Genomic DNA, 57,671 nt, shown 5'->3' with positions numbered 1-57,671 from the left:
CCCGGCGAGTATGTCAAAGATGATGACAGCATATATTCTTTTAGAAAATATACATAAAGGAAAGATTCATTGGGAAGATCAAGTGAAAATAAGTGCTAAATCAGCACAGGCGGAAGGCGCTAGAATACCGGTGCAAATGGGAGATGTAATAACGGTTAAAGACTTATACCATGCGTTAATGATCCAATCTGCCAATAATTCTGCAGTTGCTTTAGCAGAGCATATAGCAAAGACGGAGCAAGATTTTGCACAACTTATGAATCAAACAGCGAAACAATTGGAGTTATCTGAAGCGACTAAGTTTGCGAATGCTTCTGGATTGCAAGAAGCTGATGGAAGTGAAACAAAGATGACTGTAGCTGATGTAGCGAAGTTAGCGTATCATCTTGTAAAAGATTACCCAGAGATATTAGATGTTACACATTTACCTCAAAGTCAGTTAGCATTTAAAAGTACGATTGTTACGAGTACAAATGAAATGTTGAATCCAGCCAACCAAGGACTTTACGTAGAAGGAATGGATGGATTGAAAACAGGCTTTACTGATAGTGCGGGTTATTGTTTTACTGGGACTGCAAAACAAGGTGATAAACGAATCGTAACAGTTGTTATGGGTACGAAGAGTAAAATGAAACGTTTTACAGAAACACATAAATTAATGTCCTATGGCTTTGAAATTGTTAAGTAGGTGAAGGAAGGCAGCTTGTTTAAAACTCGAATTGAGTGGAAGATAAGCTGTTTTTTTATTTTAAGGGAATATAAAAGAGCTCAGAAACAAAAACTGAAAAAGTATGAGCGTTATTGTTTGAAATTACTTTTCTGTGTAAATATAATAAAGTTATGAACTTATTATTAATAAGTTAGAGGCGAAATATACCACAATATATATTAGTAAGCCTCAAATAAAAATTGGAGGGAATTAGTATGGCAAAAGATTTTTATTCAGCAATTGAAGACAGAAGATCCATTTATGCAATTAGTAAAGAGCAAGTTGTTTCTGATGAGAAAATTCAAGAAGTAGTAAATCATGCCGTAAAGTATACACCTTCAGCTTTTAATTCTCAGAGTGCAAGAGTTGTTGTTTTATTAGGTGAGCAACATGACAAACTATGGGATATTACGAAAGAAACATTACGAAAAATTGTGCCGGAAAATAATTTTGCATCAACCGAAGAAAAAATGAATGCTTTTAAAAGTGGCTATGGAACAGTTTTATACTTTGAAGATAGTAAAGTAGTAGAAGATCTTCAAGAAAATTTTGCGTTATATAAAGACAATTTCCCGACTTGGTCTCAGCAATCCTCAGGAATGCTGCAATTTGCGATTTGGACAGCATTAGAAATTGAAGGATTTGGGGCAACGCTGCAACATTATAATCCATTAATTGATGACGAGGTAAGAAAAGAATGGGGTATTCCAGAAACTTGGAAGTTGATTGCGCAAATGCCATTTGGTAAACCAGTTGCACCGACAGGGGAAAAAGAGTTTCAGCCGTTAGAAACTCGAGTGAAAATTTATAAATAAAGTAAAAAAGGATTATCAATTTTGATAATCCTTTTTCTATGCCTGTTATAGAATATCTTTATAATTTATAAGGGTTTTTTTTTGCTAATTCATCTCTTTGTTGTTTTATAGCCGTTTTTAATTCATTCTTTTTGATTTCGATAGTTGCTACTTTTTTGAATGTTAGTAAGGATAGTAAGTATACGAGTGCATAGTAGAATTCGGTATAATGTTTTGAACTATTATTGATAATTTGCTCCATTAGTAACAATAAGCCTCCTGATATTTCGATGTATAAAGGTTATTTTATCAATTAAGTTCTACAAATACCAGATTATCTAGTTCTTGTTTAGACAATTCCTAAATAATCCGCAATATTTTTCCCGATAAGAAATAACGTTACAATGATAAATAATACTCGTATATATGAAGTGTTGAATGCCCTTGAACAAAAAGGCATTGTAATGAAGGAAGAAATAAATGAAGCAGTGCCAATATTCTCCTTTACCTGTAGATGTGTTTTTAGAGGCAGTAAGAAAGACATGGGAGGAGACATACACATATGTAGAAAAAGAATTAAAAGTATTTGAAAAAAAAGAACCTGAGGTGGATCCAAGAGTAACTACTTTGAAAGGTGAAGAAAATATACTAGCTTTTTGTAGAATATTAATTCGAAGAGCGCAAAAAAAGGTTGTTTTGTCAATTTGGGATACTATGTATGAAAAGCTGTTAGGAGATTTACAAGAAAAAGAAAGAGAATGTAGCTTAAAAGGTATTGTTTTTCATGTTGAAGATCCGTTGCGAGGATTAGAAATTCATAGGAAAACAAGTTACATTGATAATATTGGGAGTCATAAATGGTTTATTTTATCAATTGATGGGAAAGAAATGGTATATGGTCATTCAATAGAACAAAAAGGAAATGCTTTTTATACAGATGATCCAGTCCATGTATATTTGCTAGAAAATTATATATGGCATGATATACTAGTGAATCGTTTAGTAAGGAATAGTGATCAAAATATGGACTCTTGGATTGCTCCAGAGAGGGATAAATGCTTTTCTATATAAGATAAAATTTTAATTAATGTGGGAGCATCTTATAGATGATTCCTTTTTACTTAACATTTTTAGTGCTACTTCATTTGAGAAAAAGTATTACTTTTAGTGAATAGTGAATGACATATAATTTTTTAGAATACTATATAGTTGATAAATGCTTAAATTTTTGTCATGATAGAAAGGTGACTCATGAAAAGAACGATTATGTAAAACCAGTAGTAAGATTCAGCGTTTACTAAGGTACTACGTTTTTATTTGTGTCATAGGTGAAGAATGGATTATACTGGGGACTTCGATTCGTTTTGTAATAGAAGAAGTATAGCTTCTATTAAGAATAGGTTATATTTGAAGTTGAAGTTCACATGAAGTTCACACAGAAGTCACATTGATAATTTAAAATAAACGACGTGTGAAAAAGAAAGCCCTTGTATAAAAATGGAATTTCATGCGGATGTTATTTCTAATATCTATATGAAATATTAATCTCATTTTTTAAGAGGGTAGTAGGGAAAGGGAGTTTATACAACTTATGAAAAAAGTACTAGCAGGTTTAGCAGCAGCATCTGTAGCTGGCGTAGCAGTTCCTGGAATGGATTCTGCTCATGCACAAGTTTCATCTGATGCACTAAAAGAAATTAATGGACAAACTCAAACGCAAACTCAAAAACAAACAATTGAAACAAAGGCAATCGAAACAAATTCTGAACTGAAATACACAGTAACAGCTGATGTGCTAAATGTTCGTTCAGGTGCTGGCACAGAACATAACATTATTTCTAAAGTAAAAGAAGGTCAAGTACTACAAGTAACTGGTCAAGAAAATGGCTGGTTTAAAGTATCTGTAAATGGTCAAACAGGTTATGTAAGTGGAGACTTCGTAACTACTGGTGGAAAGAAAGAAACTGCTGTTCAACAAGGAACAGGTAATTATACAGTTAACGTTTCTTCACTTAACGTACGCACAGGTCCTAGCGCGTCTCATACTGTTTTAGGTTCTGTAAATAAAGGCCAAACAGTACAAGTTGTAGGTGAAGTACAAGATTGGTTTAAAATTAACCATAATGGTGGAACTGGATACATAAGCAAAGACTTCGTAACAAAAGGTGGTACAGCTGTATCTAACCAAACAGAGAAACCAGCTACTAACAATAATGTTACACTTCAAACTGGTGGATCATATGTGGTTAATACAGGTGCTTTAAAAGTACGTACAGGTCCAGCTACATATAACGCTGTAATTGGTGGCGTAACAAATGGTCAGACACTACAAGTTTCTGGTGTGGAAAATAATTGGTATAAAATTAACCATAACGGTAGAACTGGTTATGTAAGTGCAGACTATGTGAAATTTGTAAAAGGCGGAACAAATAACGTAACTACGCCTTCTCGTCCAACTACTGGCGGTGAGCAAGGAAATACACAAACGGAAAAACCAACAACACCATCTGCTAATGGATCATCAATTGTGTCTATTGCACAATCACTAAATGGTTCACCATATACATGGGGAGGTACAACACCTGCTGGCTTTGACTGCAGTGGTTTCATTTACTATGTATTAAAACAAGCAGGTCACTCTGGCGGACGTCAAACTGTTGCTGGTTACTGGAGCAGCAAGACACATACTAGCAATCCACAACCAGGCGATCTAGTATACTTTAGCAATACTACTGGTGCTGGTGGTATGACTCATATGGGTATTTACTTAGGGAATGGTCAGTTCATCAGTGCAGAAACTGAAAAAACTGGTGTAAGAATTCAATCAGTAAGCAATTCTTACTGGAGTAAGCACCTAGCTGGTTATACAAAAGCATAATAAGAGAATTTAATTCTTCAATATTATAAGGAAAAGCTTTCTAGGAAACTAGAAAGCTTTTCTTATCTTTAGTTTTGTTTTTTTACACAAATGAATGATAGAAATGAAAAGGAGGGAAACACTTTTATAAATACTTGTTTCTCTCCTTTTCATTTTGTACGAACATATATTTTTCTATTTTAAATCTCCGTGTAAAAAGCGAGAATATAAATCATGGAAGTAACTAGGGCGAAATAAATTTGCGGCATGCCCAGCTAGTGGGATTTCTCTGTATAATACATTTGGTAGAATAGATTTTAAGTCAAATAGACAAGATTTGTAGAGGTGATCATGTTCTCCCATTACCCATAGAATAGGTTGCGACAGCTCTTTTAAACGAGATTTTAAATCGAATTCTAAACGGTGCTTGAGCGATTCAACAATAATTGACGAGTGTAGTTGTAAGCCAAAGCGATAATAAATGTTTTTTGAAATGACTGCAAAAGGATTTGCTTTTAATATTCCGCTTGGGAAAATTGTATTTGCATATTGATACAGCCAAGTAGAATAGTCATGTTCTCTTTTATCCCAAAATTTTCGAAAGACATTATATAACAGGGATGGATTGTTATAATGCCCACCAATATGACAAAGGCTTAATACTTTTTCAGGGTATTTGTGTGCAAATATAGTGGCAATATAGCAACCATAGCTTAGGGCACAAATATGAGCTTGTTCAATTCCTTCTTTTTCATAAAGATCGGATAGCTGTTGTACTAATCGGTCTAAAGAAAATTCGATTGCTTGTCCTTTGTCTTCACCATGTCCTAGTAAGTCATACGTTATTATATTGTAGGAAGAAGAAAAACGTTTATATTCCTTTTTAAAAGCACGACGATTTCCAACTAATCCATGAATGAATATAATGGTTTTCTTTTCGGGATTCTTGTTTGTTTGCAAAGGGATACTCCTTTCAATCAATGAAGATTAGTAAGGTTTGTGTGATATTCCTACAATAGTAGGTTGTAAAAATACATTTTATATATATTTGAATCATTATTAGTTCCTTTTTGTTTAAACGTAAGAATGCTTATTTACATAAGTACCAGGTAATAATATCAGATGATTATGCCTGTTGTAAAGATGTGATTTGATGTGTTTTATTACCAAATAAGTAGACTGTTTACATTCAGTTTACATTCATAACGTATTCTAGTTTTAGAAATAACCGCTTGGTTTGAAATAAGGAGATGACCAGAAATGGAAGTACAAAATACAGAGAAGAAAAAGGGAAGTTGGAGGAAGTTTTTACGGCTTATTCAAGATACAAATCCTCCGAAAGGTATTCTTATATTTGCATTAGTAATGAGCTTGTTTTCAACAGGGGCAAGTCTGTTTATTCCAATGCTTACAAAAGGGTTAGTTGATAATTTTTCGATTTCCTCAATCGGTACAATGCAAATTGTTGGCTTAGTTGCATTTTTTGTTGTTCAAACAATAGCGTCAGGTTTATCCATTTATTTACTCAATTATATTGGGCAAAAAATTGTAGCTGGAATTAGAGAACGACTATGGAAAAAGGTTTTGATTTTGCCGGTTTCTTACTATGATCAAAACAGAACGGGTGACACAATTAGCCGTATGACAAACGATACAGGTGTTGTAAGAACGTTAATATCAGAGCACCTGTCTAGCTTATTAACGGGTGGTATTTCTATTGTTGGATCGTTAATTGTATTATTTGTTTTAGATTGGAAAATGACAGTTCTACTATTAACTGTTATTCCGTTATCTGTATTGATTTTAGTACCACTTGGAAGAATGATGTATAAAATTTCTAAAACACTACAAGATGAGACAGCTTCTTTTACTAGTGTGTTAAACCAAGTGTTATCAGAAATACGTTTGGTGAAATCTTCAAATACGGAATCAAGAGAGTATGAGAATGGTAACAAAGGAATTCAAAAGTTATTACAATTTGGTTTGAAAGAAGGAAAAGTGCAAGCTTTAATTACACCCGTTATGTCATTTGTTTTAATGGCGTTGCTTGTTATTATTGTAGGATATGGCGGAATGCGAGTGTCTAGTGGGGCACTAACAACGGGAGAACTTGTAGCGTTTATTCTATATTTAGTGCAAATTATTATGCCCATGAGTCAACTTTCTATGTTCTTTACACAATTCCAAAAGGCAATTGGTGCAACAGAACGTATTCATACTATTTTAGAGTATGAAGTTGAAAATCATATAGATGGTATTCAGGTAACAAATGCAAAGCAATCTATTTTGATTGAAAATGTAAATTTTGAGTATAACGAAGAAGAAAAGGTACTACAAAATATTCATTTTACAATTGAATCAGGAAAAGTGACTGCCATAGTAGGACCTAGTGGTAGTGGGAAAACAACCTTATTTTCTTTATTAGAACGCTTTTATGAACCAACGAGTGGTGTAGTAAAGTTAGGAAAAGACCCTATTTCAACATACTCATTACAATCATGGCGACGTCAAATTGGATATGTATCACAAGATAGCCCGTTAATTGATGGAACAATCCGAGATAATATTTGCTACGGAGTTGAAGGGAATGTAAGTGACGAGGAGATAGAACGAGTATCGGAGATGGCTTATGTTGATGCATTTATTCATGATTTACCGAAAGGATATGATACGGAAGTCGGGGAACGTGGTGTGAAACTATCAGGAGGGCAAAGACAAAGAATTGCGATTGCTCGTGCGTTGCTCCGAGATCCTCAAATTTTAATGCTAGATGAAGCGACCTCCAGTCTTGATAGTAAATCGGAATCTGTTGTTCAAAAAGCGTTAAATAACTTAATGAAAGGCAGAACAACTTTAGTTATTGCACACCGACTTTCTACTGTTGTAGATGCAGACAAAATTATCTTTATTGAAAAAGGAAAACTTACAGGAAGTGGCTCTCACGATGAATTGTTACGTTCTCATGATATGTACCGAGAATTTGCAACGCAGCAATTGAAAATTAAAGAGGGAGCACTATAAAACGATTGTAGAATTGGATTTTGAAGCAGTGGGGGATTTTCTTTAACTTCACTGCTTATTCATCATTATAACTGGCATGATGAAAGAGGAGAGGTGATGATTTGATGCCGAGAATTTTAGTAGTAGATGATGATCCACACATTAGAGAGTTAGTTTCTGTGTTCTTGGAACGAGAAGGTTTTCAAACCTATGAGGCCATTGATGGGGTGGATGCTCTTCGTAAAATAGAAGAAGTAAAAATGGATATGGTTATACTCGATATCATGATGCCGAATATGGATGGCTGGGAACTATGCTATGAATTAAGGAAATATTACGATATCCCGCTTCTAATGCTTACAGCAAAAGGAGAAACTTCGCAAAAGGTGAAAGGGTTCCAGTTGGGAACAGATGATTATCTCGTAAAACCTTTTGACCCATTAGAATTAGTTGTACGAGTAAAAGCGTTACTGAAGCGATATCAGATTACTGTGTCACAGTCTATTCAAATCGGAAATGTATTGTTAAATCGTAAAACATTTGAAGTTACCATCGGAGAAAAAACGATAACATTACCTTTAAAAGAATTTGAGCTATTGTTTACTATAGGCTCAAAAGTAGGTAGAACATGTTCAAGGGAACAATTGATTGAAGAAGTGTGGGGTTATGATTTTGAAGGGAATGAAAGGACATTAGATGTTCATATTAATCGTTTACGTGAAAAGTTTCAGGAAGAACAATCAGGTTTTACAATAAAGACAATTCGCGGGCTAGGTTATCGATTAGAGGTAAGGAAATGAGTACGAGAAAGTTTTGGAAGGTAACGGGGAGTATTATAGGAGTGTTTTCCACTCTCATTGCTATGTGGTCAATTGCATTCTTTGTATCTTCAAGCGTGGTATCTGCCCTTAAAATAGAAGTGTCACCTTTTGTTACGTTTCTCATTAGTGATATACTGGGATTTTTATTTGTTGTTCTTATTTGTATGCTGATTGGACTTTTAATGAGACCGAAGCGAGAAGCGATGGTTTGGTCTATTATTGAGCCAATACAAAAAATTACAAAGGGCGATTTTTCTGTGAAAATAAGGAATGAAGAGCAGTACGATGGAGAAATAGGTGTCCTTGTGAAAAGTATTAATGAAATGGCGGATGAATTGAATGTAATGGAAAGAATGAGACAAGAATTTGTCTCCAATGTTTCGCATGAAATTCAATCGCCGTTAACATCGATTAAAGGATTTGCGCGTGCTCTTCAAGATGATCATTTACCGGATGAAAAGCGAAAACATTACCTTACGATTATTGAGACAGAGACAACAAGGTTATCTAAACTTAGTCAAAATTTGCTTAAGTTAACATTGTTAGAATCTGAAGAGCATTTGCCAGAACATATAACATATCGATTAGATCAACAATTAAAGCAAATCGTACTAAATTGCGAACCACTTTGGAGTGAAAAGGAGATTGAGCTAGAAGTATCTCTAGAGAAAATGTATATCACTGCAGATGAAGAAAGTATGAGTCAAGTATGGATAAACTTACTTCACAATAGTATAAAGTTTACGCCAAATGGCGGAGCGATTACAATCAAATTAATACAAAATGACGAACAAGCTGAAGTTCATATTCGTGATACAGGAGTTGGAATCTCAGAAGAACAAAGAGAGCATATTTTTGAACGCTTTTATAAAGCTGATTCATCACGAAATCGTGTACATGGTGGGAGCGGTTTAGGATTGGCGATTGTGAGGAAAGTGATTGATCTTCACCAGGGGAAGATACAAGTAAAAAGTGTGGTTGGAAATGGAACTGAGTTTATCATTTCAATCCCTGATAGTGAATTAATAAATTAAATGATAGATGGTTAAGGCTAGGAAAAATAATCTTTTATAAATAGGGCATGCCCTATTTATAAAAGATTATTTCTTTAAAAGAACATTTCCCATATTCACAACTATGTTGATAAGCTACTCCTTCACTATTGATGCGATATACATAATGAGATTCTTTATTCTTCTTAAAATCTACAAAGGCTTCGGCTCCATTTTTATCATCATCCACATCAATGAATTGAACATGACGTACTGGTTACATATGTAATTTATGAATTGTACATTGAACACAATAGTTACTTACAAGTAACCTACGCACATCAAAGTGCATAATTGCATTTCAAATTAGATGCAGATAGAATTCATGATAGGAAAAAGCAATTTAGAATCATTGAGGAGTGTTATATTTGGCAGAATTATTACAAGGGAAAAATGCATTAATTACAGGAGCGGGAAGAGGAATTGGTCGTGCTGTAGCGATTGCTTTAGCAAAAGAAGGCGTCAATGTTGGTCTTTTAGCGCGCTCTGAAGAGAACTTAAAAGCAGTTGCGAAAGAAGTGGAGGCAGAAGGTGTAAAAGCTGTAATTGCTACTGCTGATGTATCTTCATATGAAGAAGTGACTACTGCTATTGAAACATTAAAAAGCGGATTAGGTTCTATTGATATTTTAATTAATAATGCGGGTATTTCTAAGTTCGGCAAATTTTTAGAATTAGATGTTGCTGATTGGGAAAAAATTATCCAAGTCAACTTAATGGGTGTATACTATGCAACTCGTGCTGCATTACCAAGTATGATTGAACAACAGTCTGGTGACATCATTAACATCTCATCTACAGCAGGACAAAAAGGTGCACCAGTAACAAGTGCATACAGTGCTTCTAAATTTGGTGTTCTTGGTTTAACAGAATCGTTAGCGATGGAAGTACGTAAACATAACATTCGTGTAACGGCTTTAACACCGAGTACAGTTGCGACGGATATGGCAGTAGATCTAGGATTAACAGATGGTAATCCAGATAGAGTTATGCAAGCGGAAGATATTGCAGAGTTTATCGTAGCGCAGCTGAAATTAAATAAACGTACATTTATTAAGTCTGCTGGGCTTTGGTCTACTAATCCGTAAAAAATAAATAAAAAAGATTTGGCCCTAAGCCAAATCTTTTTTATTTATTTTTTAGTCTGAATTTTTCATCTATAATGATGTTGAAGGATTATCTTACATAATCGGAAGGGAATGGTATTGACATGAATCATGTTGATAAATGGAAGGCTGTCGATGAATATATTACGGACTTACTTGTGCCAACTGATCCTATTCTGAATGAGGTACTTCAAGCGAATGCTAAAGCTGATCTGCCAGCACATGATGTTTCATCAACGCAAGGAAAGCTCTTACAATTGTTAGTGCAAATTCATCGAGCACAGAATATTTTAGAGATTGGAACTTTAGGGGGATATAGTACACTATGGCTTGCAAGAGCATTATCAACAGGTGGTCGTCTTATTACGCTTGAAGCAAGTGAAAAGCACGCTGAAATTGCCCGTATTAATATTGAAAGGGCTAAATTGAGTGATGTGGTTCATGTACGAACAGGGATGGCAATAGACTCATTACAACAAATAGCTAATGAAAATCATGAACCATTTGATTTTATTTTTATTGATGCGGATAAACAAAACAATCCAGCGTATTTTGAGTGGGCTCTTAAACTGTCAAAGCCTGGTAGCTTAATAATAGGGGATAATGTAGTACGTGAAGGAGAAGTACTTGATACTTCTAGTGATGACCCACGTGTGCAAGGAATACGTCGTTTTTATGAGTTAATAGCTAATGAGCCACGTGTTACTGCCACAGCAATTCAAACAGTAGGGAGTAAGGGATATGATGGATTTGTAATGGCGCTTGTAACAGAGTGATAAAATTCAACTGGAGGCTATAGATCTATTAGACTAGGAGGAGAAAAAATGAAGAAAATGTTTGATATGTTATAACGTGTATGGAATACAGGTAATTCTTCTCGTGCTCCTCCAAAACGAATAGAGTACAGTGGATTAATAAAATTTGGAGGTTATAAAAATATGAGAAGCGAAAAAGAAATGATGAGTTTAATATTAAGTACAGCGAGAGAAGATGAACGGATTCGTGCAGTTATTATGAATGGCTCTCGTGTGAATCCGAATGTAAAGAAAGATTGTTTTCAAGATTACGATATTATATATGTTGTGAAAGGTATAAAGTCATTCACATCTGATCACAGATGGATCAATAGATTTGGAGGAATAATGATTGTACAAATGCCAGAAGAAATAAGTCTAGTTCCACCAGAAGAGGATGGAAGGTTTCCTTATTTAATGCAGTTCATAGACGGAAACCGAATTGACTTAACTTTAGTTCCAGTAGAATTAATAGATGAGATTCTTGATAGAGATAGTTTGAGTGTCCTTCTTCTTGATAAAGATGATGTTATTGAGCCGTTTCCACCAGCAAGCGATTTGGATTATCTTATACCTAGGCCAACAGCAAAACAATTTGCAGATTGCTGTAATGAGTTTTGGTGGTGTAGTATCAATGTTGCCAAAGGGCTGTGGAGAGAAGAACTACCATATGTAAAAGGGATGCTTGAAGGTCCTGTGCGAGATATGCTGGTGCAGATGCTGGAGTGGCATATTGGGATGAAGACAAATTTTACAGTAAGCGCTGGAAAGTTTGGGAAGTATTTTGAAAAATACCTTGAGCAGGACATGTGGAAACGATATGTGGAGACTTTTTCAAATGCGGAGTATGAAAACATTTGGAAGTCTTTCTTTGTAATGGGGAATTTATTTAGAGAAACTGCAAGCGGGATTGCTAGCTATTTTAGTTACAAATATCCACAAACTGATGATGATAGAGTAACAAGCTATTTAGAGCATGTGAAGTCTTTACCGAGAGATAGTCAAAAAATTTATTAAGTGTTTAGATAGAAGGGAAATAAGATCGTCCCAAAGGTGGGACGGTCTTATTTCTGTTTGTGAATATGGACCTTTCTAACAAAATTCGAATGAATGACATATAAAATATAAGGGAGGTTTTTATCATGTACTATTTTTATCCATCCGAAATGTTTAGTCCTTTTCAGTGGACTCTAGAACGTAATATTCCTTTTTATACTCCGTATTCTTATATACCGTATTCAGATTCAGATCCTTTTTATTATCAAAATTATCCTAGTTCGATTCATAATTTATCAAATGTTGGTTTAGGTAACGAAGTGCAAAGTGGGGAGGAGGTTCGAGGCTCTTGGACTCCATTTTCATGGGTTGAAAAATTTGCTTATGCGTTTTCAGGACCATTTAATAAGGCTGAGATTGCTCTTACATTTGATGATGGGCCAGACCTTGTATTTACTCCACAAATATTAGATAAATTAAAAAGTTATGGTGTGAAAGGTACTTTTTTTCTTCTAGGTGAAAATGCAGAAAGATATCCTAATGTAGTAAAGCGAATTGCGAATGAGGGCCATATTATTGGGAATCATTCGTACAATCATCCCAATTTCGCTAAAGTGAGTGATGAAGAATACCGGAATCAAATTGTAAAAACAGAAGAGACATTGAAGAGATTGGTGGGGTATGCGCCAAAGTTTATACGTCCACCCTATGGTGAAATACGTGAAAAGCAGCTGGGATGGGCGACAGAGCAAAACTTTATGATTGTACAGTGGAGTGTAGATACAGTTGATTGGAAAGGGGTAAGTGCAGAGCAGATTACAAATACTGTATTAGGAAATGCGTTTCCGGGAAGTGTTATATTACAACATTCTACGCCAGGAGGAAACTTGCAAGGTTCTGTAGACTCATTAGACCGAATTATTCCTCAGATGAAAGTGAAAGGGGCGCGTTTTGTCACGCTTCCTAGCATGTTTCAAACGTCGAAACAGAGAGAGTAAATATAAAACAATAAAATTGGGAAATGAACATAAAATACTGTATTCAGCTTGTACATCATTTAAACAAGAGTGATGTATTTTTTTGTTATGGAAAATATAGGTTTGTGATTCATTTTTGTTATATAATAAAGGTATAAACTGACAAAAAAATTGAGAATATGTGTGTGGATGCGGGGAGGGGGGATAAGATGATATATGCACTTGTAAATATTGGAATGAGCATATTAATCGGTATTATATTCATATTAGCTGCACTAATATTGAGGAAAAACCCACCAACAGATATTAATGCAGTATATGGGTATCGAACAAAGCGGTCAATGAAAAACAAAGATTTATGGAATGCTGGAAATCGATATAGTGCTGAAGTTATGAAACAAAATGGTGTTTTTATGATTTTAGTAGGGAGCGCAATTGGATTACTATTTAAGTATACGCATACAACGATTGCAATCTTAAGTCTTATGATTATATTAATCATTCATATGTTTGTAAAGGTAGAGAAGAAATTAAAGACACTAGAGAAATAATAAATTGTATGTATCAATCTTTGGTGATTAAAGTTTGAACCCCCTCTTTAGGTAGGGGGGATTCGAACTTTAAAAGCTATTTTTTAGCATAGTTCGTCCTTTTTCCACAACAAATTCATAGTATTCAAGTTCATACGGATAGATATCTTCAAATGTTATTGTAATAGGCTTAGCACTTTTGTTTAAAACTGGAATGCCTGTTGTAGTTGCAACTTCTCCTTTTAAAAGCTGTAAAAAAGAAGCCGCATTTACTTTCATTACATCTTCAACCTCATCACCTGGTGCAAACGGAAGTGATTTTGTAACAACGTGAAAATACATATGACACATTTCACGGTCAATGAAGTACGGGATTTCATGATTGATTTTAAAAATGCCTTTGTATTCTAAATCAGTAGCTTGAAAGGATAGGCCTAATTCTTCTTCTACTTCACGAAGACCACCTACTCGAATATCTTCACCATACATAATATGTCCAGCAGATGTAATATCCCATTTTCCTGGGAAATATTTCTTGTTTTTAGCTCGTAATTGGAAGTATAACAACATGTCTTCATTTTCTTTTTCCACAAACCAGCAATGGAATGTTTCGTGCCAATCACCGTCACGATGTACATCATCACGTAGTTTTTTTTCAATTTTGTTTCCTTCTGCATCAAATATCGTTAACCATTCTGTCATTTATATTCCCCTTTCTATATAGTTTAGTATACAATAATTGTATGTAATTTTGGGAAAATAAAGAAAATACAAGGGGTGTATATTGAATGGGACTGGAGGAAACAAAAATCAATTCTTTCATTTCAACGGAAGAAGAATTACGTCTTATTTTAGGGTATCCAAGTGAACGTGCGGTGAAGAAAGTGATTCCATCTCTTGATCATCATTGTCGTGATTTTCTATCTAAATCTCCGTTTCTTGTAATGTCTACTTCAGATAAGTTTGGGCATTGTGATGCTTCGCCAAGAGGAGATGCACCTGGATTTGTACATGTTTTAAATGAAAATCAAATTGTAATTCCGGAAAGGCCGGGGAATCGCCGAGTTGATTCGATTCTTAATATTTTATCTAATCCAAAGGTGGGGCTTATCTTTCTTATTCCAGGGCTTGGAGAATCATTACGAATAAATGGGCGTGCAGCTATTACAAACGATGAAGAGATTTTAGAAAAAATGCAAGTGAATGGCCGTAATCCATTACTTGGAATTGTTGTAGAAATAGAAGAGTGCTTCATCCATTGTGCGAAAGCGTTTATACGTTCTGAATTATGGAATCCAGATTCTTGGTTAGAAAAAGAAGCATTACCATCAGCGGCAAAAATGCTTGCTGATCATGCCAAAGTGAACGCAAATGAAGAAGAAGTTGCACGCTCGTTAGAAGAAAGTTATACGAAAAGGTTATATTAAAAATTCGCATAGTCTATCATTTGATAAAGTATATAAGCATAATTAATATAAAGACGATGGAAAGGCATTTTCTTCAAGGGTGATCAGTATGGATTGAACGATAAAAAATATTGCTATAGGTTATTAGCATCATGTAATATACACTTTTTTAATGGGGAATCTGCAGATTTGATATGTTCTTTTATTGGTGGAATTATTATTTTAAGATATAAAGTAAAGCTATAATTATGTTATGTAGTAAAGAATATATGAATAATAAAATGAATGTTTTTTCAAAAACGGGCTTGCTTTTTTGAATTGTCGTAATTATAATAATTTAACAAATAGACATGAACGAAAAGTAATGATAAGGACACGAGATCATTTTTACGGTTTGCAGAGAGGGAGGCCATAGGCTGTGAGCTTCCTAACACGGAAAATAATCTTACCACCTTTGAACTCTGGTAGTGAACGAGTAATCTAGTAACTATTGGCGGTCTCAGCCGTTATCTGAACTTGAGCAATCCAGAGCGAATGTATATTTGGATTGGAACAAGGGTGGAACCACGAAAACACATTCGTCCCTTTTTTAGGGATGAGTGTGTTTTTTTATATGAAATGAATATTGAATATTAAAAAAATAAAAACTTTTCTTGCTTTTTTGTAATATGTACGTATAATGAATTAACAAATAGAACCGAACGAAAAGTAATGATAAGGACACGAGATCATTTTTACGGTTTGCAGAGAGGGGAGCCATAGGCTGTGAGCTTCCTAACACGGAAAATAATCTTACCACCTTTGAACTTCAATAGTGAACGAATAATCTAGTAATTATTGACGGTCTCAGCCGTTATCTGAACTTGAGCAATCCAAAGCGAATGTATATTTGGATTGGAACAAGGGTGGAACCACGAAAACACATTCGTCCCTTTTTTAGGGATGAGTGTGTGTTTTTTTATAAAAATTATTACTGAATTGAAAGGAGGTGCAGTTGGAGTGAAACAATTGATCCGAACGAGAACCACCATTGACTGCGCAAATAAGAAGAAAATCATCGGATATTTTAAAAAATAGGAGGAGATTTTAAAATGGGAAATGTAGTACACGTTGGAGTATTAGGGCTTGGAACAGTAGGAAGTGGCGTTGTTCATATTTTGAAAGATCACAAGGAGAAAATAAGTCTTGATACAGGATATGAAGTAAAGGTAAAGGCAGTAGCAGTACGTGATGTAGAAAAAGAACGCGATGTTTCAATTGATGGAATCCTGATAACAAGTGATGCAAATGAAATTTTAGAAGACCTCAACATTGATATCGTAGTAGAAGTGATGGGCGGAATTCAAGAAGCAAAACAGGCTATTGTAAGGGCGTTACGTAATAAAAAACATGTCGTAACTGCAAACAAAGACTTAATGGCTGTATATGGTAATGAATTATTAAAGTTAGCAAACGAAAATGGCTGTCAGTTGTATTATGAAGCAAGTGTAGCTGGAGGGATTCCAATTTTAAGAGGATTAGTAGACGGCTTAGCTTCTGATCATATTGAAAAAATTATGGGGATTGTAAATGGCACAACAAATTATATATTAACAAAAATGAGTCAAAATGGTTGGTCATATGAACAAGCGCTACAAGAAGCGCAAAAGCTAGGGTTTGCAGAATCGGATCCATCAGCAGATGTAGATGGACTAGATGCTGCGCGAAAGGTGGCTATCCTTGCAAACTTAGGATTTTCGATGAATGTTTCGTTAGATGATGTACGTGTTCGAGGTATTCGAAATGTAGAAAAAGAAGATTTAGAAATGGCTAAGAAACTAGGGTTTACTATGAAACTAGTTGGAAAAGCGGAGAAGGAAGGTTCAGCGATTAATTTAAGCGTAGCGCCTACTTTATTACCAAGTCATCATCCGCTATCTAATGTGAACAACGAATTTAACGCTGTATATGTACACGGTCATGCGGTTGGGGAAGTTATGTTTTATGGGCCAGGGGCTGGGAAATTACCAACAGGATCTGCTGTAGTGAGTGATATTATTTCAATCGTTAAAAATATGAATCAAGTAATGAAAAATCAAGATGTGCTAAAAGAGTTAGTGCCTTATAAATTAAAACGGGATGAAGAAGTTGTTTCAAAATACTTTTTACGTATTTTATTAGGAGATGAACCAGGAATGTTTCAAAAAATAACAGAATGTTTCGTTAATGAATCAATTAGCTTAGAAGAAATTATACAATTGCCATTCAATCAAGAGCTGGCGGAAATTGTAATTGTGACGCATCAAACTTCAAAATATCAGTTTGAAAAAGTTTTAGCATCAATAGAGAATGTAGCGAATGAAATAAAGAGTTATTACGCTATTGAGGAGGAGAAACAATATGTATAAAGGATTACTAAAGCAATATGCTTCTTATTTACCAGTGAATGATCAGACACCAGATGTAAGCTTGATGGAAGGAAATACACCACTCATTCCACTTCTGAATATTTCTAAAGAATTAGGGATTCATTTATATGGAAAATATGAAGGTGCTAATCCAACAGGATCTTTTAAAGATAGAGGAATGGTAATGGCCGTAGCGAAAGCAAAAGAAGAAGGATCACAAGCAATCATTTGTGCTTCAACAGGCAATACATCAGCAGCGGCAGCGGCATATGCCGCTCGCCTTGGGATGAAGTGTATTATTGTTATACCAGAAGGGAAAATTGCTCATGGGAAGTTAGCACAAGCAATCGCATATGGAGCAGAGATTATTTCAATAGAAGGAAACTTTGATGATGCGCTTCGAGCTGTACGCCAAATTGCGGCAGAAGAGCCGATTACATTAGTAAACTCGGTGAATCCATATCGAATTGAAGGTCAAAAAACAGCTGCGTTTGAAATTTGTGATCAGTTGCAAAAAGCACCAGATGTTCTTGCTATCCCAGTTGGAAATGCAGGGAATATTACAGCATATTGGAAAGGTTTCTGTGAGTATGAAAAAGAAAAGGGGTTTAAAAAGCCAAGAATTCATGGTTTTGAAGCAGAAGGAGCAGCTGCAATTGTTAAAGGTCATGTCATTGATTCACCAGAAACAGTCGCAACTGCGATTCGCATTGGTAATCCAGCAAGTTGGTCCTATGCTGTAGAAGCAGCGGAACAATCAAATGGTGAAATTGATATGGTATCAGACGAAGAAATTTTAAATGCGTACAGGTTGTTAGCGAAAACAGAGGGAGTTTTTGCAGAACCAGGGTCAAATGCTTCTCTGGCAGGTGTAATCAAACATGTTCAAGTAGGAAAAATCCATAAGGGCGAGACGGTTGTTGCTGTGTTAACAGGAAATGGTTTAAAAGACCCTGACATTGCTATTGCTTCTAATTATTTGGAAATTGCAAGTGTTTCAAATGATATGGAACAAATAAAAGAACATATTAAAGGAGTGATTGTTTCATGATTCCTTTTAAAGTTCGTGTTCCAGCTAGTACAGCAAATGTAGGTCCTGGTTTCGACTCTGTTGGAATAGCATTATCATTATATTTAGAAGTAGCTGTGAAAGAAAAGTCAACTCATTGGCATGTTACACATTCATTTGATTCTTCAATCCCGAATGATGAAAGAAATTTAATTGTAAGTACGGCACTTAAAGTATGTCCTTCTTTATCTCCACATAAAATAGAAGCTACTAGTAATATTCCGCTTGCGCGAGGGTTAGGAAGTAGTGCATCAGCCATTGTAGCGGGAATAGAACTTGCAGATCAACTTGGAGAATTACATTTAACAACAGATGAAAAAATTCATCTTGCTACGAATTTCGAGGGGCACCCTGATAATGTAGCTGCTTCTATTTTAGGAGGTACTGTTATTGGAGCGATGGATGGGGATCATGTATCTGTTGTTAGAATAGAGAGTAAAGAATTAGGTGTAATCTCTCTTATTCCTGATGAAGAATTAAATACAAATAAAAGTCGTTCTGTATTACCAGAGACATTTCACTTCCATGATGCAGTTCGTGCCAGCGCAGTAAGTAACGTATTAGTGGCAGCATTGTGCCAAAAGAAATGGGGAATTGTTGGTGAAATGATGGAAAGGGATCTGTTTCATGAACCATATCGTTCACAGCTGATTCCCTTATTACCAGAAATCCGCCAGTATGCAAAAAAAATTGGAGCATATGGAACTGCGCTTAGTGGTGCTGGACCAGCGGTTTTTATTCTGACTCCGTATGAAAAACGTCAGGAAATTGCTGTGCAATTAGCAAAAGTATTTCCGGCTATGCAAGCTTGTCAGTTAGAAATTGATCATGAAGGAACGGTTGTGAAAAGAGAGCAAGGTGCTGGTTTATCAGTAAGAAAATAAAGTGTTAAAGCAAAAGGGTACAGATTTAATCTAAAAGATTAAGTCTGTACCCTTTTGCTATGCTCATTGGAATACTAGAGCTGTTTATAATGAATTATGTTCTTATCTATAATGATTTTTTATTACTTAGTATTGCCATATTCCTGTAACAAACCACCTGTATATTCAGAGGTGGAGGTGCAGAAGATGAAAAAAATGATGACAATATGTCTTCTTACAACAATGACAATTACGACTTTGGCGGGCTGCGATTGGAAACAAAACAATGTTTCACATGAATTCAAAGCAAAAAAAGTAATATATAAAGATTTTACGTATGAAGTTAATCCTGAAACATTTGCTTTAACAGTCGAGCATGATGGAGTGAAGGAACAAGCATCACATCCTTTACCGAAAATGAAAGTATCAAAGCTGAAAAAAGATGATACACATACATCATGGGAATATCCTGATCAGAAAGTGAAAATGAGTTTGGAAAAGAAAAAAGATCATTTAAATATTACGATTGAATCTACAGGTGCAGAAAGCTTTACTTGGCCAAAAGTACAAGCTGAGAATTATACACTTCCTTTATGGGAAGGAAAGTATATTCCGAGTAATGATGAGAATTGGAAGGGATTTTTAAAGGATGAGACGTATTCATTTACGGAGTCATTTTCAATGAAATTTTTTGCGTTAAATGGTTCGAAATATTCCACGGTATTTGTTGCAAACAATATATTTAATAACGAAGTGAAATTCCAATCAAATCCGAAAATCGGATTTGATTTCACTCATGAATTTCCGAGTATTAACAAAAATAAATCGTACGGTTTTCAACTGTATGTGACTGATAATGATGCGGTAAATATTGCGAAATTGTATAAGAACAATATTGTAGAGAAGGGTGAATTTAAAACATTACAAGAGAAAGCAAAACAAAATAAAGAAGTTGAAAAGTTATACGGAGCAGCTCATTTTTATTTTTGGAATCAAAATGCTTTATCGCAAAGCAATATAGATTGGCCAAAACTAAGACGACAAATCAATAGTCCTATATTTGGATGGATGAAAGAACTAATTCAAAAATATAGTAAAGAGCCTGGTGAATTACATGTATTTGATCAAATTAATAAACAGGATTTTATTGATAAGTATCAAAAAAATGTTGTTCTGCGTTATATAAATGAAGTGTTAGGGATGAAGGAGTTTTACAAAGAAGAGATGTTTCCGAAAGTTGATGATGAAGCAAACCGATTATTGAAAAAAGGTATAGATCAATTAACTGAAACGGAATTGTATAGCTTAAATAAACATTTATTAAAATCGGCACTTGGTGACGCAGTTGAGGATGTTGAGCAATGGGGTAGTGCAGATGGTACGGATGTTTTAAAAGAGATGAATGGAGCTGGTATTGATTATGCATGGATTGGACTGCCAAATTGGGAGCAAGGATTCATTCAACCAGAATTTGTGAAGCAAGCTGAGAAAATGGGATATTTAGTTGGTCCATATGATTCTTATCATTCGATTCATGAAAAAGGCGATAAAAATTGGAATACAGCTTCTTTTAAAGACCCTTCACTATTTGAAGATGCAACAGTTGCAAAAAAGAATGGTGAGAAAATACAAGGGTTTTTAGGGAGAGGTCGTAAATTAAATCCGACATTATCCTTACCTAGTGTGAAAGAACGTGTCAGTGGTATATTAAATAATGGTACCTCATTTCATTCATGGTTTATTGATTGTGATGCCACAGGGGAGATTTATGATGATTATTCTCCAAAACATATCACAACACAAGAACAAGATTTAAAAGCACGTTTAGAACGGATGGATTATATCGCGAAAGAACAAGGTATGGTTGTTGGCTCTGAGGGTGGAAATGATTTTGCAAGTCAAGTGATTGCTTTTGCACATGGTATTGAAACGCCTGTTATTAAATGGGCCGATGAGGATATGAGAAAGAATAAGACAAGCCCATATTATGTTGGAGGTTACTGGTCACCAAATCAAAATGTTCCAGAAAAGTATGCAAAGCAAGTGCCAGTGAAAGAAGAATATAAACAAGTGTATTTAAACCCAACGTATTCAATACCTTTATATAAATTAGTGTACAATGACTCTGTAATTACAACTCATCATTGGGAATGGGGTAGCTTGAAGGTAAAAGATGAAGTCGGAAATCGTATGTTATATGAACTATTATATAACGTTCCGCCTTTATATCACTTAGATGAAGTGGAATGGAAGAAGCATAAAAATGAAATTACGCATCATTTAAAAACATGGGAAGCATTTCATAAAAAAGCAGTAAAAGAAGAGATGACGAACTTTGCATATCTTTCAAAAGACAAACTTGTGCAAACAGCTTCCTATGGAAAAGACATAAAAATAATTGTGAACTTCTCTGATCAAGATGTGAAAACAGAAGATACAAAAGTATCTGCAAAATCAGCTGTTATTTTTGACGAGGGGAAGAAAGTGATTTATAAACCTGAAGTGAATGAAAAGAAAAAATAAATGTAGAAAAATGCCGCCAGTTATGTAATAAAAGCTCTAACTGGCGGTCTTTCTGTACAGGTATTGAAAATGTAATTGTAAATTTTTAGAACAATCGTTTGACATCTTGTTAAAATAAAGTGCGAGAGTATAATGTGAAATGAAATACATATTGATTTTACTTCTTTACAACGAAACCTTACAAAAATGTAAGGTGAATGAAATGAAATTCAATATGAAGATTGATAAACATGGAGTATACTAGGAAAAGAGAAAGAGAGGAGAATAAACATGAGCTCTGAATTAGAACAAAACACAAGAAGTAAAAAGAAACGTTCTAAACGAAAATCTGTAAAATGGTTCATTTTGATTCCATTTTTACTGCTCATTTTTGGAGGAGTAGGATATGGTTCGTTATTATATAATAAAGCAAAAGCGGTTGTAAGTGATGCGTATGCACAAATTGAAAAATCAACTAAACGTGATAAAGAGGTTGAACCGTTAAAAGATAATATTTCGGTTTTAATTATGGGTGTTGATGGAAGTGATATTCGAAAAGGGCAATATGGAGAAGCTGTTCGTACGGATGCACTATTATTAGCGACAATTAATAAAGATGATAAATCAGTGAAATTAGTAAGTATTCCGCGTGATTCTCGTGTGTATATTCCATCAAAAAAGAAACAAGATAAAATTACACATGCCCATGTATTTGGTGGAGTTGAAAGTACGCGGAATACAGTAGAAAGATTTTTAGATGTCCCAGTTGACTATTATGTGAAATTCAACTTTGATTCTTTTGTGAAAATTGTAGATTCACTTGGTGGTATTGATGTAGATGTCCCAGTTTCATTTACAGAACAAGATAGTAAAGATCAAGCAGGTATGATTCACTTAGAAAAAGGTTATCAACATTTAAACGGAGAGCAGGCTTTAGCGTTGGCAAGAACACGCAAAATTGATAGCGATGCAATGCGTGGTCAAAGACAACAACTCGTTATCGAAGCGATTACGAAAAAAGCAATGTCTGTTCAATCAATTAGTAAATTAGGATCGCTGTTAGATGCAGTTGATAGCAACATGAAAACAAACTTAACATTTGATGATATGCTTTCCATTACAAAAAATATGGCCGGAACTGATTTGCAAATGGAGAAAATGCAAATAGAAGGTACGGATAAACGTATGGGTGGGATTTATTATTACATTCCAAACGAAAAAAATGTGCAAGATATCTCTAAAAAGTTGAATGAGCATCTAGGTATTACGCCAAAAGCGGTTCGAAACTAATTGTAAAGGTTGGCGCCTAGCCAACCTTTTTTTGTTCATAATATATGTATTAAATAGATTAAAATACCATTGAGGTTATTTAAAAATGTTTACATATATAATAAAATAGATATATATGCTATGCATGGAAGAATAATAGAAAGAAAGGAATTTCGTAGAATGGGAAATGTATTTAATGTAAAAAGTATGATAGTTACAATCGTGGCTATTATTGCGATTGCAGTTGGGTATTTTATGTTTCAATCCATTACATCACCGGCTAGGGCAGTAGCAAATCAAGTGAATTCAGTACAACTTGCAAGCGAGCAGTCAAAAGTGGAGATGAATAAAACAGCACCAACTCAATTTAATGGTCAAGTGAGAAAAGTGGCTTATCTTACCTTTGATGATGGGCCAGGAAAATATACGGCTGAACTGCTAGATATATTAAAACAAAATGATGCGAAAGCAACATTTTTCTTAATTGGTGCAAATGTAAAACAGTTTTCAGATTTAGTAAAACGTGAGAAAGCAGAAGGCCATTATGTAGGTATGCATAGTATGACACATGATTTTAAAAAATTGTATACAAGTGGCGAGTATGTGAATGAAATGAAAGAAGATCAAGGATTAATAGCAAATATTATTGGAGAATCTCCGAAATTAACACGTCCTCCATACGGTTCTATGCCTGGTTTAAATGAAGCGCTTCGTAATAAAGTAGTAGAAGATGGCTTTAAAGTTTGGGATTGGACGATTGACTCTTTAGATTGGAAATATAATAAAATGCCTGTTGATGCTGCTTCAGCGAAAATCGTTCAAAATGTACTTACAGGTGCAACGAATCCTAAAGAAGTTATCTTAATGCATGATATTCATCCGCAATCTGTTGCAGCAGTACCAGCAATTATAAAAGGGTTAAAAGAAAAAGGTTATGAATTTGAAGCGTATCATGAAGGGGACCACTTCCCATTGAATTTTTGGCATGATAAACGTATGTAACATAGGGGGAAAAGAAGTTGACTTATAGAAAATTAGCATTAGTTGGAGCACTATCAGTAGGATTATTATCAGGTTGTTTTGGTGAAAAACCAGAAGAAAATCTATTTGTTGCGTTTGAAAATGCAGCTAAACAAGAGAAGTCGTTGTTTGAAGATGCGAAAAAATTAGAGACGTTGGAAAAACAAGGACAAGAATTATATGCTCAAATTATAACAGAAGGAAAAGAGCATAATGAGGCAGTTGCACAAAAATTAGATCAAGCAGTCTCAAATGTGGATGAACGTGAAAAAGTATTAAAAAATGAAAAAGAGGCATTAGAGAAAGCGCAGAAGGAAACGAAGTCAGTTCAAAGTAATGTAGAGAAAATTGAAGATAAAAATATACAAAAACAAGCAAAAAAAGTAGAAGAAGCTTATAAAAATCGTTATGATGCTTTTCAAAAAATGAACGAAAGTTATGTGAAATCAATGGCAATTGAAAAAGAGCTTTATGCGAAATTAAAAGTAAAAGAAACAAAGTTAAAAGAAGTTAGCGAGAAAGTGAAAGAAGTAAATAAATTAACAGAAGAAATGAAAAAAGAAAAAGAGAAGTTTAATGGATATACAAAAGAGTATAACGAAGGGAAATTAGCATTCTATAAAGAAGCGAAAATTAAGGTTAAGGAACAAAAATAAAGCTATATTTTTAATATAAGTAATACATAACTTGAAAATAACCAGCTTGTATATAAAGGTGTTAAATTAAAGAGATTCAAATAATATAAAGACTAAAAAGCCGGAAAAACAGTTTATTTATATGTTTTTTCGGCTTTTTAGCATCGGGAAATAGAAAAGACTGGAATTGAAACTTTAAAAGAGTTATAGTTTAATATCCAAGGAAAAAATGATGTTTAAAAAAAGAAATGATGAACATCATATAAGTAAGGAGAATGAAAAATGACATATGAATTTTTACTCAAATTAGGTTTGGCACTCTTTTTAGGTTTATTTATAGGAATTGACAGGCAGCTAAAGAATAAACCACTTGGTGTGAAAACAAGTATGGTCATTTCTGTAGCGAGTTGTTTAATTACGATGGTTTCAATTGAATCAGTGAATGTTTACTCTTCACCCGGACATACAAATATGGATCCGATGCGTTTAGCAGCTCAAATTGTGAGTGGCGTTGGTTTCCTTGGAGCGGGTGTAATTTTAAGAAGAAATAATGATGTGATTTCAGGATTAACAACGGCATCAATGGTTTGGGCAGCATCTGCTTTAGGGATTGCAATTGGAGCAGGTTTTTATATACAAGCAACCGTTGCAATGGTTCTCATTATATTAGCTATAAATGTATTGCCACACCTTGTTAAAATAGCGGGTCCTTATTCTTTAAGACAAAAGGATTTAGCAATTAAAATTATCGTAAAAGAGCACCGAGAATTAGATGGTATTTTTAAACAAATTAAAAACTTAAACATGCAAGTGAAGCGCGTGAAAATTAAAGATATTGACAGTGAATCTCAGCAATTAGAAATGGTTATATTAGCGCCTGAAGAGTTATATACAACTGAATTATACAGTTCATTAAAAGAAATTGATCATATTGTTTCGGTCGAAGTTGAAAGTAGATAAAGTACGCATTATAAAAAATCCTCCAGTTATGTAATTAAAATTGGAGGGTTTTTCTTGTTGTATGAAGTGATAGAAAAATAATGTGAGGCATACTTTATACTTTACATATCTATACAAAATCGAATAAACTATTCATTAATAAATAGACTGAATTTTCTTTGTTTATAGGATGGTGAAAAATTTGTTATATACAGAATTTATTTCTGAAACAGAAACGATATTGGAATCTTTAATGGATGATTTGATTGTAACAGATGTAAATGGAACGATTTTAAAAGCGACACAATTTACTGCTGATAGATATGGAATTGAGTATGAAAGTTTAATCGGGGCTTCTATTTATGAATTGGAACGAACGGGTATCATTACACCGATTGTAACGCCGTTAATTATACAAAAAAAAGAGAAAATTACAGTTGTTCAGCTTACAAAGACAGGAAATAAATTGCTAGTAACAGGTATACCTTTATTTGATGAGGAAGGCGAAGTGTATCGTGTTGTAAGTTATTCTTATAATGTTTCGGATTTGATAGAAATTCAGAAATATTTAGATCATATGCAAGAGGAATTGGAGCGTGTGAAAGAGGAAGCACAACTTATATTACGTGAAAAAATTACATCAGTAGGATTAGTTGCTGATGATCCTGCAATGTATAAAGCAATGGAGACAGTACATCAAGTTGCAGAGGTGGATGTAAATACAGTTCTGCTTGGAGAATCAGGAGTGGGAAAAACGGCTATTGCTCGTTATATTCATGATAAGAGCCCAAGAAAATATGGACCTTTTATTGAAGTGAATTGTGCTGCTATACCTGAGTCTTTATTTGAGGCTGAATTCTTTGGGTATGAAGCGGGTTCTTTTACGGGAGCGAAAAAAAATGGGAAACTTGGATATGCAGAACTAGCTCATGGGGGAACTTTGTTTCTTGATGAAGTAGGAGAGCTTTCACTTGACCAACAGGTAAAACTTCTTAAGTTAATTGAAGAAAGACAGTTTTATCGAGTTGGTGGAACAAAGCTTAAAAAGGCGGATTTTCGTCTTATTGTCGCGACAAATCGTGATTTAGAAGAGTTGGTAGTAAATAAAGAATTTAGACAAGATTTATACTTTCGTTTAGTTGTTGTACCAATTTTGATTCCTCCACTACGTGAGCGACCTAAGGATATTATGAATTTGATGTATTTATTTTTGAATAAGTTTTGTACGCAATATAAAAGAGAGAGGGAATTAGATCAAGCTGTTATACAAATTTTATTGCAACAAAAGTGGAAAGGTAATGTAAGAGAGTTAATGAATATAATAGAACGGCTCGTGATTACATCGCATTCCAAGTTAATTACCATTGAAAATATACCAGATTACTATAAATCTAATTCTAGTGATGAAATCGTTGTAAACTCGCCTCAAACTCTTACGGAAATACTAGAAATGGTAGAGAAACAAGTGTTATTGGATGCTAAGAAAAAATATAAGACGACTGTGAAAATGGCAGAGAATTTAGCGATAAGTCAGCCTTCTGTAGTAAGAAAGCTGAAGAAGTATAAGATAAATTGAAGTTATGAGTTGTGAGAAGATGGATGAATTATTTTCCTCCATCTTTTTCTTATTTTCGAACTTGGCATGATAGTTGCATTAATAAATAATACAAAGGCGGAAAAAATATTGCCTTCTATCATACTTGCCTTTAATACTTCAAAATTCAAAAACAGGGAAATGAGTAGGGGGAAATTGATAAGGCCAATCCTATTAGCATGAGGTGAAAAATATCCCATTAAAGGAAGCATCATTTTATTTAAAGTAACAGAAAAATAATTTGTAGGAGTGAGAAGATGTATAAACCTAAAGATTCTGCTATGTCGCCTCGTTTTTGTGGAGTGAAAACGTTTATGAGGCTAGAACAAAAAAATACGACTGAAAATGTAGATTTTGCAGTGTTAGGAATTCCTTTTGATACTGCACAGTCGTATCGTGTGGGAGCGCGTTTAGGGCCGAATCATATTCGGAATTTTTCGAGTTTACTACGTCCATATAATCCAGATCAAGCGATTGATATTTTTGATTATTGTTCAGGTGTAGATTATGGAGATTTAGATATTGTACCGGGTAATATTCATCGTACATATGACAACATTGTAGAAGGTTTAACACCTTTATTAGAAAAAAGGATTGTACCTATTATATTAGGTGGGGATCATTCTATTTCATTAGGAAATTTAAGAGCATTCGCAAAGCAATTTGGGCCTATAGCTCTTGTTCATTTTGATTCTCATAGTGATACATGGGATCATTACTATGGAGAAAAATATATGCATGGAACTCCATTTCGGCGGGCGGTTGAAGAAGGGCTCATTAATGTCGAGCATTCTATTCAAATAGGAATGCGTGGTCCATTGTATGGGCCAAATGATATAGAGGATGCAAGAAAGTTAGGTTTTGAAGTTATTCCAATGAGAGAAGTACGAAAAATAGGATATTCAGAAGTGTTACGGAGAATTCATAAACGAGTAAAGGATGCGGTAACATTTGTTTCATTTGATATTGATTTTATAGATCCTGCATACGCACCTGGGACGGGAACACCTGAAATTGGTGGGCCTACAACAATTGAAGCAGTGGAACTTGTGCAAGGATTAGATGGATTACATATTGTTGGATTTGATTTAGTAGAAGTATTACCTGCGTATGATAGTGGAGAAATTACAGCAATTGCGGCATCAAGCATTGCATATGAAATGATTACTCTTGTAGCGATGCAAAAACGACGTAATTTAGTAAGGCTAAAATAGTATGTATTGAAAAGGAGGATGTTATGAATACAGTAGATATATTACTAATGGTTGGTTATTTTATAATTATTATTAGTATTGGTTTTATAGGCGCAAGGAAAGCAAAAACATCCGAAGATTTTATGGTTGCTGGTCGTAGTTTAGGTTTAATGATGTATCTTGCTTGTTTAGCAGCAGTAATTCTTGGCGGAGCATCTACAATTGGAACTGCAAGGTTAGGATATGAGTTTGGTATTTCAGGGATATGGCTCGTTGTTATGATTGGCATCGGAATTATTCTATTAGGAATATTTTTAGTGAAAAAAGTATCGAGATTTAAAATTATTACAATTAGTGAACTGTTAGGCTTACGCTTTAATTCTCAAACAAGAGTAATTACTTCATTAATTACTTTTATATATGTAACGATGATTACTGTCACGCAAGTAATTGGAATGGGAACTATACTAAATGTCTTGCTTGGATGGGACATCAAACTTTGTATGTTATTAGGTGGTAGTGTTGTTGTTCTCTATACACTACTTGGCGGAATGTGGTCTGTAACAATGACTGATATATTTCAATTTATTGTAATGACAATTGGAGTATTTGCGATTATGTTGCCTCTTAGTTTACAAAAGGCCGGGGGATGGGTTGTTCTTCAAGAGAAATTACCACATAGTTATTTTGAAATAGCCAACATTGGTGGAGATAAAATTTTCTCGTACTTTCTCTTATATTGTTTAGGAGTACTAATCGGCCAAGATATATGGCAGCGGATTTTTACGGCAAAGACTGTAGGGATTGCGAAAAAAGGTACAATTGGCGCAGGGGTATACTGTCTTTTATACGCTGTTGCAATCAGTATAATTGGCATGTGTGCTGCTGTAGTTTTTCCGAATTTAAGTGATCCACAAAGTGCGTTTATAACGATGGCAATTACAATTTTACCAGCAGGCTTATTAGGGATTGTCATTGCAAGTGTTGTGTCAGCTCTTATGTCAACTGCATCTGCAACACTATTAGCGTCTTCAACATTAATTGTAAACGACATAATAAAAAGTACTACATCTAAGAATATGAGTGAAAAGGCTGTAATTAGAATTTCAAGAATTCTAACTTTAATTATCGGAATATTTGTAATAGTTAGCGCCATCTGGATTCAGGATGTTATTGTAGCTTTAGATGTTGCATATGCAATATTATCTGGGTCGGTATTCTTTCCAATAATTTTAGGGTTGTTTTGGAAACGCGTAACAGACAAAGCGGCATTTTACTCTATTATTTTAAGTGCAATCGTCACGATAGCTGGTTTAATTGTACAAGGTCTTTCGGCTACAGATCCAATTTTATATGGGATGGCATGTAGTGTTTTATCAATTGTCATCATTTCGTATTTAACGTCACCAGAATTTGAAAAGTATGAAGAGTGGAAAGAACAGCATACAAATGCAGATGTAGATGCATAAACAAATGAATCAATGATTTTTATACGCAATGGGAAGCTGATGCACAATCATAAGGAGGAATTCAAATGACTAAAAACTGGAATCATTTAATTGAAAGAATGCCACAATTACTAGCCCCAAGTATGGCAAAAGACCATCCAAATTTACCGGTTGTGAAAGAAGAGGGATGTTACTATTTTGGCCTAGATGGGAGAAAATATCTTGATTTCACATCAGGTATTGCAACGACCAATGTTGGACATCGTCACCCGAAGATCGTACAAGCAATTAAGGATAGTGCAGATTGTCTGACTCACGGTCCATCTGGAGTTATTATGTACGAGTCAATTTTACGTCTTGCGAAAGAACTTGGAGAAGTATTGCCACCTAAGCTAGATTGTTTCTTCTTTGCAAATAGTGGTACAGAAGCGATTGAAGGAGCGATTAAGTTAGCAAAATATGTGACGAAAAGACCATATGTTGTTTCTTTTTTAGGGTGTTTCCATGGGAGATCAATGGGATCATTAAGTGTAACAACTTCCAAAAGTAAATACCGTAAGTTTATGCAACCTACTGGGCTAACGTATCAAATTCCATATGCAAATATAAAAGATTGTCCAGAAGGGATTGATCCAGAGCAACATTGTGTTGAAAAACTAGAAAGAGACTTTGAAACTTTGTTTAACCATCAAGTTACACCAGAAGAAGTTGCATGTGTAATTGTAGAGCCTGTACTAGGAGAAGGAGGATATGTTGTTCCACCAGCAGAATGGTTAAAGAAAGTTCGTGAAATTTGTAATCAGCATGGAATTCTATTAATTTTTGATGAAGTACAAACAGGGTTTGGACGTACAGGTGAATGGTTTGCGGCACAAACATTTGGAGTAACACCAGATATTATGGCAATCGCGAAAGGAATTGCATCAGGGTTACCTCTTAGTGCAACGGTTGCTTCAAAAGAGTTAATGCAGAAGTGGCCTTTAGGAACGCATGGTACGACTTTCGGAGGAAATCCAATCGCATGTGCAGCGGCACTGGCAACGATTGAAGTAATGAAAGAAGAAAGACTGGTTGAAAATGCTAAAGAAATGGGTGCTTACGCAGTTCAGAAATTGTATGATTTAAAACAAAAACATTCTGTTATTGGAAGTATCCGGGCTGTTGGATTAATGATTGGCATTGAAATTATTAACCCTGAAACAGGTACACCTAATGGTGAGGGGTTATTTAAAATATTAGACATCGCATTAAAAAAAGGTGTACTATTTTACTTCTGTGGGAATTCAAGTGAAGTAATTCGCATGATTCCGCCGCTTTCTATAAATAGAGATCAGATTGATGATGGGTTAGCAATTTTAGATGAGGCACTTACAGAATATGAGGCAGAGTTGAAGGTTTTGGTGAAGAACTAAAAAATAATTGTATAGAAATTTTTGAGTTACATGAGTAGAGAACATTAATTAATCCCTCTTTTCAGTTTTTTATAATCTGAAAAGAGGGGAATGATTTTTAAACAATTAAAGAAAAGATAAAAATATATTGTATTTTCACTTCTAGTTTGCTATGATTCTTCATAGATTAATACAAGAATTCGAATCATTGTTTTCTAGGGTTCCGCAGTTATTAACTGGCCAGGTCCGAGGGAAAACGCACAGTAAGCGCTGTGTTACACGGAGGGATAAAAGCCCGGGAGGATATCTTTTACAAGGTATCTTTCCGGGCTTTTTTATTTTTTACTTACTGGAAGAGAGGGGAAAGAAAATGTGATAGATCTCGGTAATCTGATGGATATCAAAGGAGAGATGTTACACGAACACTGTAAAAGAGTTTAGTTTATGTGTGATTATAGAATTTAAAATAAACACATAGAGAGGGAGTATTTTAAATGAATTTAAATTGGATAAAGGTATTTATAGCGGCATTTTTTGAAGTGTTTTGGGTAATCGGACTGAAGCATGCAGATAATCTATGGGCTTGGGCTGGAACGTTAGTAGCAATTGTTATTAGCTTTTATTTAATGATTATGGCTGGACGTATTTTGCCGGTGGGGACAGTGTATGCGGTATTTGTTGGGCTTGGAACAGCAGGGACTATTTTTGCAGAAATTGTGTTTTTCGGCGTTCCATTTAAGATGACGAAAATGCTTCTTATCCTTGTCTTATTAGCTGGTGTAGTTGGATTAAAGCTCGTAACAAAAGAAAAGAATATGGAAGGGGCGGAGTCATAATGGCTTGGATTTACCTCATTTTAGCAGGTGTTTTTGAAATGATTGGTGTTGTGATGATTAATAAATTGCATAAAGAGAAAAATTGGCAGTCGCTTGTTATGTTGCTTTTAGGATTTGGCGCAAGCTTTGTGTTTCTGGCGATTGCAATGAAGAGTTTGCCGATGGGAACAGCGTATGCAATCTGGACTGGTATTGGAGCGTCAGGAGGGGCTATTTTAGGTATGATTTTATACGGAGAGTCCAAAAGTGTTCTTCGTATTATGTTTATCAGCATGGTGTTAGGTGCTGCAATTGGATTAAAGTTAATCTCATAATTAGGAGGAAAAGGGTGGTGAAAAAACCACCCTTTTTAAATATAGGTATTATTTTCTTAAATCAGCTGGAAATACAAGGCCAATCTGTTTTCTAGCTTCTTCCATAATCTTCATTGTAATCATAGAAGAAGTATGGGAATTTACAGTGGACTCTAATTGATTTTGCTGAATCAATCTAATAAATTCTTGTGTTTCATAAGACATTGTTTTATTTGATTGTGGCTTTGTAATATCTTCAACACGACCGTCTCTATAACGAATTTCAACTTTTGTAGGTGAGCTAATTTTATCAATGATTATGCTACCGTTTTCACCTTGAATTTCAGAAGGCACGTATGAATTTGTTATTTTTGAGTACATAATGACAGCATCCATCTCAGCATATTTTAATAAAAGGCTACCTTCTCCATCTACACCAGAATCTAGAAGGTAGGCATTTGCTTGTACATGAGATGGTGCTCCAAATAGCGCAACCATTGGATAAATGCAATACACTCCAATATCCATTAATGCGCCGTTTGAAAAAGCAGGATTAAAAGCATTTAGAATGGTTCCTTCCTTATAAGCATCATAACGAGAAGAATATTGGCAGAAACTCGCAAAATAACGTCGAACTTTTCCAATCTTATGTATGTTATCTTGAATAGCTTGGAAGTTAGGAAGAAGTGTAGATTTTACCGCCTCCATTAAAACGACATTATGTTTTTTTGCAGCTTGAATCATTTTTTCTAGTTCTGTTGTATGAGAGGCGATTGGTTTTTCGCATAATACATGTTTGCCATGTTTCATAAAGAGAATAGCCTGCTCTGCATGCAATGAGTTTGGACTTGCGATATAAACTGCATCAATTACATCGCTTTTTGCCATGCATTCTAAGTCTGTAAAAGTAGTATCTACATTATATTTGCTAGCAAATTCCGTTGCTCGGTCTTTTGTTCTTGAATATACCGCTGTAAGAGAAAAATTTGGTAACGTATGTGAATCTTCAATAAATCTAGTGGTAATTGTATTGGTTCCAATAATTCCAAATCGTATCATCTTAGTTTCTCCTTCTTTCAAATGATTTTGATATGAATTGCCGTAGAAGATTAATTATATAGGGAAGAAAGAGAAATACTAAATGATTTGCTTAACTGATATAGATGGTATGTTTTCCTTTGCTATAATGAAGAACAAGAGGGGGAGAAAAGTGGACATAAAAATCAGAAAGGCAATAGAAAAAGATATAAAAGGAATTACGAAAGTGCATGTTGATAGCTGGAAAACAACCTATAAAGGAATACTATCTGATGAAATTATAGAGGTTACAACGTATGAGAGTCGGGAAAAACAATGGAAAAGTATTTTTACACAAGCGGTAGGAAATCAATACAGGTATGTAGCAGAAACGTTAGATGGAGAAATTATAGGATTTATCGACGGTGGGCTCGAAAGAACAGGAAAATATGACTATGATGGAGAACTATACGCGATTTATCTTTTGGAAGAATATCATGGGTATAAAGTGGGACAACGATTATTCCAATCACTTGTGTCAGAATTTATGCAAAATGATATTTGTTCTGTATTAGTCTGGGTTATATCGAATAATCCTTCAATAGGCTTTTACGAAAAGCTTTCTCCAGAGCAAGTCAATACAAAATTTTTAGAAAGGTTGAATGTTCAAGAGACAGCTTACGGTTGGAGAGATATGGATAACCTTTATAAATTATTAATGCGCGATTGAAAGAGTTTAAATAATATAATTATGTAAACAATGAATAGATTTTAAAAGGAGATATACAACTTATTATGTATATCTCCTTTTTTATTACGCTATTTACTGGGAGTATGCCCCATGCCTATCAAGTTAAGATTTTGAAGTACCCCAAAAACAAATTTTTTACCTCTCTACAGTTATTTATGATAATCTAGTTCCGTTTTTCATTTTGAAGAAAATTAATTTTTTAACTTGATGACGATGTGACACTACCCCAATAAGCAATTATACGAACCGAACCGCTAGTTCATCCGTTCAAGATTCTCTCTTATTCCATATTTCATTAACGCTAAGTTCCTGGGGGCTAGCTAGCCCCCAAACCCCCAGCCAGCACTCTTGCCCAAAAGCAAGGAAAAGACTACGTCTATATACGAATGTAGTTTTTTAAAGACTTTTGATTATTTCTTTTTAGGGTTATTGATTTTTTCCGAGTATAGAAGTTTTTCAACATAATGTTTTGAAATAGGTAAAGGTTGTGTGTCTGTACTATTTTTAAATTTTCTATAATTTGGTTTTTTAATTGGTGTTGTTGTAGTTTCTGCAAATTCATATGGGTAATTCACTTTAGATTTATCTTCAAGCATATAGATTACTCCTTTTTTAAAGTGTTTGTTCAAGAAATTGTACATACAATACAGTATGTTTATATATTCTTTTGGGAACTGGTTATGTATTAAACAATTCATATGCTCGATGATTTAATTGGATTAGTTGCTTTTATTAGTGATAAAAGTAGTGAAAAGTGGATATGAATAAACATTCATGTGAGGTTAACATACGTCTCATTATCGGTAGCAAGGATTTCATAGAATCCTTGTTTTTACTAGGTTTTTTGTTTCTACACTTGTCTAATTGATATGCATGATTTTATAAATTGTTGTGATAGCGGGGATTCTAGGGATCCTCGCTATTCTTTTTTTGTATAAAATCTTGTATAAATTAAAAAGATTTTGATGTTATTATTGAGAAGTTGTTTAAAAAACGACATTCATGTTATTTAACAATCGGGCCATTTAATTGAATAAAGAAGAAGTTTTTTAAAAGTTGATTTAAGGGGTGTTTAGTTGAAATTTATTCGAATTAAAGATATAGCAAAATTTTTTAGCGATTTTACTTTACATCCTTTGCAATAAGATTGCATAATAATCTATTGTAAAGGATGCCTATTTCATTACTTACCTAAGGGAGAGTGTAACTTATGCGCAAAAGCTGTGTTCCGACTGGAGTTGAACTAAAAGACACTGGCTTTGGATATACGTTGTCCTTAATAGCCGGTAAATATAAAATGATCATTATATATTGGCTGTCTGAAAATAAGATTATGCGGCATAATGAGCTGAAGCGAAGTATCGGTACCATTTCATTTAAAACGCTAAGCATCATGTTAAAAGAGCTGGAGGCAGAGGGCCTTATCATACGCAAGGAATTTCCCCAAATACCTCCAAAAGTTGAATATTCATTATCTGACCGTGGTCTTTCTCTCGTTCCTTTGTTAAATATGATGTGTGAGTGGGGAGAGAAGAATCGTTTTCCATCTCTGAAGGATGTACACAAGTAGGTATAGCTATTTTGTTTAAATCAAAAGAAGTATCTCCCCAACAAAAAACTTCTTTTTTTGTAGCTTTAATAAAGCTTCCTATTACAGGTTGTCAACAAAATTCAAATATTCCTGAGCGCTTTTTTCCAATTCGCTTGTACCCGGCTCACTTTCTTCTTCTTCGTTTCCACCCGGCTCATTTTCTTTGCCGTAAAACGAAAAGAACGAACGATAATCTGCATTGCAATACAGGAATGTCGTTTCAAATGGAATTAATATTTGTTCAAGTGTATACTGATATCTTCCGCTTTCACTATAATCTTCTTTTTTGATTCCTGCAGATACACCTAAAGCAACTCTACGATTCTTTAATTTATCACCTCCATTTGAACCATAAGCCCATCCATAAGTTAAAACATTGTCAAACCATTTTTTAAGGAGAGGTGGACAATTAAACCAATATATAGGGAACTGCAAAACAAGATTACCATGTGATTCAACCAATTTTTGTTCTTTTTCCACGTTTATGTTTCCATCAGGGTAAACCTTAGACAATTCGTGAACAGTATACTTTTCTGGATATTTTTTCAGTTCTTCTACCCATCGCTTATTAATGACGGATGTTTCTATGCTGGGATGTGTTACGATAACAAGAGTTTTCAAAGATTTTTCCTCCTTAAGTATTTTTTATATCTTTATAATAAAGAGCACACTACAAATATGTAAGTATGCACTTTTAGTACAGGTACTTACATAAAGGTGAGTGTTAAATCAGTCATAAAAATATTTTTTCTATAAGGGGGAACCAGCGAACCTATTACACGTAAAGTAGAATAGCTGCATTCTCGGGGTCACCGTATGTTGTACGAAAAAATCGTTTATTTATTTATTCAAGAAAAGGGTGCTATGGTTGAATAAACCTTAGATTTTCAAACTACTTTATTGTTATATTTTTAAGTACAGTGAAGTATCTTATATCGAAAATTAAACAACAATATTTTAACCCCGTCCTAAATTTATAACGGGGTTATGCTTGTTTTAGATTTTAAAATTAAATAACTTTATTGTCTTTTTACAATTAGTTTTTACTTGGATTGGCAGCAAAGATTATTTGTTCTAATGCCTGTGCCACACCTTCTTCATCATTGCTTCCAGTAACAAAAAATGCAATCTCTTTTAGCTCAGGAATAGCATTACCCATTGCTACTGGTAATCCCGATTCCCTAAATAAGTTAAAATCATTCCAGTCGTCCCCAAAAGGCATAACATAATCCATAGGTATTTTCTTAGCTGTACAGATATCAATAACAGCACGCTCTTTCGACACATCTTTATCCATAATTTGAATCAAGCTTCCCGAGTCGGTGCGTATGATGTTAACTTTATTTGCAAAGAGTTCCTGTAAACTTTTATAGTCATAGCATTGAGAAATTAGTATTTTTGAAGCTTGTATCTTCCGTAGTTCATCAATGGTTACTACTGTAGGGTTTGTTGTAACTTTCATGATCTGTTTATAGTCTAAAGTTTGGCTGCTGTACCAAACGTCTTCAGACTCTATAGAAATATAAGCATCTGGCTGATTTGTATGTATATAGTTTAGAATTTCTTCCGTCAACATCTGTTCAATTGGGTAATGTTTTCTGCCTAACTGATTATCTACGGATAAAGCACCGTTATAATAAATAACAGATGCTATTTCCTGAAGCTCTCTACATAAAAAGTCATTAACAGATCTTGGTGGTCTTGCTGTTGCAAAAATAATAGCAAGACCTTTTTCATGAGCTGTCAAAATGGCTTTTTTACTTCTTTCAGACACTTCTTTTTGTGAATTTAATAAAGTTCCATCGAGATCTAAGACAATAGCTTTGACATCATTTGTGAGTTTCATGTATATTTCCCCTTTTTTAATATATCAACACTCTTTTAATGTTCTATATTGAGCTATGAAATCCTATATTCCGTATACATGTGAAGTTGCCATATAGTCTAATACTTTATTTTAATAAAAACTTTCTTCACGAAATGAAACTTAGTCATTAGTCTAAATCTTTATTTTACAAATGTAGAAAAATAAGAATAGGGGAATCTAATTAGACCAACAATGTTCGGTCTAAAACATTTTTATAATAGAACAATTTGTTTATTTGATACAGATCTGAAATAGCTATAAAAAGCGCTTCCTATCTCTATGATTCTACAGAAAGAATAGCGCATTTTTTCATTTTAGGGGGTATTTTATTTTGATAGCTTGATAGCGATGGGGTACCGTCACATATCCATCAAGTTAAGAAATTGATTGCTCTCCCTATTTAATTTTATATAAACAGAGGATTTTGATTAACTTTCTGTTGAATAAGAAAGAATTGTATAAAAAGTGAAGGGAGAGTGTTTTATTGAGAACGAAAGATGAGATTTTAGTCCAATATGCTTCTATTAACAATATATTGCAGTCATTATTAAATCTTAACGATCAAATTTGGTTTATTCCTATTCAATTAGATAAATGGTCGACGTCCGAAATTGTAGCGCATATTTTGTTTTGGGATCGCTTCATCCTTGAACGACTTTCATTATTACAATCACAAAAATGCTTAACAAAGGCAAACATCAATGTAGATGAATTTAATAGAAAATCCGCAAATTATGCTAAATCAGGAGTTACAAAAGATGAACTCATCCAGCAATTTAAAGAAGCTCGTTTTAACCTTATTCACTTTCTAGAAGCATTTTCGGAAGATGATTTTAGCAAAATATATATGATTCAAGATAAAAATCAGTCTTTACAAGACTACATGAATGCAATGGTAGATCATGACAATTTCCATTTTAATCAAATCACTACATTTTTGATTGAAAAGGGACATTATTGATATAATACCTAATTGGCCTCACCATATATGCCTATTTTTAAGGATAAATAGTGTTTTAAGAGTTTTTTAGTTTATTTGAACGAGAGTTCATTGTGTTTCCGTTCTTAAGTTGATAGGCATGTATAGTATTCTATAAGGTGAACTTCGCCAATTGTTCACCCCAAGATGATAATTGAGTTTCAACAAATCCAGCTTTCCTATAAGCAATTTTTGCTGAAAGATTTTTAGGATTATATCCAATCATGATTAGAGGAATATTTTTATTATTAATACTTCTTATTTTTTCAATAATGAGAAATATAGCCTGTATACCTAAACCTTGTCCTTGGTATTCTTTATCAATCATTAGTCTATAAATCCAATAATTATTATCATCAGAGTCTATTCCAAACATTGCAAATCCTATTAGCTTGTTATCAAGATATATACCATTTGCATAGAAATTATCTAAAAATTGAACCTCTGCAATAGAATAAAGATTGGAGGCGATAAATATACGTTGTTCTTCTTTTACTGATAATTTTATAGCCTCCTCCCAGTTACTTTTGTCAATGAGTTTTAAAGATAGTTTGTTCAATATGGATACTCCTTTCGAATATAGAAGGGAACCACGTAGTTTTTGGGCTATTAAAACGTTATCCCCTCATATTTACACACTAAAAATACTATTTCCTTTTGCATAGACAACACCTCCTTAGCATTAGGGTTTAAACTTCTAAATAATATATTTGAGATTTTTAAATACTTTCTAATTCTATCAAAATTTAATTGATTCTGGTGCAAATATAGTCTGTTAAAGTCTTGCTAACAAAACGCGAATTTCGTACGCTAAGCGATTGTTCTATATAGGGGTACGAATCGTTTCTGTACCCAATCGTTATCAAGTTAATGTAAGTTTGTATCCATACTACAGAAAAAGCGCTATTCTTTTTGTATCCATACTACAGAAAGAATAGCGCTTTTTGCATAACTTAAGATTTTCCTTGTACCGTATCTATAGTCTATCGAGAGATGAGATTATAATTAAGTTGAAAATTATAGAAAAAATATGACCTAAAAGATGAAATTTTAATTATGATAAAAAAATTCTGAAAGATATACTTGAATTGATAATGATAATCAATTAAAATCATATTTGATAATGATAATCAATTATTTCTGGTAGTTATTATTAAAAATTTCCGATAGCTTTATTTTAAAGAGGAGGACAAGTATGCAGCATGCGAAACAAATCGCGGAACATGCAACAATGCAAAGTTTTTTAAATTGTTATTTACGTGAAACAGGAAGCGGGGAATGGATTACAGAAGATGAGAATATGAGTGCCATCTTTAGTGATACAAAGGACACAGGTGCTGTTTCAACATATTTATGCTGTCGGTTATCGGCGCAAAACATTACTTTGTATGCAGAAGTTATATATAAATCACAAACAGATCGTCATCTGTTTGGAAAACATTTCTATTATCAAATTGGAACAGATTTTCATGTTGTGAAAGCTGATTATGTAACGGTTATTACATTACTAATAAAAGAGATGTCCATGAACTATGGAGAGGGGACAAACCCGGACGAACTTCTACTTCGAGTTATTCAAAGTTGTCAAAATATGAAGGAGTTTATTGGGGAGAGAGAGCAAGATGTTGCAAAGTTATATGGATTCCATACGACTTTTATAGAAGCAGAGCAATCTTTACTTTTTGGTCATTTAACCCACCCTACACCAAAGAGTAGACAAGGAATATTAAATTGGAAAAGTTCAATGTATTCGCCTGAATTACAAGGTGAGTGTCAACTTCATTATTTTCGAGCGCATAAAGATTTAGTAAAGGAAAAATCCGTTCTTATGGAACAGGCAACAGAAATTATAAAAGGGGAGTTAAGGAAAGACCCGTCTGTCAATACGGAATTTATTGAACGTTATTGTGAAGAAGATGACTATTCTTTAATTCCAATTCATCCACTTCAAGCAGAATGGTTATTGCATCAGCCACATGTTAAAAATTGGATAGATAATGGTGTTCTTGCGTATTTCGGACCAGTTGGAAAACCATATATGGCAACATCCTCACTTAGAACAATGTATCATCCAGAATCAAACTATATGTTTAAATTTTCTTTTCCTGTGAAAGTTACAAATTCAATGCGTGTTAATAAATTGAAAGAGCTTGAAAGTGGAATAGAAGGAAAAGAAATATTAAATACAAAAATTGGAGAAGTACGAGATAAATTCCCAGGATTTGATTTTATATGTGATCCAGCTTATATTACGCTAGGACTTGAAGGACAAGAATCAGGATTTGAAGTAATTATTCGTGAAAATGCTTTCTATGATGAGAATGCAAACAATGCAACTCTCATTGCAGGGCTTACCCAAGATGCGCTTCCAGGTGAAAAAACGAGATTAGCAAATATTATTCATCATCTTGCAGAAGAAGAAGGAAGAAGTTGTGAAGAGGTAAGTTTAGATTGGTTCCGACAGTATCTGAATATTTCCTTAAAACCAATGGTATGGATGTATTTAAAATATGGAGTTGCATTAGAGGCACATCAACAAAACAGTGTTATTCATCTGAAAGATGGTTATCCAGTAAAGTTTTATTTTCGTGATAATCAAGGATTTTATTTTTGTAACTCAATGAAACATATTTTGGATACTGAGTTGCCTGGTATTGGTGAAGAGAGTGGTAATTTATATGATGATAGTATTGCAGATGAACGTTTCCGTTATTACTTAATATTTAACCATATGTTTGGGTTAATAAATGGATTTGGTACATCGAGGTTAATAGATGAGGAAATTCTCCTTTCCGAATTACGTAGTGTACTAGAATCGTTCCTTCCATATAATCGGGAACCATCTACATTTTTAGAAGAATTATTGAAAGATAAAGAATTACCGTGTAAAGCAAATTTATTAACAAGATTTTTTGATGTTGATGAATTAACAAGTCCTCTTGAGCAAGCTATTTATGTTCGAGTTGACAATCCCCTCTTTCAAGAAGTGGCAGAAGAGTCTAATAAAAAAGAAAGTGTTGTTCGTTCATAAATATATTTAAAATTTCACGTAATACAAAAAATGGTATTTTTAATACTTTCTATCATGGAGGAAACGATGAAGGAAGAGGTTTATCATACGAAAGTAATGAAAGCGGTTCAATCGGATCGTTATATTGCTGTTAGGAGAAGAGTTTTTCGTCAATTAATAGAGTCGTTAATATACGAGGAAATCATTTCTCCAACTCGCATACAAGAGGAAGAAAATATAATTTTTATAATTTCAGGGCTTGATGAAAGTGGAAATAACGTCACATACAAATGCTGTGGTCAAGAGCGAATGACATTTGGCCGTATTCGGTTAATCGAAAAACCAATTGTAAGAATACAAAATGATAGAGAAAAAGAAGTAACATCAATTGCACAATTTTTAAATGAAGTTTTTAAAATGATTCAGATAGATGAAGTGAAATTACGTTCCTTTATTCAAGAGTTAGAACAAACAATCTTTAAAGATACAATGGCTCAATATGAAAGACACGAAACAAAAGAGAAGCTTATAGAGAAAACATATGATGAGCTGGAAAGTCGCTTAATGGATGGACATCCATATCATCCAAGCTATAAGGCACGAATTGGCTTTCATTATCGTGATAATTACCAATATGGTTTCGAATTTAAACAGTCGATGAAACTTATTTGGATTGCTATTCATGATACACATACTCATATAGGAGCTCTGTCCAAGGAAGATTTCAATCATGTTGTGAGAGAAGAAATAGGAGAGAAGAAACTAATTGAATTTTATTCTACTGTTCGAAATCTAGGATGCAATCCAAATGATTATACGGTCATGCCTGTTCATCCTTGGCAATGGGAGAATTATATTATTCCGAACTATGCTGAACATATACACAATAGGCACATTATTTTTATAGAACAATCAGAAGATGAATATTTTGCACAACAATCGATGCGTACTTTACAGAATGCTACCAATTGTATGAAACCTTATGTGAAGCTTTCTATGAACTTATTAAATACATCAACTGTTCGGACATTAAAACCACACTCAGTTGTTAGTGCACCTATTATTTCAAATTGGTTAACAGATTTGGTAAGGCATGACTCATATTTACGGGATAAGGCACGTGTTGTTTTATTACAAGAATTTGCCGGTGTAACGTATGATCCACCAGGTCAATCTACTTACGGTTCGTTAGGGTGTATTTGGCGTGAAAGTATTCATGCGCATTTAGAAGAGGCAGAAGAAGCCGTTCCATTTAATGCCTTATATGCAAAAGACCAAGACGGGAAACCTCTTATTGAGCCATGGCTAAAACAAAGTGGAATTGAAAATTGGCTTCGTGGGCTTATTCAAAAAGCAGTGTTACCAGTTGTACACCTATTAGCGGAACATGGCATTGCGTTAGAATCACATGGACAAAATATGATTCTGATTCATAAACAAGGAATGCCAATCCGGATTGCACTGAAAGATTTTCATGAAGGGCTTGAATTTTATCGTCCATATTTAAAAATTCCAGAAAAGTGTCCCGATTTTACAAAAGTCCACAATATGTATGCAAAGGGACAGCTTAATGATTTTTTTGAAATGGACAGTATGCGCAGTTTACAAGAAATGGTCTTAGATGCGCTCTTCTTATTTAATTTAGGTGAACTAGCTTTACTGCTTGCTGATGAATATCGATTTAATGAAGAGCGATTTTGGATACTTGTTGTAGAAGAATTGGAGAGTCACTTTACAAGTTTTCAGTCTTTATATGGACGTTTTGAAGAGCTGCAGTTATATACACCTACATTTCGAGCGGAGCAATTAACAAAACGTCGCTTATATAAAGATGTAGAATCACTTGTACATGAAGTACCGAATCCATTATATCATGCACTGCAACTTATAAAGGGTAAGACTTTTGTTATGGAGGTAAATCATGCTAATCGTTAACAAACAAGAATATAGCAAGAATGATTTTGAATTAAGACTACAAATGTATGAAAATATGGAACATTTTCAAGAAGTGAATGGAAAGAGATTTGCTCTTTGTATAACAGATCCTTTTGATATTATTACGCTTGTCTTTTTCTTAAAACAAAAAAAGGCATCTGTACTACTTATTCATGGAGAGACACCAAAAGCTACAGCTGCTGAAATGGCAAAACGTGCCGAATGTTTTGGGCTTTTATATGGAGATTTTAAGCAATTCATAACACTAAATAGTGAGCACCAAATAAAAAAAGAACCATCCTTACTGCAATATAGCTCAGGAACAACTGGTGAACCGAAACTAATTGAAAGATCATGGAAAGAAATTGAAAGAGAAATTGACGCTTATAATCAAGCCTTGCAGTGCGAAATTGATGAAGTACCGATTGTATTGGCTCCTGTTTCCCATTCATATGGATTAATTTGTGGAACGTTATCTGCAATAATGCGAGGCAGTAAGCCAATTGTTATTACAAATAAAAACCCGAAATTTGCATTAAATATCATTCGTAATACACCGAAACATATCGTATATGCGGTACCACTTATGCTACATATTATGGGAAGTTTTCCACAAGGGACTTTTCAGTTTCATAAAGTGATGACATCAGGTTCACCGTTACCAGAATCATTGTTTTATAAACTTAAAGGGATGACAAAGTATATGATGCAGCAGTACGGATGCTCGGAAGCAGGTTGCATTAGTATTTGTCACAATATGAACACACATCTAGATTTAGGAGAACCACTTCCTCATGCGTCTATTCGTATTAGTGGTGATCAAAACCAGCCTGAAGAAATAGTAGTAACAATTGGAGAGAAAGTGATTGACACAAAAGATTTAGGATATAGATCAGAACGTGGGCTACATTTTGTTGGGCGTATGGATGATGTAATTAACGTGTCTGGCTTGAAAGTGTTCCCAATAGAAGTAGAGGAAACAATGCTCCGTTTAGATGGTATTCAGGAGGCCATTGTGTATCGCGGAAAACACCCTGTAATGGGTGAAATTGTAAAAGCAAAAGTGATTTCTAGTATTGAGCCTGTTCAAATACGAGAATGGTGTATACAGCATTTACCGTCCTATAAAGTTCCGCATGAAATTGAAAATGTAACGGAAATTCCTAAAAATGCAACTGGGAAAGTGAGTCGTAAACTATTAGAAATGGAGGAAATGACAACATGAATCGTAAAATGTTAAAGGCGGCTTTACTAAAAATTATGATAGAAAAAATGGAATTAAAAAATGTTACTTATTTAGAAGATACAATGCGTTTAAACCAAGATTTATATATTGATTCGGTCATGATGCTTCAGCTTATTGTTTATATCGAAATGGATTTACAATTATGTGTTCCTGAGGATGAAGTGGATCCGAAAGCTTTTTCTACTATAGGTTCCTTACTGGAATTTATGGAAGAGTTACAACCGTTACAAATGGATGCGAATAACTAATATTTTAGAAAACGGGTGAGAAAATGACTTCAATTAAAGTGCACTGTTTAGTGAGTTGTTTTTGTGAAATTATTAAAAGACGTAGTGATATAGATTTTCGACCTTTTTACTTTGGTTTATGGGATGGGGATTTTGATATAACAGAGGAAGAGGTCATTTCTTATCATTCTGAAAATATTAGCCATGACAGTTACTTACATTGGTATGAAAAACTATACGGAATAAAAGTAAACGAATGGTACGATCATTCAAAAGAGAAACAAACGAATGTAGAGACCTTTTTAGAGTTAGTAGAAACAAAGCCAGAAAATCGATATGTCATTGTAATGGTAGATATGTCATTATTGCCAGAGAGGGAAAATAAATTCCATCAAAAACCATTCCCGCATTACTTAATGATATCAAAAACAAATCAAGAAGATGAATGGTTTATGCTGGATCCGGATTTTCGCTGGGAGGGAAATATGGCAAAGGATAAAGTGATTCATTCCATTGAAAATAATCCGTTCGGTGGCGGATATTTCATTGATGTACAGGCTGTTCGAGAACCCTCTCAGGAAGCGGTAGAAAGTTATTTTGTTGAGACATTCAAAAGAGATTACAATGAATTAACGATGAAATTAAAAGACTTGGTCATAAGAATGGTAAATGGTGAAGGTGGAACAGAACTTTCTAAACTAATACCAGCAGTGAAGCAAATACCTGTATTGGCCATCCGTAAATATAGTTATGAACATGCATTTGCATATTTTCGTGAAACATTACAATACTCTGAAACAGAATTTGATTATTGGTGTGACCGAGTAGAAGATATCGTACAAGGATTTACAAATGTACAATATAAAGTAATAAAAATGGCAATGACAAAAAATAAAGAGATGTTATCATCAATTGTTGAAAAATTAAATGAAATGAATGAAATTGAATTTGCGATTAAGCAGGAGTTAGAGAGACAGTTTGTAGCATGGAAAAACATAAGAATAAATCAGTCTGTCACTTTATAAACAATCATCATTGAATTTGAGATAAAGGGGTTTGAATTTATGAAGTATTCGTTATGTACGATTTCGTTTCGCCATCAGCTAATTTCATTTACTGATATTGTTCAATTTGCATATGAGAACAGATTTAAAGGGATTGAATTGTGGGGGATTCATGCACAAAATTTATATGCACAAGAGCGTAAAGTGACAGAAGAGCAACTAGATTTTTTGGAAAATAAAAATTTGGAAATTACGATGATAAGTGATTATTTAGATATTTCATTGTCAGCAGATTTTGAGAAAACAATAGAAAAATCAGAGCAATTAGCATCGCTAGCGAATTGGTGTAATACAGATAAGATTCGTACGTTTGCTGGACAAAAACGAAGCGATAGCTTTACAAAAGAAGAACGTCAGGAATATGTAAAACGAATTCGCATGATTTGTGATTTGTTTGCACGTCACAATATGTATGTGCTATTAGAAACACATCCGAATACATTAACAGATTGTTTAGATTCAACTCTAAAATTATTAGAAGAAGTGAATCATCCATATTTAAAAATTAATCTTGACTTTCTCCATATGTGGGAATCTGGTGCGGATCCAGTAGACAGTTATCGTCAATTAAAGCCGTGGGTACAGCATTACCATATGAAAAATATATCTGCAGCTGCTCATTTAGATGTCTTTGAGCCGAATAATGTATACGCTTCAGCTGGTAGTCGAAAAGGAATGGTTCCGTTATTTGAAGGTGTTGTGAACTACGAAGAGATCATTAGAGAAATTCAAGGTACGGAACATTTTGCTTCACTAGAATGGTTTGGATATGATGCAAAAGAGGTATTACGAGAAGAAATCATTCAGTTGAGAAGAAAACAACTGAAAGTATTGACTCCATAAAATAAAGCAGTTTCGACTGTTAGTGTAATGAAATGCAATATTTTCGTTTTTGAACAATGATAATATTAGAGCGGACATAAAAAGAGTCTCATTTTTTGAGACTCTTTTTTCATGAATTCAAAGTGTAAGTTACTTAAAAATAGTCTCAGTTAATTGAAAACCATAATTTACCATGTATTTTATTTTGAAATTTATACATTTTAATATGTAAAGGAGGTGAACGGAAATGGCTAGAAATCGTAATTCTAATCAGTTAGTATCGAACGGAGCACAAGCAGCTCTTGATCAAATGAAATATGAAATCGCGCAAGAGTTTGGTGTGCAACTTGGTGCTGACACTTCTTCTCGTGCAAATGGTTCTGTTGGTGGTGAAATCACAAAACGTCTTGTTGCTATGGCAGAACAACAGCTTGGTGGCGGGTATACTCGTTAATGTAAAGCTGTATAAAGAAGGGAAGAACTCTTCCTTTCTTTTTTTGTAGTGTTTTTCGAAAGTGAAAATAAATTTTCCATTTAATAGCATGGATATACTGTTGTAAGGATTGAAAAAATAGAAGTAATGCTATGTTATACTCCAATTTCTTTTGTTATATAAGTTAAAAAGCAGATGAAATATAGTAGCCCTGATGAAATTTACAATCGAATTTTATCAGGGCTACTACATGGAAAGAAATAAATGATGAGAGGTTTCGAAATCAACATGTTAAAAAAAGAAAACTGTTGTTTACTTGCACTTGCATCTGTTCCACTTGTTATGACATTAGGAAATTCAATGCTCATTCCAATCCTTCCAACAATCGAAAAGAAACTGCATATTTCTTCTTTTCAAGCATCTATGATTATTACGATATATTCTATTTTAGCGATTTTATTAATTCCTATTGCTGGTTATTTATCAGACCGGTGGGGACGTAAAATGGTCATGGTTCCAAGTTTATTAATTGCAGCTATTGGAGGCGCCATAACAGGATGGGTATCATGGAAAGTAGAAAATCCGTATGTATGGATTCTTATTGGAAGAGCAATTCAAGGAATAGGTGCTGCTGGAGCAATGCCAGTCGTCATTCCATGTGTCGGTGATTTATATAAAGATGAAAAGCAAGTAAGTACTGGCTTAGGAATTATTGAAACATCAAACACATTTGGAAAGGTTCTTAGTCCAATATTGGGATCTGCACTTGCAGCAGTTGTATGGTTTTTGCCGTTTTGGGCCATCCCAGTTTTATGTGCTGTTGCTATCGTCTTATTACTACTGTTAGTAAAAGCAAAGAAACAAGAAAAAGAAGCGCCGCCTTTCAAAGAATTCATCCAATCAATTGGTTTGACTTTCCGAGAAAAGGGGAGATGGTTAGTCGCAATTTTTATATTGGGTGCTATTATAATGCTTATTTTATTTGGAATTCTTTTTTATTTGTCCACCATATTAGAATCAAAATACAACATTCATGGAATATGGAAAGGGTGTATACTTGCAATTCCCTTACTTGTACTATCAATAGGCTCGTATATGGCAGGAAAGAAAATAGGGGATAATCAAGTTGTGATGAAAAAGTGTATATACATTGGTTTTACACTAGCTGCTGTTTCGGTCATTTTGCCATTATTTTTGAAAGGTATTTACTTGTTACTTTTTTGTTTGGTAATTATGGGAATAGGAATCGGTATAGCGTTACCGTGTTTAGATGCACTTATTACACAAGGGATTGAAAAGGAACAGAGAGGGACGGTTACTTCTTTCTATAGTTCGATGCGTTTTATCGGTGTAGCGGCAGGACCACCTCTCTATTCTTACTTTATGAAGGGGACAGATCATGAAGTGTTTTACTTAACCTGCATATTTGCAATTGCTGGAGCAATTATTACAATTATATGGATTAAACCTAAAAAGAATAATGAACCTTTACATTCAGTTCCGGAACCTACATCTTAACTTAAAATTTTATAAGAGATACCAAAAAATCTATCTGCAAATGATTACAAATGGATTTTTTGGTATCTCATTTTACCAGTTAGATAAAGAAGCTCTAGTTCGTGTGTATAAACATTGACATCCCATTTTTTTATGAGTTCAATGACAGCACGGATATGTTCAAAATTTCCGTGTGTTAAAATAATTGCCTTTACTTGAACATCTGGGCCAAATCAATTGGTTAATGCAGAAATAATTTAATCCGCAGATTTAGGCATACCTGTATCAATGAGTACACATTCGTTTGCTTCTTGTGGATTTCCAATTAAACAAACATTAACAATTTGAATAGGTAAACAGTAAATATCAGGAGTGACATCTATTCCTAATCTACTTTTGATAGATGTCATAGGGATAAATTTATAATTTTTGCTATACTCCGTATAAGTAGTGGCCCCTTTTGTGAACAGTAAAAATAAAATACAACTTCAATTATTGTTTAACAATTATCTATAAATATACTGAAACGTTATGCTTTTTTCTAAAAAATAACTTGTTTCAACATATAAAGAGCAACTCCCCAAATAATAACCCCTGAAATTTTATTTAGAATTGTAATTGCCTTTCCTGATGAATCAACTTTTCCAAGTATTCGGCCTGCAAAGGCTAAGCTAATAAACCAGACCCAAGAAATCGCAATTGTTGTGAAAGTAAAAGCCCATTTTTCGTTGCCTGCATATTGAATCGAGTTTGTGCCAATGACGCCAATCGTATCTAGAATTGCATGTGGATTCAATAAGGAAACAGAGGCGGCAAAGATAATTTGCTTTTTGATAGTCATTGTTTTTGTTTCAATCGTTTCTTTTTTAGACTCACTTTTCCAAATTATCCATCCCATATAAATGAGAAAGAAAAATCCAATCACATAAAGTGTGGTTGTTAACCATGAAAAAGTCAGAAGCATAAGTGATACACCTTGTACTGCAATCAAAATTAAAATTGTATCGCAGATCGATGCAGTTAGAACAACTGGTATAGCTCGCAAAATATTTGGCTGACTAGCACCTTGATTAAAGACAAAGACATTTTGTACACCTAATGGAATAATGAGTCCAAATGCAAGAATCATTCCGTGAAGGATTACTTCAGTCATTTCATTCCCTCCTATATAAATAGCTGAAATATGATAGTGTATATTGTATAAAAGAAAATCAAAATTGTATCCATCCATATGGTTGGATAACAAACCAACCAAAAAAGTGGAGTGATAATATGGAGCGATTTGACTGGAAGCCAAATGGATCCTCTCCGGTTCCCTTATATAAACAAATTGAGGAGTATATAAAAGAGAAAATTATAAATGGAGAATGGACGATTGGTACAAAATTACCGTCGCAGCGAGCTTTCTCTCAAGCATTTGAAGTGAATCGAAGTACAATGGTAATGGCGCTAGATGAATTAACAGCGCAAGGATTAATTGAGGGAGAGGGTAGAAGGGGAACAATTGTGAGAAACGATATAGGGAGTGTATCGACTTTAGCGCCTCCTCCAAACTGGAATTCCTATGTAGAAACAGGTATTTATTATCCGAATCTCCCGACCATTCAAGAAATTAATCAAGCCGAATTTTACCCCAATATCATCCGACTAGGTACTGGTGAACTTTCACCAGAGCTTTTACCTGAGAAAAAAATGAAGCAAATCTTAAAGGAACTTTCTCATAGGGAAATCCCTTTAGGATACGAGGAACCAAGAGGAGACTTCAAATTAAGGGAGCAAATAGCAAATTATTTGCAAAAGTATGATATTCTTGCATCGCCAGCATCTATATTAATTGTTTCGGGAGCAATTCAAGCACTGCAGCTTATTTCGATGGGACTTCTACGCAAAGGCTCGTCCATTTTACTTGAAAAACCATCATATTTATACTCGCTCAATGTTTTTCAGTCTGCAGGAATGCGTTTGTTCGGTATTCCAATGGATGAACATGGGATTCAACCATCACTTATTTCAAAATATAAAAGACAATTCAATGGTTCTATTTTATATACCATCCCGTCTTTTCATAATCCAACAAGTCTTGTCATGAATGAACAAAGAAGGCAAGAAGTTATAAAAGTATGTAATGAAATTGGATTACCTATAATTGAAGATGCTGTGTATCAAGATTTATGGCTTGATTCGCCTTCGCCTAAACCATTGAAGGCATATGATACAAATGGGATTGTATTACATATTGGAAGTATGTCAAAAGTGATTAGTCCTGGTTTAAGAATTGGCTGGGTTGTTGGACCAGAACCAGTCATTAAAAGATTGGCAGATATAAAGATGCAAATGGATTACGGCTCGAGTTCGTTATCACAACGAGCTGCTGCAGAATGGTTTGCAAGTGAGTTATATGAGAAACATATACAGCAAATACGAATTGAGTTGAAAAAACGGAGAGACTATATGCTTGAAATGTTAGAGAAATACTGCGGAGATGTGGCAACTTGGCAAATACCAACTGGTGGATTTTATATTTGGCTACATATTAAACCAAACATTTCGATGCGGGAATTGTTTGAAAAAGCATTACATGAAAAAATTCTGCTTAACCCTGGAAATGTGTATGATAGAAATGCTAGCCAATATTTACGTCTTTCTTATTCATATGCCTCAATGCATGATATAGAGAAAGGGATTGAAAAGGTTGCAAGATTGGTAAAAAATCTTTCGGTATAATAATCATATTTTCTTAAAAGTAAAAAATGATATCATAAATGCTAGTAACTGAAAAAGGGGAAAGAAAAATGAAACAATATGTCATTTGTCAGGTTATTGATGGAATCAAGTATTTAGCTGCCTATGCAGAAACGAGACAAGAAGCGATTGAAAAAGCTGAATTACTAGGGTTAAGGACAGGAGACCGCTATGTTGTTGTTACTGCCGAAGAAGCGGTGGGGTTACAGTATCCTTAAAAAAGCTACCATTTTGGTAGCTTTTTTAAGAGGTTTAAAGTTAGTCGTAATATCTTGAATTTTATTTATAATTAAAACTTATTATTAAAATAAATGATTATTGATACTTTCTTAATGACCGAAAAAAATATAAAAAAGGAAAAATGATGCAACTTTTTAGCGCGTTCACTCGTGTTATATATGAAAGGAGGAGGGGGATGGAAATTGAGGAAATATATAAGGTTTATATAAACGATGTGTATCGGTATTTATTTTCCCTCTCTCGTAGCCATCATGTAGCAGAGGACTTAGTACAGGAGACTTTTTATCGGGCGTATCTTTATCTAGAAGATTATGAAAACCAACAGGTAAAATCCTGGCTATTTAAAGTGGCATATCATACGTTTATTGATTTTGTGAGGAAAGAGAAAAAAATAGCTTTTGTAGGAACGGAGGAATTAGAAGCAATACAAGCAAGTGAGTCTACAGAAGAATATGTAGTTGCAAAAAATAGCTATGAAAAATTAATTCAGATTATTCATACATTTCCTATAATGGAGGCGCAAGCTATTTTATTATGTGATGTACATCAATTAACGTACGAAGAGGGTGCTTCTGTATTAGATTTAAAGTTAAACACATATAGAAGTCACATATTTCGAGGGAGAAAGAGATTACAACAATTGTTAAAGGAGGAAAAGAGTCAAGATGACAAATGATAAACCTCATTGTGAACAAGAAGGTTATAAAGATTTGTTGCAAGAAGCTCTTCAGCAAAAACCAGCTTCTCTTTCTGATGGGAAGCAGGAACAAGTATTGAAAAAAGGAAGAAATCGAGCGCGGCTTACCAATGTTCTAATTGTGCTTACTTTTTTATTAATTATTCAGCCTATTTTATACGTATCCACATTAGCATATTATGCATTGGCGCCAACAAACGCAATGGAGCTACGAAATGTAGTAAAACAAACATTAAGTATAACGGAGCCAAATGTATTTATGAAAGAAAGAGATATGAAGCAAACATTGTTACCACTTAGTTTGCAATTGCATTTTGATTTGTATAAAAGGGTCGGGAAGAAAGATATTAGAATTGGGGAAGAAAAGACGCATTATCTATTAAGTACAGCAACAAAAGTAAGCCGTGAGTATACAATAGATGAAAAAATCCTAGAAATCCCATATATAGATAACGAAGTGTTATCTCATCCTAATAATTATAACGTGTCTTATAATAGCAGCGAAGAGGCACAGATATTAAAAGGCCTTCCGCAGGAATCTGTTGTAGAGGTGTATGTATCTTTTAGAGAATTATTAAGTATACAAGAGGCAGAGCGAATGTTCCCTAATATAGACATTGTTTGGTATGCCGTAAATACAGGATTAGAGGAGAAGCAAAAGAATGATGAGGGTGTGTATGTCGCACCGATTGGTTTTCCCGCAGATGTGATTTCAAGCCTAGGTAGTCCATTTTCAAGTGAAACACCTCATGAGAAACAATTTATTGGTGTGTTAAAGTCATTACGGAAGCATGAAAATTTGGCGACGAAACTATCTAGAGCAAAAACATTGGAGTTGTCAAAGCGTGTTTCTTTCCTTGAAAAAAACGGGATCAAAACATATGGAGCAGTCGTAACTGGCCCTAAAGTAGAAGTTGAAAAGTTAATGACTCATGAAAAAGTTAGAAGAGTGAAAGTAGGTGAAGCAAGACTATGGAATTGGCATTCTTAAAGAAAAGAAAGAGTCATATTTTTAAACAAGAAACGTGGATGGGGATTATTTCATTAATCATTGCCTTTTTAGCATTATTGTATTTGAACATTACATTGCTTATTCAAGAAACATTTTTAGGCGAAGGTTTTCTGCAAATAGTTGGAGCTGGATTGTTGTGTTCAGTCATAGGTATGATTACAAAAAGAAAAAGTCGAAAATATGCATTGTGGGCATCTAGTTTATTTATCTTTATGTTATTGTTTGCTATATTAGGATATATGTTAGGGTGGATGATAAGCTTTACGCCGTAAATATGTAAAAAAGAGTGAACCTTAAGTTCACTTTTTTTATTTAAAATGTACAAAATGAAAATGAGTAAGCGAAGAAATTATTAAATTTGCAGAGCGCTATGCATCTAGATTTTGACTTTGTTGATATGTTTTTCGAACTTGATTTCCGTTCCGATATTGATTAACATATCTTTTGAAGTTCCAAGACTGTAAAAACTTTTCAGCAGCATGAAAACCAGACTCATAAAGCCATTCTTTCTCAGCGGTAGTTAATTGAAATTTTGTGCTTGTAATTGTTCCAGTTGGAATTGTAATGGTGCGTGCTTTTGTTTCTTTATCTAGATGACGTAAATCATGTGCTTGCATCATTGTTTTAAATAAACCTTTGAACATAGAAATAGGCTCTGTGTAAGGGACAGGTTCTGCTTGGATCTCATCTCTTACAAAATGAAAGCCAAAAGTAGGCCAGTGCGGGATAGCGGGTGAATCAAAAATCCATATTGGATAATTGCTTAGAATACCTCCATCAACCATATAGCAGGGTTGTTTCCATTTAGGTGTTTTCCATTTTATTGGTTCAAAATAGAACGGAATGGTACTGCTCATTTTGACTGCTTTTGCAATAGAGAAATTGTGACTTTTAAATCCATATTTCGGTAAATCGTCGGGGAAAATGACCATTTTTCCATTGCTAATATCTGAGGCGATAATTTTTAAATTTTGTGGATTAGATAAGTCACCAAAATGATGGATGCCTTTTTTGTGTAGGATATCTTCTAACCATGTTTCTAAAAAGTCGTTTGAATAAATCCCTAATTTTGTCCAAGCGCTTAAACCTTTTCCTATAAAAGGAATTTTATCAAGTAAAGTTTTTTTTATGAATTGATGGTAATCAATGTTATTTATAATGCCCTTTAGTTCTGTACATGAGTAACCGGCTGCTAGAAGAGCTGCAATGATAGCACCGGCTGATGTACCGGCTACACGTTCCCATTTATAGCCTTGTTTTTCTAAGGCACAAATTGCCCCAACATGTGCAATTCCACGAACACCGCCGCCTTCAAAAACTCCATCAATTTTCATAAGAATATTCCTTTCAAAGATTGGATTTGTTATGTAGTAAAAAGCACGTCATTCACGTGCTTTTTTACAATAGTTGTTCAAGTTTACTTAGCAACCGATGAAGCCGCCCCAGCAGCTAGCACCAATGATGATTAGAAGGATAAATAAAACGATTAATAAAGCGAAGCCACCGTGACCGCAACCACCGCCGCCATAACCACCACAACCGTATCCGTAACCCATGTGGAATGCCTCCTTATAATAAAAGTTGGAATGAAGCAGAATGAACAATGTGAGATCTGTTAGAAGGAATGATGAAAAATCTTGTTTGTAGGAACAATGTATACTATGCTGTTTTAAACTTGTTCGCGTCCTAGGGATAAGCCCGTTTTTGATTTATTTGTTTTCATTTTTCATGATAAATGTTGTACAATATTTGTGCTAAGATACGAATAAGTACATGATGTAAGGAGAATTTATGAAAAAAAAAATTGAGTCGTTAATTGATAAATATGGGTTGACACATTTAAAACAGGAACTAATAGATACTATATTTCCTTGTATAAAAGTGGTTCCTAAGCAGATGGATACACTTTCAATTGGTAGCTCTAAAATGGGCGGAGTTCCTGATGTGCCGGTTTCATTCGAATATCCAACCTATGAAGGGAATCCATTAGATTTTATTGCACAATTTAATTTAACTGATTTACAAGGTATAGGTATGAATCACAATTTTCCTGACAAGGGGATGTTATATTTCTTTTATTATGGCAATTGTTTTGAAGAAGAGATAAATCACCATGAGGCTGGATGTGTTCTTTATTGTGATGTTTCAATTGAACAATTACAAAGAATGGATGAAAATCTAGCGAAATTTACACAATGTGAAATTTCATTTGAACTCACATATAAGTTACCAGAGCTCTTTATTGAAGACGAAGAAGATTCGGATCGTTTTCTGCAGTTACTTGAGGAATTAATCCCAGATCATTATGATAACCATCAGTTATTGGGTGAACCTTTCTCTGTTCAAGAAGATGTGTTTCAAGAAGCTGGAGAATGCATTGGTGCGAATGTTAACGATATAACACTCTTATTCCAAGTCGATTCTGATTATCAAAACTGTAATATGATGTGGGGAGATTTAGGAATGTTATATTTCTGTATTGATAATGATGATTTGAAACATCATCGGTTTGAAAATACATGTGTTTTATTACAGACTTGTTAGAATAAAATCAGTAGTTACTTCTAATGGAAGAACTACTGGTTTTTTTATATTTTCTGAAATATTATCGAAATTTCCTTTAATAATAGTAAAATAGCAATTAATAAATATGTAGGATCTCATATTTTCTTTTTGAAAAAGTATTGTATACTTTAAAGATATATGGACATTTCTTTCATATGATTTTAAATAGAAGGATGTGACTAGATGGGATGAAAAGACAAAACAAATATATAACAACTGTTGCACTATGTTCAACGTTTCTGATTGGGGGTTTACAAGTTCCAGCGGTATCTTATGCGGCTACAAACTCAAAAGTTGCTGTTGCGCAAACAGATGCTAAACTGTTAGAAGGTTTCCGCAAAGAATTAAAAAAACATGTGGATAATCGCAAAGAAAATATTACAATTACGTATAAAGCAAAAACTAAAAATGGCAGGGAAGTATTGGATACGCTCTATAAAGAGTATACGAAGATAGTAGATAAAGATGAATACTTAAAATATAATGTAGCGGGCACAAAGTATTCCATACGAGGGATACCAGGAAATTATACATTTACATTAAAAATTACATATCGTGAATCAAAAGAACAAACCCAATATGTGAAAAAACAAGTTAAGTCAATTATAAATTCTGCCTTGAAGCCTGGTATGGATGAGCATGAAAAGGTGAAAGCTATACATGATTACGTTGTGAAACATGTTTCATATGATACGTCTTATAAGGCTTATACGGCATATGAAGCGTTAGTAAATCGTTCAGCTGTTTGCCAAGGATATACATTATTAACCTATCAATTATTACAAGAAGCGGGTATTCAATCGCATATTGTAACAGGGAAAGGGAATGGGCAGGCACATGCATGGAACTTAGTGAAGATCGAGAATAAGTGGTATCATATGGATACCACATTCGATGATCCAGTTCCAGATAAAGCAGGGCGTGTTACGTATTCATATTATAATATGTCTGACGAGCAGTTAGGAAAGGATCATGAATGGGATCGAAGTAAGTATCCAAAAGCATCAGCTAATTACTATAACGAATTAACAAATAAAATAAAAACAGGCACTCCTAAAGCAGTAGTATACAAAAAAATGCTAAAGGATACGAACTTAATTTATTTGTCCTCGCAATACGGAGCTGAAAATTATAATGAATTTAAAGTGAAAGTGCAGAAGCAATTTACCGCAAAGCCTACAAAAGTAGAAATGCGCTATAAACAGTCGATGGATGGAACGATGCAAGATACTAAAAAAGTATTAAATGAACTTTCTTGGCCAATAGGGGCGAAGCGAGTTTCATATCAAGTTGCGCCGTACAGCGTGATGGCAGGTTATTCATTAGCAACAATCACATTTACGTATTAATGAAAAAGAGCATCTATAATGAAGTGAACCCAAAAAGTTAGACACATATTTTTAAGCAGCTTGCGAGAAATGAGTTCTGTATTGTACAGGACTCATTCCTTTTAGTTTTATTTTAATACGATCATGATTATAGTAATGAATATATT

The 57,671-nt window shown here is 34.1% G+C and carries 58 protein-coding genes, 2 pseudogenes, 1 riboswitch and 2 other annotated features (1 of these 63 running past the window's edge); of the genes and pseudogenes, 45 read left to right on the top strand and 15 right to left on the bottom strand.

The window, feature by feature from the left end:
* Both AAIE21_RS17760 and AAIE21_RS17755 read left to right on the top strand, forming a co-directional pair.
* Nucleotides 1-688 carry the 3' portion of a D-alanyl-D-alanine carboxypeptidase family protein gene (locus tag AAIE21_RS17760; RefSeq protein ID WP_343267980.1) on the top strand. 296 nt of this gene lie to the left of the window's left edge, so only the last 688 of its 984 coding nucleotides appear in the window; its start codon lies beyond the left edge, outside the window; its stop codon occupies nt 686-688.
* Between the two features lie 236 nt (nt 689-924).
* Complete coding sequence (locus tag AAIE21_RS17755; protein WP_343267979.1) at nt 925-1,524, top strand: nitroreductase family protein; 600 nt, start codon at nt 925-927, stop codon at nt 1,522-1,524.
* 58 nt (nt 1,525-1,582) lie between these two features.
* On the opposite strand, the gene AAIE21_RS17750 is transcribed toward AAIE21_RS17755, so the two are convergent.
* Nucleotides 1,583-1,765, bottom strand: coding sequence for a hypothetical protein (locus AAIE21_RS17750; protein WP_343267978.1), 183 nt, complete (start codon nt 1,763-1,765; stop codon nt 1,583-1,585).
* Nucleotides 1,766-1,907: 142 nt separating this feature from the next.
* Between AAIE21_RS17750 and AAIE21_RS17745 the strand changes: the two are divergent.
* Nucleotides 1,908-2,574: pseudogene (locus AAIE21_RS17745) on the top strand (TrmB family transcriptional regulator).
* Nucleotides 2,575-3,094: 520 nt separating this feature from the next.
* Entirely contained in the window at nt 3,095-4,381 is a 1,287-nt protein-coding gene (gene entFM / locus AAIE21_RS17740) for an enterotoxin EntFM (RefSeq protein WP_343267977.1), read from the top strand.
* Between the two features lie 174 nt (nt 4,382-4,555).
* Here entFM and AAIE21_RS17735 read toward each other — a convergent pair whose 3' ends face one another.
* A complete protein-coding gene (locus tag AAIE21_RS17735) occupies nt 4,556-5,320 on the bottom strand; it encodes an alpha/beta fold hydrolase (RefSeq protein WP_343267976.1) in 765 nt (254 codons plus the stop codon).
* Nucleotides 5,321-5,620: 300 nt separating this feature from the next.
* Between AAIE21_RS17735 and AAIE21_RS17730 the strand changes: the two genes are divergently transcribed.
* The 3 genes from AAIE21_RS17730 (at nt 5,621) to AAIE21_RS17720 (ending at nt 9,215) form a co-directional block, all read left to right on the top strand.
* Nucleotides 5,621-7,381, top strand: coding sequence for an ABC transporter ATP-binding protein (locus AAIE21_RS17730; protein ID WP_343267975.1), 1,761 nt, complete (start codon nt 5,621-5,623; stop codon nt 7,379-7,381).
* Nucleotides 7,382-7,482: 101 nt separating this feature from the next.
* Nucleotides 7,483-8,160 (top strand): envelope stress response regulator transcription factor HitR, encoded by a 678-nt coding sequence (gene hitR / locus AAIE21_RS17725; RefSeq protein WP_343267974.1) that lies wholly within the window; start codon nt 7,483-7,485, stop codon nt 8,158-8,160.
* Complete coding sequence (locus AAIE21_RS17720) at nt 8,142-9,215, top strand: sensor histidine kinase (protein WP_343268085.1); 1,074 nt, start codon at nt 8,142-8,144, stop codon at nt 9,213-9,215. The genes hitR and AAIE21_RS17720 overlap by 19 nt, the downstream gene beginning before the upstream one ends.
* Nucleotides 9,216-9,267: 52 nt before the next feature.
* On the opposite strand, the pseudogene AAIE21_RS17715 reads toward AAIE21_RS17720, so the two are convergent.
* Nucleotides 9,268-9,447: pseudogene (locus AAIE21_RS17715) on the bottom strand (DUF3139 domain-containing protein); the annotation flags it as partial.
* 154 nt (nt 9,448-9,601) lie between these two features.
* Here AAIE21_RS17715 and AAIE21_RS17710 point away from each other — a divergent pair.
* From AAIE21_RS17710 to AAIE21_RS17690, 5 genes are all read left to right on the top strand, one after another.
* Nucleotides 9,602-10,321, top strand: a complete 720-nt coding sequence (locus AAIE21_RS17710; RefSeq protein WP_208018276.1) for a 3-ketoacyl-ACP reductase — start codon at nt 9,602-9,604, stop codon at nt 10,319-10,321.
* 122 nt (nt 10,322-10,443) lie between these two features.
* A complete protein-coding gene (locus AAIE21_RS17705; RefSeq protein WP_343267973.1) occupies nt 10,444-11,115 on the top strand; it encodes an O-methyltransferase in 672 nt (223 codons plus the stop codon).
* A 162-nt stretch (nt 11,116-11,277) separates the two neighbouring features.
* The gene (locus AAIE21_RS17700; RefSeq protein WP_343267972.1) at nt 11,278-12,150 is read left to right on the top strand and encodes an aminoglycoside 6-adenylyltransferase; all 873 of its coding nucleotides are present in this window, start codon (nt 11,278-11,280) and stop codon (nt 12,148-12,150) included.
* A gap of 125 nt (nt 12,151-12,275) precedes the next feature.
* Nucleotides 12,276-13,127, top strand: coding sequence for a peptidoglycan-N-acetylglucosamine deacetylase (locus AAIE21_RS17695; protein ID WP_343267971.1), 852 nt, complete (start codon nt 12,276-12,278; stop codon nt 13,125-13,127).
* A 188-nt stretch (nt 13,128-13,315) separates the two neighbouring features.
* Nucleotides 13,316-13,657, top strand: coding sequence for an SdpI family protein (locus tag AAIE21_RS17690; protein WP_343267970.1), 342 nt, complete (start codon nt 13,316-13,318; stop codon nt 13,655-13,657).
* 69 nt (nt 13,658-13,726) lie between these two features.
* On the opposite strand, the gene AAIE21_RS17685 is transcribed toward AAIE21_RS17690, so the two are convergent.
* Complete coding sequence (locus AAIE21_RS17685; RefSeq protein WP_343267969.1) at nt 13,727-14,338, bottom strand: NUDIX hydrolase; 612 nt, start codon at nt 14,336-14,338, stop codon at nt 13,727-13,729.
* An 86-nt stretch (nt 14,339-14,424) separates the two neighbouring features.
* Between AAIE21_RS17685 and AAIE21_RS17680 the strand changes: the two genes are divergently transcribed.
* The 15 genes from AAIE21_RS17680 (at nt 14,425) to AAIE21_RS17610 (ending at nt 32,502) form a co-directional block, all read left to right on the top strand.
* Nucleotides 14,425-15,063: a pyridoxamine 5'-phosphate oxidase family protein gene (locus AAIE21_RS17680; RefSeq protein WP_343267968.1), complete on the top strand. Its 639-nt coding sequence runs from the start codon at nt 14,425-14,427 to the stop codon at nt 15,061-15,063.
* Nucleotides 15,064-15,397: 334 nt separating this feature from the next.
* Nucleotides 15,398-15,631, top strand: a binding site (T-box leader).
* Between the two features lie 113 nt (nt 15,632-15,744).
* Nucleotides 15,745-15,978: a binding site (T-box leader), on the top strand.
* Between the two features lie 155 nt (nt 15,979-16,133).
* A complete protein-coding gene (locus tag AAIE21_RS17675; protein ID WP_343267967.1) occupies nt 16,134-17,429 on the top strand; it encodes a homoserine dehydrogenase in 1,296 nt (431 codons plus the stop codon).
* Nucleotides 17,422-18,480, top strand: a complete 1,059-nt coding sequence (thrC, locus tag AAIE21_RS17670) for a threonine synthase (RefSeq protein ID WP_343267966.1) — start codon at nt 17,422-17,424, stop codon at nt 18,478-18,480. Before AAIE21_RS17675 ends, thrC begins: the two co-directional genes overlap by 8 nt.
* Entirely contained in the window at nt 18,477-19,382 is a 906-nt protein-coding gene (gene thrB / locus AAIE21_RS17665) for a homoserine kinase (RefSeq protein WP_343267965.1), read from the top strand. Before thrC ends, thrB begins: the two co-directional genes overlap by 4 nt.
* A 186-nt stretch (nt 19,383-19,568) precedes the next feature.
* The gene (locus AAIE21_RS17660; protein ID WP_343267964.1) at nt 19,569-21,884 is read left to right on the top strand and encodes a glycoside hydrolase; all 2,316 of its coding nucleotides are present in this window, start codon (nt 19,569-19,571) and stop codon (nt 21,882-21,884) included.
* 270 nt (nt 21,885-22,154) lie between these two features.
* A complete protein-coding gene (locus AAIE21_RS17655) occupies nt 22,155-23,153 on the top strand; it encodes an LCP family protein (protein WP_343267963.1) in 999 nt (332 codons plus the stop codon).
* A gap of 159 nt (nt 23,154-23,312) precedes the next feature.
* Complete coding sequence (locus tag AAIE21_RS17650) at nt 23,313-24,134, top strand: peptidoglycan-N-acetylglucosamine deacetylase (protein ID WP_343267962.1); 822 nt, start codon at nt 23,313-23,315, stop codon at nt 24,132-24,134.
* A gap of 17 nt (nt 24,135-24,151) precedes the next feature.
* The gene (locus tag AAIE21_RS17645) at nt 24,152-24,808 is read left to right on the top strand and encodes a YkyA family protein (RefSeq protein ID WP_343267961.1); all 657 of its coding nucleotides are present in this window, start codon (nt 24,152-24,154) and stop codon (nt 24,806-24,808) included.
* 261 nt (nt 24,809-25,069) lie between these two features.
* Nucleotides 25,070-25,747, top strand: coding sequence for an MgtC/SapB family protein (locus AAIE21_RS17640; protein WP_343267960.1), 678 nt, complete (start codon nt 25,070-25,072; stop codon nt 25,745-25,747).
* Nucleotides 25,748-25,928: 181 nt separating this feature from the next.
* Nucleotides 25,929-27,302: a sigma-54 interaction domain-containing protein gene (locus AAIE21_RS17635; protein ID WP_343267959.1), complete on the top strand. Its 1,374-nt coding sequence runs from the start codon at nt 25,929-25,931 to the stop codon at nt 27,300-27,302.
* A gap of 275 nt (nt 27,303-27,577) precedes the next feature.
* A complete protein-coding gene (gene speB, locus AAIE21_RS17630) occupies nt 27,578-28,534 on the top strand; it encodes an agmatinase (RefSeq protein WP_343267958.1) in 957 nt (318 codons plus the stop codon).
* A gap of 23 nt (nt 28,535-28,557) precedes the next feature.
* Nucleotides 28,558-29,982 carry a sodium:solute symporter family protein gene (locus tag AAIE21_RS17625; RefSeq protein WP_343267957.1) on the top strand — a complete coding sequence of 475 codons (1,425 nt, stop codon included), beginning with the start codon at nt 28,558-28,560 and terminating at the stop codon, nt 29,980-29,982.
* A 65-nt stretch (nt 29,983-30,047) separates the two neighbouring features.
* Nucleotides 30,048-31,373, top strand: a complete 1,326-nt coding sequence (locus AAIE21_RS17620) for an aspartate aminotransferase family protein (protein ID WP_343267956.1) — start codon at nt 30,048-30,050, stop codon at nt 31,371-31,373.
* 183 nt (nt 31,374-31,556) lie between these two features.
* A riboswitch (guanidine-I (ykkC/yxkD leader) is annotated at nt 31,557-31,656 on the top strand.
* Between the two features lie 190 nt (nt 31,657-31,846).
* Entirely contained in the window at nt 31,847-32,188 is a 342-nt protein-coding gene (locus AAIE21_RS17615) for a DMT family transporter (protein ID WP_343267955.1), read from the top strand.
* On the top strand, nt 32,188-32,502 hold the full coding sequence (locus AAIE21_RS17610) for a DMT family transporter (protein ID WP_343267954.1): 315 nt from the start codon (nt 32,188-32,190) through the stop codon (nt 32,500-32,502). The genes AAIE21_RS17615 and AAIE21_RS17610 overlap by 1 nt, the downstream gene beginning before the upstream one ends.
* Before the next feature lie 48 nt (nt 32,503-32,550).
* Here AAIE21_RS17610 and AAIE21_RS17605 read toward each other — a convergent pair whose 3' ends face one another.
* Entirely contained in the window at nt 32,551-33,540 is a 990-nt protein-coding gene (locus AAIE21_RS17605) for a Gfo/Idh/MocA family protein (protein ID WP_343267953.1), read from the bottom strand.
* A gap of 151 nt (nt 33,541-33,691) precedes the next feature.
* Between AAIE21_RS17605 and AAIE21_RS17600 the strand changes: the two genes are divergently transcribed.
* Entirely contained in the window at nt 33,692-34,228 is a 537-nt protein-coding gene (locus AAIE21_RS17600) for a GNAT family N-acetyltransferase (protein ID WP_343267952.1), read from the top strand.
* A gap of 431 nt (nt 34,229-34,659) precedes the next feature.
* Here the strand turns inward: AAIE21_RS17600 and AAIE21_RS17595 are convergent, their stop codons facing one another.
* Entirely contained in the window at nt 34,660-34,845 is a 186-nt protein-coding gene (locus tag AAIE21_RS17595; protein ID WP_343267951.1) for a hypothetical protein, read from the bottom strand.
* A 614-nt stretch (nt 34,846-35,459) separates the two neighbouring features.
* On the opposite strand from AAIE21_RS17595, the gene AAIE21_RS17590 reads away from it, so the two are divergent.
* Entirely contained in the window at nt 35,460-35,819 is a 360-nt protein-coding gene (locus AAIE21_RS17590) for a winged helix-turn-helix transcriptional regulator (protein ID WP_343267950.1), read from the top strand.
* Between the two features lie 81 nt (nt 35,820-35,900).
* Here AAIE21_RS17590 and AAIE21_RS17585 read toward each other — a convergent pair whose 3' ends face one another.
* Nucleotides 35,901-36,461, bottom strand: coding sequence for an NAD(P)H-dependent oxidoreductase (locus AAIE21_RS17585; protein ID WP_343267949.1), 561 nt, complete (start codon nt 36,459-36,461; stop codon nt 35,901-35,903).
* A 415-nt stretch (nt 36,462-36,876) separates the two neighbouring features.
* Entirely contained in the window at nt 36,877-37,686 is an 810-nt protein-coding gene (locus AAIE21_RS17580) for a Cof-type HAD-IIB family hydrolase (RefSeq protein WP_343267948.1), read from the bottom strand.
* A 505-nt stretch (nt 37,687-38,191) separates the two neighbouring features.
* Between AAIE21_RS17580 and AAIE21_RS17575 the strand changes: the two genes are divergently transcribed.
* Nucleotides 38,192-38,668 carry a DinB family protein gene (locus tag AAIE21_RS17575; protein ID WP_343267947.1) on the top strand — a complete coding sequence of 159 codons (477 nt, stop codon included), beginning with the start codon at nt 38,192-38,194 and terminating at the stop codon, nt 38,666-38,668.
* Nucleotides 38,669-38,798: 130 nt separating this feature from the next.
* On the opposite strand, the gene AAIE21_RS17570 is transcribed toward AAIE21_RS17575, so the two are convergent.
* A complete protein-coding gene (locus AAIE21_RS17570) occupies nt 38,799-39,245 on the bottom strand; it encodes a GNAT family N-acetyltransferase (RefSeq protein WP_343267946.1) in 447 nt (148 codons plus the stop codon).
* Nucleotides 39,246-39,881: 636 nt separating this feature from the next.
* Here AAIE21_RS17570 and AAIE21_RS17565 point away from each other — a divergent pair.
* The 8 genes from AAIE21_RS17565 (at nt 39,882) to bcbE (ending at nt 48,941) form a co-directional block, all read left to right on the top strand.
* Nucleotides 39,882-41,717, top strand: coding sequence for an IucA/IucC family protein (locus AAIE21_RS17565; protein WP_343267945.1), 1,836 nt, complete (start codon nt 39,882-39,884; stop codon nt 41,715-41,717).
* Between the two features lie 66 nt (nt 41,718-41,783).
* Nucleotides 41,784-43,631, top strand: a complete 1,848-nt coding sequence (locus AAIE21_RS17560; RefSeq protein WP_343267944.1) for an IucA/IucC family protein — start codon at nt 41,784-41,786, stop codon at nt 43,629-43,631.
* Entirely contained in the window at nt 43,618-44,856 is a 1,239-nt protein-coding gene (locus tag AAIE21_RS17555) for an AMP-binding protein (protein ID WP_343267943.1), read from the top strand. Before AAIE21_RS17560 ends, AAIE21_RS17555 begins: the two co-directional genes overlap by 14 nt.
* Complete coding sequence (asbD, locus tag AAIE21_RS17550; protein ID WP_343267942.1) at nt 44,853-45,125, top strand: petrobactin biosynthesis protein AsbD; 273 nt, start codon at nt 44,853-44,855, stop codon at nt 45,123-45,125. The genes AAIE21_RS17555 and asbD overlap by 4 nt, the downstream gene beginning before the upstream one ends.
* Before the next feature lie 23 nt (nt 45,126-45,148).
* On the top strand, nt 45,149-46,129 hold the full coding sequence (locus tag AAIE21_RS17545) for a DUF6005 family protein (protein WP_343267941.1): 981 nt from the start codon (nt 45,149-45,151) through the stop codon (nt 46,127-46,129).
* A gap of 39 nt (nt 46,130-46,168) precedes the next feature.
* Nucleotides 46,169-47,011, top strand: coding sequence for a sugar phosphate isomerase/epimerase family protein (locus AAIE21_RS17540; RefSeq protein WP_343267940.1), 843 nt, complete (start codon nt 46,169-46,171; stop codon nt 47,009-47,011).
* 226 nt (nt 47,012-47,237) lie between these two features.
* The gene (locus tag AAIE21_RS17535; protein WP_003197017.1) at nt 47,238-47,444 is read left to right on the top strand and encodes an alpha/beta-type small acid-soluble spore protein; all 207 of its coding nucleotides are present in this window, start codon (nt 47,238-47,240) and stop codon (nt 47,442-47,444) included.
* A 243-nt stretch (nt 47,445-47,687) separates the two neighbouring features.
* Nucleotides 47,688-48,941 (top strand): bacillibactin exporter BcbE, encoded by a 1,254-nt coding sequence (bcbE, locus tag AAIE21_RS17530; protein WP_343267939.1) that lies wholly within the window; start codon nt 47,688-47,690, stop codon nt 48,939-48,941.
* 44 nt (nt 48,942-48,985) lie between these two features.
* Here bcbE and AAIE21_RS17525 read toward each other — a convergent pair whose 3' ends face one another.
* The 3 genes from AAIE21_RS17525 to AAIE21_RS17515 all read right to left on the bottom strand — a co-directional run bounded on the left by AAIE21_RS17525 (nt 48,986) and on the right by AAIE21_RS17515 (nt 50,073).
* Entirely contained in the window at nt 48,986-49,126 is a 141-nt protein-coding gene (locus AAIE21_RS17525) for an MBL fold metallo-hydrolase (RefSeq protein WP_343268084.1), read from the bottom strand.
* 51 nt (nt 49,127-49,177) lie between these two features.
* Nucleotides 49,178-49,330 carry a hypothetical protein gene (locus AAIE21_RS17520; RefSeq protein WP_343267938.1) on the bottom strand — a complete coding sequence of 51 codons (153 nt, stop codon included), beginning with the start codon at nt 49,328-49,330 and terminating at the stop codon, nt 49,178-49,180.
* Between the two features lie 131 nt (nt 49,331-49,461).
* The gene (locus AAIE21_RS17515) at nt 49,462-50,073 is read right to left on the bottom strand and encodes a LysE/ArgO family amino acid transporter (RefSeq protein ID WP_343267937.1); all 612 of its coding nucleotides are present in this window, start codon (nt 50,071-50,073) and stop codon (nt 49,462-49,464) included.
* A gap of 119 nt (nt 50,074-50,192) precedes the next feature.
* Here AAIE21_RS17515 and AAIE21_RS17510 point away from each other — a divergent pair, with 119 nt between their 5' ends.
* The 5 genes from AAIE21_RS17510 (at nt 50,193) to AAIE21_RS17490 (ending at nt 53,883) form a co-directional block, all read left to right on the top strand.
* Nucleotides 50,193-51,644, top strand: coding sequence for an aminotransferase-like domain-containing protein (locus tag AAIE21_RS17510; protein ID WP_343267936.1), 1,452 nt, complete (start codon nt 50,193-50,195; stop codon nt 51,642-51,644).
* A 68-nt stretch (nt 51,645-51,712) separates the two neighbouring features.
* A complete protein-coding gene (locus tag AAIE21_RS17505; protein WP_343267935.1) occupies nt 51,713-51,880 on the top strand; it encodes a DUF3933 family protein in 168 nt (55 codons plus the stop codon).
* Nucleotides 51,881-52,077: 197 nt separating this feature from the next.
* Nucleotides 52,078-52,578: a sigma-70 family RNA polymerase sigma factor gene (locus AAIE21_RS17500; RefSeq protein ID WP_343267934.1), complete on the top strand. Its 501-nt coding sequence runs from the start codon at nt 52,078-52,080 to the stop codon at nt 52,576-52,578.
* A complete protein-coding gene (locus AAIE21_RS17495) occupies nt 52,568-53,590 on the top strand; it encodes an anti-sigma factor (RefSeq protein ID WP_343267933.1) in 1,023 nt (340 codons plus the stop codon). Before AAIE21_RS17500 ends, AAIE21_RS17495 begins: the two co-directional genes overlap by 11 nt.
* Complete coding sequence (locus tag AAIE21_RS17490) at nt 53,572-53,883, top strand: hypothetical protein (protein ID WP_343267932.1); 312 nt, start codon at nt 53,572-53,574, stop codon at nt 53,881-53,883. The genes AAIE21_RS17495 and AAIE21_RS17490 overlap by 19 nt, the downstream gene beginning before the upstream one ends.
* Before the next feature lie 96 nt (nt 53,884-53,979).
* Here the strand turns inward: AAIE21_RS17490 and AAIE21_RS17485 are convergent, their stop codons facing one another.
* Together AAIE21_RS17485 and AAIE21_RS17480 are read right to left on the bottom strand one after the other, a co-directional pair.
* Complete coding sequence (locus AAIE21_RS17485; RefSeq protein WP_343267931.1) at nt 53,980-54,945, bottom strand: patatin-like phospholipase family protein; 966 nt, start codon at nt 54,943-54,945, stop codon at nt 53,980-53,982.
* Nucleotides 54,946-55,032: 87 nt separating this feature from the next.
* On the bottom strand, nt 55,033-55,167 hold the full coding sequence (locus AAIE21_RS17480; protein ID WP_343267930.1) for a YjcZ family sporulation protein: 135 nt from the start codon (nt 55,165-55,167) through the stop codon (nt 55,033-55,035).
* A 235-nt stretch (nt 55,168-55,402) separates the two neighbouring features.
* Between AAIE21_RS17480 and AAIE21_RS17475 the strand changes: the two genes are divergently transcribed.
* Nucleotides 55,403-56,155 carry a YwqG family protein gene (locus AAIE21_RS17475; protein WP_343267929.1) on the top strand — a complete coding sequence of 251 codons (753 nt, stop codon included), beginning with the start codon at nt 55,403-55,405 and terminating at the stop codon, nt 56,153-56,155.
* A 209-nt stretch (nt 56,156-56,364) separates the two neighbouring features.
* Entirely contained in the window at nt 56,365-57,525 is a 1,161-nt protein-coding gene (locus AAIE21_RS17470) for a transglutaminase domain-containing protein (RefSeq protein ID WP_343267928.1), read from the top strand.
* 51 nt (nt 57,526-57,576) lie between these two features.
* Here the strand turns inward: AAIE21_RS17470 and AAIE21_RS17465 are convergent.
* Nucleotides 57,577-57,671 (bottom strand): IS3 family transposase (locus tag AAIE21_RS17465; RefSeq protein ID WP_343267758.1); only part of this gene is annotated, 95 nt, incomplete at its 5' end.

Origin of the sequence: Paenibacillus sp. 102, from assembly GCF_039549175.1 — a bacterium.
In the GTDB taxonomy this organism is placed as follows: Bacteria; Bacillota; Bacilli; order Bacillales; family Bacillaceae_G; genus Bacillus_A.
The sequence above is the reverse complement of the archived record's forward strand: the minus strand, read 5'-3'. Positions and strand labels throughout refer to the sequence as shown.

What these genes read in the sequence shown, in the direction of transcription:
- AAIE21_RS17755 (WP_343267979.1), top strand. Translation starts at nt 925, where the DNA reads ATGGCAAAAGATTTTTATTCAGCAATTGAAGACAGAAGATCCATTTAT.
- AAIE21_RS17750 (WP_343267978.1), bottom strand. Translation starts at nt 1,765, where the DNA reads ATGGAGCAAATTATCAATAATAGTTCAAAACATTATACCGAATTCTAC.
- entFM (WP_343267977.1), top strand. Translation starts at nt 3,095, where the DNA reads ATGAAAAAAGTACTAGCAGGTTTAGCAGCAGCATCTGTAGCTGGCGTA.
- AAIE21_RS17730 (WP_343267975.1), top strand. Translation starts at nt 5,621, where the DNA reads ATGGAAGTACAAAATACAGAGAAGAAAAAGGGAAGTTGGAGGAAGTTT.
- AAIE21_RS17705 (WP_343267973.1), top strand. Translation starts at nt 10,444, where the DNA reads ATGAATCATGTTGATAAATGGAAGGCTGTCGATGAATATATTACGGAC.
- AAIE21_RS17700 (WP_343267972.1), top strand. Translation starts at nt 11,278, where the DNA reads ATGAGAAGCGAAAAAGAAATGATGAGTTTAATATTAAGTACAGCGAGA.
- AAIE21_RS17695 (WP_343267971.1), top strand. Translation starts at nt 12,276, where the DNA reads ATGTACTATTTTTATCCATCCGAAATGTTTAGTCCTTTTCAGTGGACT.
- AAIE21_RS17690 (WP_343267970.1), top strand. Translation starts at nt 13,316, where the DNA reads ATGATATATGCACTTGTAAATATTGGAATGAGCATATTAATCGGTATT.
- AAIE21_RS17685 (WP_343267969.1), bottom strand. Translation starts at nt 14,338, where the DNA reads ATGACAGAATGGTTAACGATATTTGATGCAGAAGGAAACAAAATTGAA.
- AAIE21_RS17680 (WP_343267968.1), top strand. Translation starts at nt 14,425, where the DNA reads ATGGGACTGGAGGAAACAAAAATCAATTCTTTCATTTCAACGGAAGAA.
- AAIE21_RS17675 (WP_343267967.1), top strand. Translation starts at nt 16,134, where the DNA reads ATGGGAAATGTAGTACACGTTGGAGTATTAGGGCTTGGAACAGTAGGA.
- thrC (WP_343267966.1), top strand. Translation starts at nt 17,422, where the DNA reads ATGTATAAAGGATTACTAAAGCAATATGCTTCTTATTTACCAGTGAAT.
- thrB (WP_343267965.1), top strand. Translation starts at nt 18,477, where the DNA reads ATGATTCCTTTTAAAGTTCGTGTTCCAGCTAGTACAGCAAATGTAGGT.
- AAIE21_RS17660 (WP_343267964.1), top strand. Translation starts at nt 19,569, where the DNA reads ATGAAAAAAATGATGACAATATGTCTTCTTACAACAATGACAATTACG.
- AAIE21_RS17655 (WP_343267963.1), top strand. Translation starts at nt 22,155, where the DNA reads ATGAGCTCTGAATTAGAACAAAACACAAGAAGTAAAAAGAAACGTTCT.
- AAIE21_RS17650 (WP_343267962.1), top strand. Translation starts at nt 23,313, where the DNA reads ATGGGAAATGTATTTAATGTAAAAAGTATGATAGTTACAATCGTGGCT.
- AAIE21_RS17640 (WP_343267960.1), top strand. Translation starts at nt 25,070, where the DNA reads ATGACATATGAATTTTTACTCAAATTAGGTTTGGCACTCTTTTTAGGT.
- speB (WP_343267958.1), top strand. Translation starts at nt 27,578, where the DNA reads ATGTATAAACCTAAAGATTCTGCTATGTCGCCTCGTTTTTGTGGAGTG.
- AAIE21_RS17625 (WP_343267957.1), top strand. Translation starts at nt 28,558, where the DNA reads ATGAATACAGTAGATATATTACTAATGGTTGGTTATTTTATAATTATT.
- AAIE21_RS17620 (WP_343267956.1), top strand. Translation starts at nt 30,048, where the DNA reads ATGACTAAAAACTGGAATCATTTAATTGAAAGAATGCCACAATTACTA.
- AAIE21_RS17615 (WP_343267955.1), top strand. Translation starts at nt 31,847, where the DNA reads ATGAATTTAAATTGGATAAAGGTATTTATAGCGGCATTTTTTGAAGTG.
- AAIE21_RS17610 (WP_343267954.1), top strand. Translation starts at nt 32,188, where the DNA reads ATGGCTTGGATTTACCTCATTTTAGCAGGTGTTTTTGAAATGATTGGT.
- AAIE21_RS17605 (WP_343267953.1), bottom strand. Translation starts at nt 33,540, where the DNA reads ATGATACGATTTGGAATTATTGGAACCAATACAATTACCACTAGATTT.
- AAIE21_RS17595 (WP_343267951.1), bottom strand. Translation starts at nt 34,845, where the DNA reads ATGCTTGAAGATAAATCTAAAGTGAATTACCCATATGAATTTGCAGAA.
- AAIE21_RS17590 (WP_343267950.1), top strand. Translation starts at nt 35,460, where the DNA reads ATGCGCAAAAGCTGTGTTCCGACTGGAGTTGAACTAAAAGACACTGGC.
- AAIE21_RS17580 (WP_343267948.1), bottom strand. Translation starts at nt 37,686, where the DNA reads ATGAAACTCACAAATGATGTCAAAGCTATTGTCTTAGATCTCGATGGA.
- AAIE21_RS17565 (WP_343267945.1), top strand. Translation starts at nt 39,882, where the DNA reads ATGCAGCATGCGAAACAAATCGCGGAACATGCAACAATGCAAAGTTTT.
- AAIE21_RS17560 (WP_343267944.1), top strand. Translation starts at nt 41,784, where the DNA reads ATGAAGGAAGAGGTTTATCATACGAAAGTAATGAAAGCGGTTCAATCG.
- AAIE21_RS17555 (WP_343267943.1), top strand. Translation starts at nt 43,618, where the DNA reads ATGCTAATCGTTAACAAACAAGAATATAGCAAGAATGATTTTGAATTA.
- asbD (WP_343267942.1), top strand. Translation starts at nt 44,853, where the DNA reads ATGAATCGTAAAATGTTAAAGGCGGCTTTACTAAAAATTATGATAGAA.
- AAIE21_RS17545 (WP_343267941.1), top strand. Translation starts at nt 45,149, where the DNA reads ATGACTTCAATTAAAGTGCACTGTTTAGTGAGTTGTTTTTGTGAAATT.
- AAIE21_RS17540 (WP_343267940.1), top strand. Translation starts at nt 46,169, where the DNA reads ATGAAGTATTCGTTATGTACGATTTCGTTTCGCCATCAGCTAATTTCA.
- AAIE21_RS17535 (WP_003197017.1), top strand. Translation starts at nt 47,238, where the DNA reads ATGGCTAGAAATCGTAATTCTAATCAGTTAGTATCGAACGGAGCACAA.
- bcbE (WP_343267939.1), top strand. Translation starts at nt 47,688, where the DNA reads ATGATGAGAGGTTTCGAAATCAACATGTTAAAAAAAGAAAACTGTTGT.
- AAIE21_RS17520 (WP_343267938.1), bottom strand. Translation starts at nt 49,330, where the DNA reads ATGACATCTATCAAAAGTAGATTAGGAATAGATGTCACTCCTGATATT.
- AAIE21_RS17515 (WP_343267937.1), bottom strand. Translation starts at nt 50,073, where the DNA reads ATGACTGAAGTAATCCTTCACGGAATGATTCTTGCATTTGGACTCATT.
- AAIE21_RS17510 (WP_343267936.1), top strand. Translation starts at nt 50,193, where the DNA reads ATGGAGCGATTTGACTGGAAGCCAAATGGATCCTCTCCGGTTCCCTTA.
- AAIE21_RS17505 (WP_343267935.1), top strand. Translation starts at nt 51,713, where the DNA reads ATGAAACAATATGTCATTTGTCAGGTTATTGATGGAATCAAGTATTTA.
- AAIE21_RS17500 (WP_343267934.1), top strand. Translation starts at nt 52,078, where the DNA reads ATGGAAATTGAGGAAATATATAAGGTTTATATAAACGATGTGTATCGG.
- AAIE21_RS17495 (WP_343267933.1), top strand. Translation starts at nt 52,568, where the DNA reads ATGACAAATGATAAACCTCATTGTGAACAAGAAGGTTATAAAGATTTG.
- AAIE21_RS17490 (WP_343267932.1), top strand. Translation starts at nt 53,572, where the DNA reads ATGGAATTGGCATTCTTAAAGAAAAGAAAGAGTCATATTTTTAAACAA.
- AAIE21_RS17485 (WP_343267931.1), bottom strand. Translation starts at nt 54,945, where the DNA reads ATGAAAATTGATGGAGTTTTTGAAGGCGGCGGTGTTCGTGGAATTGCA.
- AAIE21_RS17480 (WP_343267930.1), bottom strand. Translation starts at nt 55,167, where the DNA reads ATGGGTTACGGATACGGTTGTGGTGGTTATGGCGGCGGTGGTTGCGGT.
- AAIE21_RS17475 (WP_343267929.1), top strand. Translation starts at nt 55,403, where the DNA reads ATGAAAAAAAAAATTGAGTCGTTAATTGATAAATATGGGTTGACACAT.
- AAIE21_RS17470 (WP_343267928.1), top strand. Translation starts at nt 56,365, where the DNA reads ATGAAAAGACAAAACAAATATATAACAACTGTTGCACTATGTTCAACG.